Below are 55,103 nucleotides of genomic sequence, written 5' to 3'. Positions count from 1 at the left end.
CTCGGCATAGTCGAGACCGTAGCTCGGCCAATCCTTGGTGGCCTTGGCATTGGCGATGATCGCGGCACTGTCGACCGCGCCGGTGACCGCGCGAATATGCGCGGCGGAGCCCTTGGCATCTTGCGCGGCGGCAACCGCCGGCGACAGCAGCGCGGCCATCAGCGCCGCCGCGCCGAGCCGCCTCGCAACTAATCGTATCACGGGTTGTTGGACAGGTCGGATCGCAGTCCGCACCGCGTCAGCAGGCTTCCTCATGCATTCGCTCCCTACACGGCCTCTTGCCGGGCCGAGCGGAAGTGTTGCGCGCAGTCGGGAGAGCGTCAACCAGAATGCGGACGAGATGCAGATGCAGTTATTATCTTGCAATGCAATGCGCCACGCGCTGCATTGCGATGTCGCGACCGCGAACTACGCGCCTGAGAATTCGAACAGCTCGCCGTCGTAACCGGCTTCGGCCGGAATCCGCAGCAAACGCTTGTCGCCGTCCTTGCTCATGATCGGCAGCACGGTCACGATGCTCTGTGCACGTGCGTGATCGAGCGCTGCGGCGACGCTCGGCTGCTGGCCGAGCCGGATCAGATTGCGCGTGGTCGGAAACGGCAGCGTGAACCGGCCGCTGTCGCCACCGTCCAGCGCCTCGCGCGGCGACAGCCAGATCGAATCGGTGGTCTCCCAGCCGTCGTGCATGCCGAGCTGTTCGGGCGGCGCCTCGGCGAGGAAGAACCAGGTGTCGAACCGCTTCGGCAGTTTCTCCGGCGTGATCCAGTGCGCGTAAGGCACCAGCAGATCGAGCGCGAGCACCAGTTCGTTGTCGGCCAGGATTTGGGCGAAGGCGATCTTGCCGTCGCACAGCATCTTGCGATGCGCCGCCTCGATCTCGGCAGCACGGCTGGCGGCGACCAGCGCGTCGCTGCCGCGCGGCCGCGCCAGCAAAATGCCGCTTTCCTCGAAGGTTTCGCGGATCGCAGCGATCCGGAATTCCAGCGCCGGGCCGACCGACGCATCGACGCCGGCATACAGCTCCGGCAGGGCGACGATATCGCGATCGCCGGCATCAACACTGCCACCGGGGAACACCAAGGCCCCGGAGGCGAACTCGACCTGATAATTCCGGACCATCATAAACACGTCGAAGCCGGCCGCGGCCTGGCGCAGCAGCACGATGGTCGATGCGGGACGCGCGGCAGCTTCGGTGGTCATGGTGTTACTCCGCAGCCTTGGTGCGCGGCTCGAAGTCGGCGCGTTTGTCGACCCGCGCCAGCCGCGACAACAGATAATCGACCTCTTCGCGTGCCGTGTCTGTCAGGCTCGCGCCCGGCTTGCGCTGCGCGCTCGACGACAGCAGCCCACGCTTCTTCAGCACGTATTTTCGGACCGACAGGCCGACGCCCTGCTGATGCTCGTAGCGGATCAGCGGCAGATGCGCGTCGAACAGATTGTGCGCGAGATCGCGCTGGCCAGCCTTCGAAAGCTTGACGACGTCCACCAGCATGTCCGGGAAGCAGTAGCCGGTCATGGCGCCGTCGGCGCCGCGCTCCATCTCGAAGTCCAGGAACAGGCCGCCATTGCCGCACAGGATCGACAGCGGCCGCAGCGATCCGTCCTTCTGGAAGCCGCGCAGCGTGGTGATCTTCTCCAGCCCCGGCCAGTCTTCATGCTTCAGCATTACGCAGGACGCGCTGTCCATCACGATCTGCCGGATCACCTTCGGGGTCATCACCACCGACAGCGTCAGCGGATAATCTTGCAGCACCCACGGCACATCGTCGCCGATCGCCTCGGTTGCCTGGCGGAAATAGGTGGTGATCTGCTCGTCGGTGCGCAGCGACGGCGGCGGCGCGATCATCACGCCGGCGGCGCCAGCGTCCATCGACAGCCGTGCCAGCCGGCGCATCGCGACGAAGCCCGGCGCCGAGACGCCGACGATCGTCTGCATCGACTTGGCGCGCTTGATGAAACGGATCGCCACCGCCTCGGCCTCGGCCGCATCGAGCTTCGGCGCCTCGCCCAGGATGCCGAGCACGGTGATCCCCTCGCAGCCGACCTCCCCGTAGAAATCTGTCAGGCGGTCGATCGACGCGTCGTCGATCTTGCCGTCGTCGTGGAACGGGGTCGGCGCAATGGCAAAGGTGCCTGCGGCTTCCGGGGTGAGCTTCATCGCGTGGGCCTTTCGATCGGTTGCGCCGGCGCCGGCAGGTCGACCTGCTGGTTCAGCGCCGGCCGTCGCCACCGCACCGGTTCGGCGGCGGCGACGCCTTTCGACACCCGCTCAGCGCGGGCGTCCGGCCGCCTTGATAGCCTCTTCCGAGAAGAAAATCTCGCCGGCGTGGGCCGCAATTTCCTCAGCGGACCAGCCATTGTGGGGCGGCTTCCAGCCGTCCATTTCCATGAGCTTCATCTCGCGCACCCCGCGCGGGCCTGACACGCCGAGCACCTTGCCGGTCTGGTCGCCGGACAGGTTGGAGACCATGTACAGCACCGCCGGCGCGATCCCCTCTGGCGTCAGCGCCGCGCCGGGATTTTCGCGATAACGCGGCAGGTCCTCGGTCATCCGGGTCAGCGCGCCCGGCGCCAGGGTCCAGATCCGGATGTTGTATTTGCGGCCCTCGATCGCCAGCACGTTGGACAGCCCCCAGATGCCGCCCTTCGCAGCGCCATAGTTGCTTTGGCCGAAATTGCCGAGCAGGCCCGAGGTCGACGAGGTATTGACGATGACGCCGCCGCCATTGTCCTTCATCCATTTGAACACCGGCTGGGTGACGCAGAACGTGCCCTTGAGGTGCACCTTCATCACCCTGTCCCAGTTCGCCTCCGAGACCTTGGCGAAGGTCTGGTCGAGCAGGATGCCGGCGTTGTTGACCAGGATGTCGGCGCGGCCGAAATGCTTGATGGCGTCGTCGAACACCGACTGGCCGCCCGCCATGGTCGAGATATCGGCGGTGTTGGCGACAGCGCGGCCGCCCGCAGCCTTGATCGCGTCGACCACCTGTTGCGCCATCCCGGCATCCGTGCCAGAGCCGTCGCGCGGTCCGCCGAGATCGTTGACCACCACCGCAGCGCCTTCGCGCGCGAACAGCTTCGCATAGGCCTCACCCAGTCCGCCGCCCGCTCCGGTGATCAACGCCACCTTGCCGTCGAGCAATCCCATCGCATCCTCCCGTTGTTCTTGTTGGTCACCTCTCCCCGCATGCGGGGAGAGGTCGATCGGCGAAGCCGATCGGGTGAGGGGGTTGGCGACTCTCAGCAACGCTCGGCGTCGCGGATAAGCCCTTCACCCCGACCCTCTCCCCGCGCGCGGGGAGAGGGAGCGCGCCTTGCGTTGTATCAGCCCAGCACCGTCCGGCCGCTCTTGATCACCGTGACGTTGCGTGACTTCACCCGCGCTTCGAACGAGATCACGTCGCCGTCCTTCCACATGTCCATGGTGACGGTCTCGCCCGGATAGACCGGCGAGGAGAACCGCACCGCATGCTGCTTGAACGCCGCGGCGTCGTAGTCGGCATAGGTCTGCAGCACGCCGCGGCAGGTCAGGCCGTAGGTGCACATGCCGTGCAGGATCGGGCGCGGGAAGCCGGCCTTCTGCGCGAACTCCGGATCGGAATGCAGCGGATTGCGGTCGCCGCAGAGGCGATAGATCAACGCCTGATCCGGCCGGGTCGAGATGTCGACGCTGCGATCCGGGGCACGATCCGGCATCTTGTGCGGCTCGGGTTGCTCCAGCGCCGGGCCTCCGAAGCCGCCGTCGCCGCGCGCGAAGCGCGACGCCAGCAGCGTCGCCAGCGCTTCGCCGCCCTCGTCGCGCAGGATGGTCTGGTGACGGATCACCACGCCCTTGTCCTTGCCCTTGTCGTACACCTCGACGACGCTGGAATCCGCGGTGATGTTCGCCGCCACCGGCATTGGCCGATGGAAGGTGATGTCGCGCTCACCGTCGACCACCAGCAGCCGGTTGAGATTCATCTCGCCCGGCCCAGCGCCCCACGCTGCGACCGAAGCGAAGGTCGGCACCACCTTCAACGGGCGCTCGGTGTACGTCGCCTCGTTGACGAAGGCGAGCTCCTTCTCGTCCATCGGATCGGCGCCCATGCCGATGCCGTAGGCGTAGAGCATCACATCGCGGTCGGTGTAGCTGTATTGCTGCCCGGTCGTCTTCAGGGCCTTCAGTTCGTCGTAGCGGGCCGACATTGGCTTCTTCCCTTGTTGTTTTCTTGGTGTTGCGCCTGCGATTGCGCCCTCTCCCCTTGTGGGAGAGGGCTGCGCTGACGTCGCAACGATTGCAGTCCGGTGAGGGGAAAGCGGTATTGCGCGGTTCGCCCCCTCACCCGCTTGTGCTGCGCACAGGCCCCCTCTCCCACAAGGGGAGAGGGACGTAATCAGGCCACCGTAAAGAACGGCAGCGGCGCGCCGCCGTCGCTCGGCTTGAACACCACCTTGACCTTGGTGCCGATCTTCAATGCGCCGAAATCGCAGTCGACGAAGTTGGTCAGCACCGACGGGCCTTCCTTCAGCGTGACGTAGCCGATCGCATACGGACCGGTCGGCGACTTGCGCATCAGGCTGTAGCTGTAGATCTCGCCCTCGCCCTTGCTCTCTTCCCACACCGTCTGGTCGGAGAAGCAGAACGGGCAAAGCGCGCGCGGGAAGTAATGCGCTTCGCCGCAAGCGGTACACCGCTTGATCAGCAGCTTGCCTTCGGTCGCCGCATCCCAGAACGGCTTGGTTTCGGCGTTGCCCTGAGGCGCGGGATATTTCACGGGGCTGTTCATCACACGCGCTCCAGAATGCAGGTCGAGGCGGCGTGGCGGATGCCGAGCATGCCGCCGGTGCCATGGGCGATCGCGAGGTCGCAGTTCGGCACCTGCACCTTGGGATGCGCTTCGCCGCGGAGCTGCCGCACTGCTTCGAGCAGCTTGGTCATGCCGCCGCGATTGACCGGGTGGTTGCTGCACAGACCGCCGCCGTCGGTGTTGAACGGCAGCTTGCCGACGCCCGAGATCAGGTTGCCGTCAGCGACGAACTTGCCGCCCTGCCCCTTTTCGCAGAAGCCGAGATCTTCGAGCTGCATCAGCACCGTGATGGTGAAGCTGTCGTAGATCGAGGCGTATTTGATGTCCTTGGGCGTGACGCCGGCCATTTCGAAAGCCGGCGGCGCGGACCACACGCCGGCCGAATAGGTCAGATCGAGGTTGTGGCCGCCGCGCGGTCCCTTGATCGCCTCGCCTGCGCCAATCATCCGCACCAGCGGCTTCTTCAGGCTGCGCGCGATCTCCTCGGTGGTGACGATCAGCGCGCCGCCACCGTCGGTGACGACGCAGCAATCCATCCGGTGCAGCGGATCGGCGATCAGCGGCGAATTCAGCACGTCCTCGACGGTGACGACGTCGCGCAGCATCGCGTGCTCGTTGTATTGCGCATGATGCGAGGCCGCGACCTTGATCCAGGCGAGCTGTTCGGACGTGGTGCCGTACTGATGCATGTGACGCGCGGCGCACATCGCGTAAACGTTGTGCGTGGTGGCACCATAGGCCAGCTCGAAGTCGCCTTCAGCGCCCACCGGGCGCGGCGGCAGAGCACCGGTGCGAGGCTTGCCCGCCAGCGTGATCAGCGCGACTGAGCAGCGGCCAGCGGCGATCGCCTCTGCGGCATGGCCGAGATGCACCAGATAGGAGCAGCCGCCGGTGTCGGTCGAATCGAAATGGCGAACCTTGAGGCCGAGATAATCGACCATCGCCATCACGCCGCCGGGCGCGTCGCCGGCGCAGAAGTAGCCGTCGATGTCGGCCTTGGTCAGACCGGCGTCGTCGAGCGCGCCTTTGGCGACTTCGGCGTGGAGCTGGGCGATGGATTTATCGGGCGCGTGGCGCGTGGGATGTTCGTAGATGCCGGCAATGTAAGCCTTGCCTCTTATTGTCAACGCAGTTCTCCGCTGGCGTTTGGTCGGACGGTTTTTGTGACCGCTCCAAGCGACCTTGGCAAGCGTGTTCGCGCGCGGGGGCAATTACCACGCCGCGGAATGTTTTGACGCCGCGTCGTCACAGTCAGCCAGAGGGAAAGACCTCTCCGTCATTGCGAGCGAAGCGAAGCAATCCAAGGCCCAATGCACCGGGCTCCTGGACTGCTTCGTCGCTGCGCTCCTCGCAATGACGTGGATAGGATGTTGGCCGACCTACTCCGCCGCCATCTGCCGCGGCGGCGCGGGTTGCGGATCGCGCAGATTGGCGCGGAGTTCGGCGAACCGCGGCGCCGTGTCGTCCACCGACTTCTGCTTGATCGGGCCGTAGCCGCGAATGCGGTCCGGCATCGACAGCAGTTCGACCGCGGTGTCGATCGTGGCCGGCGACAGATGCTGCAGCACGCTGGCGACATCCGCCTCGTAGTCGGCGATCAATTTCCGCTCCAGCTTGCGCTCGGGGTGATAGCCGAACGGGTCGAGCGGCGTGCCGCGCAGGAAGCTGAGCTTCGCCATCACCCGGAACACCGGGCGCATCCCCTCACCAAACTGCCGCTTCTTCGGCCGGCCGGTGAGATCGACGCCGGGCAGAATCGGCGGCGCGAGGTTGAAGCTGATCTTGTAGTCGCCGTCGAACTGGTCGCGGATCTGCTGTTCGAAGCCCGGCTCGGTCAGCAGCCGCGCCACTTCGTACTCGTCCTTATAGGCGAGCAGCTTGGCGTAGTTCAGCGCCACGGCGCGCGGCAGCGCCTCGCCGTAGCCGCCGGCATCCGCGGCGCTGCGCACCTTGGCAACCAGATCGGCGTAGCGCTTGGCCAGCCGCTTGCTCTGGTACGCCGTGAGCAGCGCGCTGCGATGCGCGATGATCTCGTCGAGCGACATTTCGCCCTGGGTCTTGCCTGCCGTCGTATGGTCTGCACCATCCAGCAGCGCAGCCAGACGCGCCGGATCGGCGGCAGCGAGCCGGCCGAGCCGAAACGCCTGGGTGTTCATCTTGATCGAGACGCCGTTGAGTTCGATCGCCTGCTCGATCGCGGTCGCCGACAGCGGCAGCAGACCCTGCTGATAGGCGAAGCCCATCATCATCATGTTGGTGGCGATCGAGTCGCCGAGCAGCGTTTCGGCCGCCTTGGTGAAATCCAGGAACGCCGAGTCCTTGCGGAGCGCGGCTTCGAGAACGTTGTTGACGCGCCGGGTCTGGAAATCGAAGTCGCGGTTGCGGATGAAATCGGCGATCGGGATCAGATGAGTGTTGACGACGCCATGGGTGCGGCCCGCTTCGCAAAGCGACAGCGTCTCCTTGGAGATCGCCATCACTTCGTCGGCGACGATCAGTACGTCGGCAGTGCCGGTGACGATCCGCGAACAGGTGACGTCCTCCGGCTTGTCCGACAGCCGGACGTGGCTGAGCACCGCGCCGCCCTTCTGCGCCAGGCCCGACATGTCGAGGATCATCGAGGCCTTGCCTTCGATATGCGCCGCCATGCCGAGCAGCGCACCGATCGTCAGCACGCCGGTGCCACCGACGCCGCCGACCGCCACGTTGTAGGGCTTATCCAGCCCCGGCCGCGTCGCCGGCTCCGGCAAAGAGCCGAGGTCGCCGAGATCGACCGCCGCACGCTTGCGCAAGGCCCCGCCGTCGATGGTGATGAAGGACGGACAGAAGCCCTTGAGGCAGGAATAGTCCTTGTTGCAGGTCGACTGGTTGATGGCGCGCTTGCGGCCGAGCGCGGTTTCCAGCGGCTCGACCGAGATGCAGTTCGACTGCACCGAACAGTCGCCGCAGCCCTCGCACACTGCGGCGTTGATCATCACCCGGCGCGGCGGGTCCTCCATCAGGCCGCGCTTGCGGCGTCGGCGCTTCTCGGCGGCGCAGGTCTGCACGAATACGATTGCGGACGCGCCCTTGATCTCGCGGCACTCCTTCATCACCGCGTCGAGCTCGTCCCGGTGGCGCAGATGCACGCCCGGCGCGATGGTGTCGGCCGGATAGGCGCCGGGAGTCTCCGACACCAGATAGATGTCGCGGATGCCTTCGGAGTGAAGCTGATAGGTGATCTGCTGCGGCGACAGATCGCCGTCGTGACGCTGACCGCCGGTCATCGCCACGGCGTCGTTGTAGAGGATCTTGTAGGTGATGTTGGCCTTGGAGGCGATCGACTGCCGGATCGCGAGGCTACCCGAATGGAAATAGGTGCCGTCGCCGATATTGGCGAAGATGTGCTTCTCGTCGGTGAACGGCGCGATGCCGACCCACGGCACGCCCTCGCCGCCCATGTGGGTGAAGGTCTCGGTCGAGCGGTCCATCCACAGCGACATGAAGTGGCAGCCGATGCCGGCGAGCGCGCGACTGCCTTCCGGCACCTTGGTCGAGGTGTTGTGCGGACAGCCCGAGCAGAAATACGGCGTGCGCGCGATCGGCACCACCGACTGCACCTGCGACGCGTCGCGGCCGTGGAACCAGTCCGCCTTGGCGCGCAGCATCTCGGCGATCGTCGGATCGATCTCCATCGCCAGCAGCCGGTCGACCATCGAGGTGGCGACCTTGGCGACGCTCAGCTCCTCGGCGAACGGCAAGAAGCGATGATTATGGTCATCCATCTTGCCGATCACGCGCGGCCGCTCGCGCATGCCGAACAACAGTTGCTTGACCTGGTTCTCGACGATCTCGCGGCGTTCTTCGACAACGAAGATCTCTTCCAGCCCGCGCGCGAACTGCTGCACGCCTTCCGGCTCCAGCGGCCACGGCATGCCGATCTTGTAAAGCCGCAAGCCGATCCTGGCGGCGACCTGCTCGTCGATGCCGAGCTCGCGTAGCGCCTGGCGCACGTCCTCGTAGCTCTTGCCCGAGGCCATGATGCCGAACCGCGCGTTCGGCGAATCCATGGTGATGCGATTGACCTTGTTGGCGCGGGCGAAGGCGATCGCGGCGAAGCCCTTGTAGTCCTGCAGCCGGCGATCCTGATCGTAGCGATCGTCCGGCCAGCGCAGATTGAGGCCGCCCGGCGGCATTTCGAAATCGGTCGGAATCACGAACGGCGTCATCTCGTCGGCGAGATTGATCTCCGCCGTGGTCTCCACCGTTTCGGTGATCACCTTCATGCCGACCCAGCAGCCGGAGTAGCGCGACATCGCGATGCCGAGCAGCCCCATCTCGATCATCTCGTGGATCGACGACGGATACAGATACGGCATCAACGCGGCGATGAAGGCGTGGTCGGACTGATGCGGCACGGTCGACGACTTGGCGCCGTGATCGTCGCCGGCAAGGCACAGCACACCGCCGTTCTTGGCGGAGCCCGCCGCATTGGCATGGCGAAACACGTCGCCGCAGCGATCGACGCCCGGGCCCTTGCCGTACCAGATGCCGGTGATGCCGTCGTATTGCGCGCCGGGCGACAGATTGAGCTGCTGCGTGCCCCAGATCGCGGTGGCGGCGAGATCTTCGTTCACGCCGGGCTGGAATTTGACGTTGTACTGTTCGAGATGATGGCGCGCGGCATGGAGCTGCTGATCATAACCGCCGAGCGGCGAGCCGCGATAGCCGGTGACGAAGCCGGCGGTATTGAGGCCGGCCGCGCGGTCGCGCCGGACCTGCGCCATCGGCAGCCGCACCAGCGCCTGGATGCCGGTGAGGAAGACGTGGCCCGAGTGCTGCGTGTATTTCTGATCGAGACTGATCGGTCCCTGGTCGATTCCCATCCGGCCCTCGCATAAGGCATTGGACCGCGAGGCCATTCGGCCGCTGAAGCGGTCTGTTTCGAAACAGTCTAAGCTGGTTTTTCCGCCCCGCGCATCACAAAAAGCCGCGCGCTCAAGGCATTCCGCCTGTTCGCATTTTGATGTCTCGAAACCGTGGCCGTGGCCAACAAAGTGCCGTCGAATGGCCGCTCGGCGAACGATCGTGTCCACCGCACCGCAGCACGGCGCAAGGAGGCGAAGTCGATTCGGCGCGGAACCGGTCTGTACCGGGAACGGATGGACCGGAGATAGATTGGTGGAGGAGCCGAAAGGAGGACTCCATGGCGCGACACAATCCTGACGATCCGTCCCGGCGCGATATCGACCCCAACGATCCGCGCTCCCCCTCTCAGCTCGATGCACAGTTGCAGGCCGACCCGGAAATGCGCGAAGGCCCGGTGACAGCGGGACGTCTGGCACTGTTCGCCATCGCGATCGTGATGGTGTTCGCAGCGGTGTTGTACGGGATGGGCGGGCCGGTCGGCGGCCCGACCAATCCCTCTGTCGCGACGAAGACGTCGTCGCAGCCCAACCAAACCGACGCTAACAACAATGCCCCGCCAGTGCCACCCGGCGTTCGCGATGTCACGCCGCGCAGCAGCGATCCGAATGCGCAGACCGGCGTGACCACCGGCGCCGCGCCTGCGCCGCGCGCTGCGCCGAGCAACGGCAACACCAACTAACTGTCGGTCGGCCTAACTATCGGTCTGCGTTTCGCATCACTGGAATCGACGACGCGGCGAACGGCACCAGTCGTTCGCCGCATCGTCGTGTCCGGTAGCGCACAACAACGGCGGCAAGCTGCATTCATGCCGTGTTCAGATCGAATCGGGTAGATCAACACTTGCGACAAATAGCGCGGGACGCCGACTTCGCATGGAAGGAGGCCTGCGCGCTGATGACAGCACGTTTATCTGGCAGTGAAGGGAAGAACCAACATATGAAGAAGATCTTTGCCGCAGCATTGTTCGCAGCCACGCTGGTCGGAGCCGGTGCCGCCAGTGCAATGCCGTTGGCTCCTCTCGGCGCCGCCAATTCCGGCGATGTGATCCAGGTCGCGCAGGGCTGCGGTCCGGGCTGGGCGCGCGGCCCGATGGGCCGTTGCCGTCCGATGGCTCGCCGTCCCGTCTACGGTCGCCCGCCGGTCGTCGTTCCGCCGCGCGTGATCGCGCCGCGCGCCTGCCCTCCCGGCTATGCCTGGCGTCACGGCCGCTGCTTCCGCCGGTTCTGATCGGCCCGCGACTGCTCTCGAAAAGCCCCGCTTCGCCGGGGCTTTTTTTTGCGTTCGACCTGCTTCAGCGGAAGCGGACGAGCAGCTTGCGCAAGGTGTAGAGAGGCACCCACGGAAACAAGATCGGCACGCTGCGGACGTAATCCTGATAGTCGGCCCGATCGCCGTAGCGTTCATCCTGCTTGCGCTCGAGACCGGCGGCAGCGGCCGTCATCAGCGCCTCGATATACAGCAGCCCGAGCAGCGAGAGCGCCCACGCCCAGGCGGATCCGTAGGCCGAGAGGCCGGAGAACCAGACACCGAACCAGAACAGCATCTCGCCGAAGTAATTCGGGCAGCGCACCATGCGATACAGGCCGGTGTCGCAATAATGCGATGGATGCGCGGCCTTGTAGCGATACTTCTGCCAGTCGGCGAGGCTCTCGACCCACAGCCCAGCGACCATGATCATCACCCCGAGCGGCACAGACACCGGCCACACGCCCTCGGCCTGCAGTGACAGCGTCAGCACCGCCGGCAGGAACAGCAGCGTGAACAGCAGGCTGACGCCGAGCCAGATCGCGATCGTGTGCCACAGCTTCAGTTCGGCGGTCCGCCGCTCGGCACGCGCCAGCTCCGCCGCATAGGCCGGGTTGCGTTCACGGATAGCCAGGAACAGGCCGAGCCGAACGCCGTAAGCCAGCAGCAGCACGAGCTGCAACGTCACCCAGCCCGAGATCGAGCCGTAGAACAGCAGCGCGAACACGACGCTCTGCGCCGCAATCGCGCCCGCATAACACAGGCTGACGAAGTAATAGACACGCCTGAAGCCAGGCGCAGCGACCACAAGGCAAACGGCGAAAGCCAACGCAACCAAATGCCACGGTATCGTCATGTCGGTGCACGCGTCCTTGTCCCGGTGAGCGTCCTTATAGGCCGCCCGGACATCCGGAACCATGTCCAGCATCAAAGCCGGCTGCGACCGAGCGGATGTCGCCCGGTTATTTCGCCGTACAACGCTGCCCGGGAACGCGGCTGTCGCAGACGCGCGAGACCTCGAAGAACCGCGTCCACAGCTTGCGCTGCTTGGCATTCGGCTCGGCATCGGCCGTCAATCGCAGCGCGTAGAAATTCTCGCGGCCTTGCACCGCCTTCCACCAGGTCAGCGACGGCTTGCCGCCCTCCTTGGCCTGCGGACAGCTCTCGCTCCACATCACCATCGGATACAGGTTTTCATTGCCGTGACGGAGCTGCTCGAAGCTTGCGCCGGGACAATCCGCCTTCGCTGCCTTCTCTTTCGCCGCGCGGTACGCCTCCGGCGACTGATCGGCCTGCTTGAACAACGTCTGCGCCGTGATCCGTGTGGTCGCGCTCGCGATGCTCTCGCTGCCCGGCACCATCACCGTGGTGCTTTCCTTGTCGTTGCTTGCCTCGGCCACGACCTTGAAGCCCTTGGGCGACTGCAGCAACAGCTTTTCAGTTTCCGCCGCGCGGGATGTGCCCGCGGCGATGACGGTCGCGACCAGGGACAGAATGGCAACGCGGCGCATGAACGATGAGCCCGAATGGATTGACGGCACCGGAGCTTGCCCGAGAACCGCGGCCTGTTCAATATCGCCCGGCGCCGTCGGTCGCCGATCAAAGTCCGCCATGCAGACGCGCCAGCAGCACCACGACGATCAAGCCCAGCAGCGCCGACAACAACTGCCAGAACAATAGCGGATTGCGCGCAGCGAGCGGCTGCGGGCGGACATCGAGATATTCGCCGCGCGGATGCCGCAGATCGTAGACGAACTCCGATAGCGCCGGATAGCGCTTGGCCGGGTCGAGGCTGACAGCGCGCTGCAGCGCGCGGTCGACCCAGACCGGCACTTTGGCATTGTGGTCCGCCGCCGGGCTGTAGCGCAGCTTGCGCGGCTTCAGTGCCTGATTGGCGCGGGCCAGATCGGCGCCATAGGGCAGCCGGCCGGTCAGCATCTGATAGGCGATCACGCCGAGCGAAAATTGATCCGCCAGGGGCGTGCCGCCCTGCCCGGCGAAATACTCCGGCGCCATGTATTGCACCGTGCCCAGCAATTCGTCGCCGCCCGACGGCCCCAGCTCGGCGACGCCGGCGACCCGCACCGAGCCGAAGTCGATGATCTTCACGGTGCCGCTGCGGTCGATCAGCACGTTCGCTGGACGAAGGTCCTGATGCACCATCTCCTTGCGGTGGAACGCATAGAGCCCCTTGGCGATCTGCTCGATCAGCCCGCGGACGGTTTCGAGCTCGGCGCGCGGATGGTCGATCATCCACTGCGCCAGGGTTTGCCCTTCGATGTATTCGAAGGCGACGTAGAGAAAGCTGCGCGGCCGATGCGCGGCGCGGGGTTTCAGCACATGCGGACTGTCGATCCGCCGCGCGATCCACTCCTCCAGCATGAAGCGCTTGCGGGCGTCTGGATTGTCCCGCAGATCCGAGGACGGCGTCTTCAGCGCCACCAGTTCGTCGGTTTCGAGGTCGGCAGCAAGATAGATGTGGCTGCGGCTCGACGCGTGCAGCTCGCGAATGATCCGATAGCCGTCGAACTCGGCGCGCGGCGCAAGCAGCGGCGGCAGCGGCAAGTCCGCGGCGCGGTCGAACAGATCGGCGGCGCCCGCATCCGGGACCGCATCGATCCGCACCACCTGAACGGTGAGATTGTCGTCGCTGCCGTTGGCGAAGGCCTCGCGGACGATCGCCCGCGCCGCAGCGTCGAGGTCTCGGGCGAGCTCATCCAGCGCCTTGACGATGAAGCGGTGCGCGACGTGGTCGTAGACGCCGTCTGTCGCCAGCACGAACATATCGCCGGACGCGACCGGCACCGACTGGTAGTCGATCTCGACCTGCGGATTGACGCCGAGCGCGCGGCCGAGATAGCTCTGCTCGGTCGAGATCCGGACACGGTGATCCTCGGTGAGCTGCTCCAGCGAGGCACCGGCCAGCCGGTAGATCCGGCTGTCGCCGATGTGAAACAGATGCGCCGCCGCACCTTTGATCACCAGCGCGCTCAGCGTGCAAACATAGCCCTTGTCGCGATCGTATCGATAATCGCTGCGCCGGGTTTCGGCGTGCAGCCATGAATTGGTCGCGGCGATCACCCCCTGCGCCGACGACTTCACCGACCACGCTTCCGACGTGCAATAGTAATCGGTGAGGAAGCTCTTCACCGCGGACTCGCTGGCGACCTGACTGACGTCGCTCGACGAAATGCCGTCGGCGAGCGCGATCGCGACGCCCTTTGTGGTGAGCAGCGGCTCGGCGGGCGTCAGCGCGCCGTAGAAGTCCTGGTTGACGGGCTTGCGCCCCGGCGACGACGCCTGCCCGATCGAGACTGTGAGCTGCTGCGCCATACGCCCTGCTGCGAGGAAAGACGGGAGCTTCACCCTGAGCGGCGAAGCTCCCGGATGCGATCAGATTACGCCGCGACCCGCGGCATCGGAGCAGCTTCGATCCGACGCTTTGCCCCGGTGCGGACGTGCGTGGTGTAGAGCGTCAGGCCGGTGAAGGCGAGCCCGCCGACCAGATTGCCGAGCACGGTCGGGATCTCGTTCCAGATCAGGTAGTCGAGGATCGAGAACTTAGCGTGCAGCATCAGGCCCGACGGAAACAGGAACATATTCACCACCGAGTGCTCGAACACCATGTAGAAGAACACCAGGATCGGCATCCACATCGCGATCACCTTGCCCGGCACGGTGGTCGAGATCATCGCCATCACCACGCCGGTCGAGACCATCCAGTTGCACAGCATGCCGCGGAAGAACAGCGTCGCCATGCCGGCGGCGCCATGCGCCGCGTAGCCCAAGGTGCGCCCCTCACCGATATTGCTGATCACCGTGCCGACCTTGTCGGGCCCCTGGGTGAAGCCGAACGTGGTGACGAACGCCATCAGGAACGCCACCGTCAGGGCGCCGCCGAAATTGCCGATGAAGACCAGGACCCAATTGCGCAGCACGCCGCCGAGCGTGCAGCCCGGCCGCTTGTCGAGCCAGGCCAGCGGCGCCAGCACGAACACGCCGGTGAGCAAATCGAAGCCGAGCAGATACAGCATCGAAAAGCCGACCGGGAACAGCAGCGCGCCGATCAGCGGTTGGCCGGTATTGACGTTGATCGTGACCGCGAACCACGCCGCCAGCGCAAGGATGGCGCCGGCCATATAGGCGCGGATCACCGTGTCGCGGGTGGACATCAAGATCTTGGACTCGCCGGCGTCGACCATCTTGGTGACGAATTCTGAAGGCGCGAGGTAGGACATCTGCTTCGTGCTCCGTTTGCTGCTGAAAAGGCCGCGTCGGAACGCACAAGCGACGGGAGCAACATGGGTGCGGAGCCTGGGCGACGCCGCGGCCCTCCTGAAGGAGAGCTGTCCCATTGCTGTCTGCCGGCAGGCGGCTTGGGCAATTCTCGGACGGCGGTCGTCGTTGACCGGAGCTTACTAAGCAATCGTCGTGCCAGCGCCTGACGGCTCCAGCCACGCGTATTTCCCCGAGAAATTCCTCAGATAAGCTCCTCCGGCTCAACCGCCGGCGGCACCGATGCCCAGAGTCTGCGCAACAGACCTGCGCATAGCTCGCATTTGAGGCAACCTCCCGATCCGCCAAGGGGCTCCTCAACCGCCTCTTGAATGGTCGACGCGGATTTGGCCCTTCCCTGGGTACTTGGTCCTCATCCTGAGCAGGTCGCCCTTATACAAGGAGCCCCGCGAAGCCGAGCGTCTCGAAGGATGCGGCCACGCATAAGCCCGCGGCCCATGGTTCGAGACGGCGCTTCGCGCCTCCTCACTATGAGGTCATGGCTGTCCTAAGCATCCGGAAGTGCGTAGTTTGAATCGGTAGCCCGCATCAGCGCAGCGACATGCGGGAGCACCAAACCTGGATGTCGCGTCGCTCATCCAGGCTACGCTAACGGTGATCTTATGACCACCACCCTTTCCAAGCTCGAACGAGCAGATGGGGTTCAACAGCACAGCTGGGGCGCCGCGCTCCGCTCTCAAAGCTCTCCGCCCACTAGGCTGGCCCCTCGCCGAGCGCTCGCAGCGCCGAGAGCCCTTCCCGATAGGATGGATAGGCCAATGTAACCCCCAACTCCGTGCGGATCAGATCGTTGCGGACCCGGCAATTCTCCAGATAGAAGCTGCGCGCCATCGGAGACAGCTCGGCGTGCTCGAAAGCAATTTCAGGAGGCGGTGTTCGTCCGCATAGGTCCGCGGCGAATTCGACGACCTGCTGCGGCGGTGCCGGCTCGTTGTCGGTCACATTGTAAACGGCGCCAGATCGCGGTCGCGAAAGTGACGCGGCGACCACCGCGGCGATATCGGCAACGTGAATTCGATTGAAGACTTGGCCGGGCTTGATGATACGTGTCGCCGTTCCGGCTGCGAGCTTCTCAAGTTGGTTTCGGCCCGGGCCGTAGATCCCTGATAGACGAAAAACTTGCGCGCCTAACGCCAGCCAGGCCTGCTCGGCGGCGATCCGGAGCTGCGAGCGGGGCTTTTCCGACTTCGCAGGCGTTGTTTCGTCGACCCAATTGCCGAGGTGGTCACCATACACACCGATCGTCGAAAGATAGCCGATCCACCGCGGCCTGGAGTCACTGGTGATAGAGCCAATGAAGGACGCGAGAACCGGGTCGCCGGATTCACTCGGAGGTACCGACGACAGAATGGCGTCGCTCGACTTGATATCATCAACAATCAGAGGATCGACAAAAGAGGATGAAAACACCCGTGCAGTGATCCCCCGCCGCCCCAACTCTTCGGCCTTGGCGCTTGTTCTGACGGTCGCAGTCACCTCGATCCCAGCGCCCTGCAAATGTTGCGCGATGTAGCTGGCCGAATAGCCCAAGCCAAAAATCAGAATTCTCATCCGGACATCAATTCAATTAGGCATGACGATACGCACAGATACCAGACATCTGAGCCGATGGCTGCGCCCTTATGAGTCCGCATCCTGGTTGGGCCATCAAATAAGCCTGGCCGGGAGCTACCCGCCGGCTCAAAAACACGAAGGGCGGTGATCGTGTCGCGATCACCGCCCTGTTCAACCAAACGAACCGATGCCGTTACAGCGGCATGTTGTCGTGCTTCTTCGCCGGGATTTCCATCTTCTTGTCGCGCAGCATCGCCAGCGCGCGCGCGATGCGGCGGCGGGTGGCATGTGGCATGATGACGTCGTCGATGTAGCCGCGCTCGGCCGCGATGAACGGCGACAGGAAGCGGTCCTCGTATTCCTTGGTCCGCGCCGCGATCTTGTCCGGATCGTCCATGTCCTGGCGGAAGATGATCTCGACCGCGCCCTTGGCGCCCATCACCGCGATCTGCGCCGACGGCCAGGCGTAGTTGATATCGGCGCCGATTTCCTTCGACGCCATGACGTCGAATGCACCGCCATAGGCCTTGCGGGTGATCACGGTGACCAGCGGCACGGTGCACTGCGAAAATGCGAACAGCAGCTTGGCGCCGTGCTTGATCAGGCCGCCGTATTCCTGCGCGGTGCCCGGCAGGAAGCCCGGCACGTCGACGAAGGTCACGATCGGAATGTTGAAGCTGTCGCAGAACCGCACGAACCGCGCCGCCTTCCGCGACGCGTCGCTGTCGAGCACGCCGGCGAGCACCATCGGCTGGTTGGCGACGAAGCCCACCGTGCGGCCGGCGATGCGGCCGAAACCGGTGATGATGTTCTTGGCGAACGTGTCCTGCAGCTCGAAGAAATCGCCCTCGTCCACGACTTTGAGGATCAGCTCCTTCATGTCGTAGGGCTTGTTCGGATTGTCCGGGATCAGCGTGTCGAGCGAGAAGTCCTCGCGCTCGATATCGTCGAAGCTCGGCCATTCCGGCACGCCTTCGGAGGAGTTCGCCGGCAGGAAGTCGAGCAGCCGGCGCATCTGCAGCAGGGTCTCGACGTCGTTCTCGAACGCGCCGTCGGCGATCGAGGACTTGGTGGCGTGCACCGAGGCGCCGCCGAGCTCTTCCGGAGTGACGACTTCGTTGGTCACCGTCTTCACCACGTCGGGGCCGGTGACGAACATGTAGCTGGTGTTCTTCACCATGAAGATGAAGTCGGTCATCGCTGGCGCATAGACGTCGCCGCCGGCGCACGGGCCCATGATGACGCTGATCTGCGGGATCACGCCGGAGGCCTGCACCACGCGGCGGAACACGTAGGAGTAACCGGCGAGCGCCGCGACGCCCTCCTGGATGCGGGCGCCGCCGGCGTCGTACAGGCCGATGATCGGGGCCCGCGCCTTCAGCGCCATGTCCTGGATCTTGGTGATCTTCGCCGCGTGGGTCTCGGACAGCGAGCCGCCGAACACGGTGAAGTCCTTGGCGAACACGAACACCTTGCGGCCGTTGACCGTGCCCCAGCCGGTGACGACGCCGTCGCCGGGGATCTTGGTCTTTTCCATCCCGAATTCGGTCGAGCGGTGCTGGACGAACATGTCCATTTCCTCGAACGAATGCTTGTCGAGCAGCAGGTCGATCCGTTCGCGTGCGGTGAGCCGGCCGCGGGAGTGCTGAGCGTTGATGCGCTTTTCACCGCCGCCGAGCTTGGCTGCCGTCCGCCGTTCGTCCAATGCTTCCAGGATGTGCTTCATGATCAATAAGCCGGTTTTCTTTTCTTGGTTGGGCGTGCGGAGGTTTTGCCCGTTTCACCGCAACAATCAAGGCCTTCTAGCACGGGCATTTCGCGGGAGGAAACCGCCTTGGGACGGACCGGCCTAGCCCTTTTGGCGTGTCCGAAGCCGGTTCTGCAGGCTTCGGCGGGCGGCAGCCGCGCACCGCCGCTGAATCTGCATCCGCCCGATGCGAAACCGCGATGGCGCCCTGCCCCGAACCCTCCTATATCGCGAGGCCGCCCACACGGAGCCGACCCATGACCGCCGCCCCGCCGACCGCTGATCCCGTCATGGAGAGCGGAGGCGTTCTCACCGTGCTGCGCGCCGAGGGCCTGGCGTTGTTCGTCGGCTGCTCTCTGTTCTACGTGATCTCGGATGCGCCGTGGGAGCTATACGCGCTGCTGTTCTTCGCGCCCGACCTCGGCTTTCTCGGCTATCTGGCCGGGCCGAAAGTCGGCGCGGTGGTCTACAACGTGCTGCATTCGACGGTCGGGCCGCTGCTGCTGGCGATCGCCGGGATCGTGCTGCTGATTCCGTATGCCGGCACGGTGGCGATGATCTGGCTGGCCCATATCGGCTTCGACCGCGCGCTGGGCTACGGCCTGAAGTACAAGACCGGCTTCCGCTTCACCCATCTCGGCCTGATCGGCAAGGCGCCGGCCGGCCAGCACTGAGTCAACGCACCGGGCCACGCCCCGACAGCCGCAGCACGAAGGCCAGGACTTCGGCCACCGCCTTGTACAGTTCTTCGGGGATTTCGTCGCCGAGCTCGACATGCGACAGCGCGCCGGCGAGCATCTCGTTCTCTTCGATCGGGATGTCGTGCTGTTTGGCGACTTCGATGATCTTGGCGCCGAGCACGCCCTTGCCCTTGGCGACCACCCGCGGCGCGCCGGTGTAATCGTAGTGGAGGGCGATCGCGAGCGGATTCTTGGTGTCTGTTGTGGTCACAGCGCGCGGTCCAGAAAATGGCCGGCTGCGGCCGGGCGTGGCGCGGGCGGCGTGCCGTCGCGCACCACGATATCGCCGGGCACTAGATCGGCGCGGGCGAGCGCTTGGCCGAGGTCGGCGGCGTCGGCGCGCAATTGGGCGGTCGTGGCGGGGCGCTCCGCCCATAGCCGCACCGAGGTCTTCTCCCCGCGCAGCGAGATCAGGGCGTGCACCGGACCGGCGGGCTCGACATCGAGCGAAAACCGCGCCTGCCACACTGTGCCCGCAGCGGCACCGGCCTGAGCGGCCTCGTCGCGGTCGCGCGAAATCTCGAACTGCGCCACGGCGGTTCCCTGCGGAGTGGCGAGCGGGATCTCGAAGCTCCAGCGCGGCTGGGCGGCATCGAGCCGCGCCGCCGCGGCGTCGGCGCGATCCGGCAGCGAAGCGACCTGCAGCAGCGTCTGCCGCGCCAGCGCGCCTTCGGTCTCGGTCAGAATCCGGCGCAAATTGGCATCGAGCGGGGCGTGCGGGTTGAGATTGGCGGGCATCACCGGCTGGGCGGCCGGGAGCGCGCCGGGAAACGGCGGCGGCGGCGTGTTGGTCCGGGCGATGCCGCTGTCGTCCTTGACGACGCGGGTGCCGGTCAGTGCCGGCAGCAGCGACAGCAGCACCGGATTGTTCAGCCCGGCCTTGAGCAGAATGGCGGCGGTGCGCGGATCGGCCTGCAGCGCCTGCTGCAGCGCGCTGAGCGTCGCGACATTGCGGGATGCGGCGGTCTCGGCCTGCGCGGATGTCGCGGTGCCGGTGAGCTGGGCGATCACGTTCTGCACCAGCGACTGCTCGGAGGTGCTCGCGCTCGCAGCCGCGGTCGCGGCGGCCGCGCTCGCCAGCGTCGGCGAGGCGGTGAACGGCAGCGCCGTCGTCGCGCCGTTCGCAGCGGTCGGCTCCGAAGCTTGTCCGGTGGTGGCTTGGCCGGGGGTGGTTTGGCCGGTCTTGCCGAGCAGATTGGCCTCGGCCTCGAGCTGCGCGGTGAGCGCCAGCAGCGCAGTGCCCTGCCCGTTCTGCAGCACCGGCGTCGTCGTGGCGCCGCCGGCCTGTACGGTGGCGGCGCCGAGCGCGGTGGAGAGCACCTGACGCAGCACCAGGAGCGCCGCCTTCAGGTCGGCGCCACCGGCCGCGGCCGGCCTGCCCGCCGCGAGCGCCGCTTCGAGGAAGATCCCGGAACTCTGAACCGCCTTCTGGATGTCGGCGCCGGACAGGCCGCCTGCGGTCGGCAATTGTTGCGCCAGCACTTGCGCGGCGGCCTCGCGTACCGCCGCCGGCAGCGCGCTCGAACCGGCCACCGCTCCGAGATTGGCGAACAGCGCCGACAGCCCGGTCTGATGCGTCACCGCCGTTTGGGCGGCGGTCGCGACCGCGGCGGCCTGCTGCGGGGTCAGCGCCGGAGTTGCGGCCGGCACGATGCTCGGCGCCGCCTGCGCCGAGGTCACCACGATCGCCTGGGGACCGAGCGTGACGCTGTCGACCGCCGGGCCGGACGCCGCCAGCGCCGCCTGCGCGGTCGTGGTGGTAACCGGCTGATTGACGATCGCCAGACGAATGCCGGCATCGGTCTGCGACACCGACACCTGCAAGGTCTGACCGGCCTGCAGTGGAACCTGGGTGGTGGCTTCGACGGTCTGGCCGCCGATCGCGATCCGAACCTGGTTGTTATCGAGGACCGACAGCACCTTGGCCTGCAGCACCGCGCCGGGCTGCAACAGCACGTCGGCCGTCGCACCCTGCAGCGCGACCAAAGGAAGGTTCGGATTGACCGAAATCGCCATCGCTGTCCTTTGCGGGCGGCTGCTGAAATCGCAATCCGATCAGACTAAGCGAGGGTCGTAAACCCGTCGTTAACTTCTCCGGGAACCCAGCGCCGCAATCACCCGGGCGGCGGCGGCGAACTCCGCCTGCTTGGCGGCGCGGCGCGCGGCGGCCTCCTCGTCGAGGCCCCACTGCTCGATGTTCCAATCCTCGTCGACATGCGCAGCGGCCCACACCTGATCGGCATCGAGCCGGCCGTGCGCCAGCGCCAGCGCCAGCAGCGCCGAGCCGGTGATGGTGGTGACGACATGCAGCGCGCCGATCGACCATGGATCGGCCGGCAGCGCCGCGCGCGCCGCCGCGATCGCGGTCTCCGGCTGCGCCGCGTGGATGATGCCCTGTGCCAGGATGAAATGCGCGCCGAACGCCTCCGCGGCCCAATACAGTACCGGATCCCAATGCGCAGCTTCGCGCGCGATCAGCTCCTCTGGATGCTCGGCGCGATAGAACAGCAGGTCCGAGCCGAAGTACTTGGCGATGTCGTCGGTCACCGCATCGATCCGGCCGGTGACGCCGTCGATCACGCTGTTGGCGAGCCGGGTCAGCGGCATCGTCGACGGATCGATGGTTTCGCCCTGCGCCTGCCATTCGGCGGCGATCGCTTCGGCGAGCGCGGGGTCCGGCGCGGCCAGCGCGTTGCGCGAAGGCGTCTTCACCGCGCGGCCATCGAGCCGCACCGAGAAGCCGCCGTCCTCCTCGGTGACGCTCGCCTGCGTGTAGAACCGCTTCGGCAGCTGCGCGCGGCTGGTGCGCCGCACCGCTTCGTTGGGATCGAGCGGCGACTTGCCGGCCACCTCGTCGAACAGATCACGCATCCTGGTTTCTCGACCTACTGATTGGCACAGGCGCGCGAATACGCGGCGCGCTCGCTGGCGTTGAGCCCCATCGCGGCGCCCTCGTCGAGGCAGCGCGCGATGCGGTCGCCGAAATGACCGCGCTGCCGCAGCTGCGCTTTCGGCAGGTCCGGCGCCGGCTGGATCCGCTCGTGGGTGAGCGGCGGCGGCGCAGCGAGTTGCGGCACCTTCGGCACGGTGATCACCGGCGGCGGCGGCGATGGCGGCGGCGCCATCGGCGGAATCGCCGAGGGCATGGCGCCCGGCAGCACCACCTGCGCGGCGGCAGGGCCGGCGCATGCGCCGACGACCAGAACCGCGGCCAATAGGATGTGAGGTCGCTTCATCTTGGCCATGTCGGCATCGCCGCGCGCAGCCGCAAGCCGGCGCAGGCCCTCATTCTTCCGGCGCATGTTCGATCGGATCGAACCGGTCGTGCTCGAGCCCGAGCAGGTTCCAGCTCTGCAGCATATGCGGCGGCAGCGGCGCCGAGACGTCGATGACGCCGCCGCGCGGATGCGGGATGACGATGCGGCGCGCCAAGAGATGCAGCCGGTTCTGCAGACCGCCGGGCAGCTGCCAGTTCTCGATGTTGAAGTACTTCGGATCGCCGACGATGGCGTGACCGATATGCGCCATGTGGGCGCGCAGCTGATGGGTGCGCCCGGTCACCGGCTTCAGCGACACCCAGGCCAGCTTCTGGCCGGAGGTCTCGACCACCGCGTAGTACGTCACCGCATGGCTGGCGCCGTCGTCGCCGTGCTTGGCGACGCGCATGATCGAATCCTCCTCGCTCTCGTCCTTGGCGAGGTACGTCGAGATCCGCCCCTGCTTCGGCTTCGGCACGCCGGCGACCAGCGCCCAATAGATCTTGCGCGCCGAGCGGTGGCGGAACGAGCCGGTCAGCGCGGTGGCGGCGAAGCGGGTCTTGGCGACCAAGAGACAGCCGGCGGTTTCCTTGTCGATGCGGTGCACCAGGCGCGGCTTCTGGCCCTTGGCGTCGCGCAGCACTTCCAGCATCTGGTCGATGTGCCGCGTCGTGCCCGAGCCGCCCTGCACCGCGAGGCCGGCCGGCTTGTTCAGCACCAGCACGTCGGCGTCCTCGAACAGCGTCATCTCCTTGAGCGCCGCAAGCGTCTTCTGCTCGGCTTCGGACAGATGGCCGGGCAGTTTTGGCGCGTCGAGCTTGAGCGGCGGGATGCGGACACTCTGGCCTTCTTCGAGCCGATCCTTGCTGTCGGCGCGCTTGCCGTTCACCCGCAGCTCGCCTTTGCGGACGATGCGCTGGATGTGGCTGAACGACAGCCCGGGAAACCGCGCTTCGAGGAAGCGATCGACCCGCATGCCGTTCTCGTCCGCCGTCACGGTGACGGTCTCGACCTTGGTCGGCAGAACCGCGGTTTCGGCGGCGGGCTTGGCCGGCTCGGGCCGCGACGCGTCAGGCTTCGGCGCGCGCGGCGGCGCCGGCTTGCGCACCGGCCGCGCCGACACTGGCCGCCCGTCCTCGCCGCGATTGCCGCGCACCGGCCCGTCGAGGCCCCCGCGCGGCGCCGACCGGCCGGACGCCGGCCGCGCGCCCTTGGCGCGCTCGCCGCCAGGGCCGCGCTTGGAAAGGGGTTTCTTGGTTCGACGGCTCATCAATCTTCGCTCCGGGAATAAACGCCGTGCCTAGCGCAAAAGCCGCACCCGGTCACGGGAATTGCTCGGCCTCACGCCGCCGCGACCTCGCGGCGCGGGGCGCCCGAGTTGTGCGGCAGTCCGCCCCGATCGTGAGGGGCGGCGGAGCGCCGGACAGCGCGCCTTGTCGTCGGTGGCCGCGAGCCTCGCACGCCGGAACGCCGGCGCCTTGTCTCGCGGAAACGCCCTCCGGCGCTCCACATCGCAGGCAAGTTTACGCAGCCTGCGGCTGCTATGGGCGACTTTTGGCTTCGGGACCGTTCTTCCGGGAACGCAGCGAGCTTGCGGGCTCTCCCCGCCTCCTCTGCGCCCGTCCAGCCATGCACAGGGCGGCCGCTCGTAGTAGCGGCGGACGGCGACCTTCAGCCTCCCGGAGGAAAAGAGCACGTCTGCCCCCGCCCGCAGGCGCCACACCCCGCCCCACTCCAAGACGCCTCTCAAAGCGCCCCTCGTGGACGGAATGGAATTAGGTATATGATCCTATTTGGATTCTGTCAATGCCTGGATCAACAGAGATATTCTAACTGTTCGCTCGAAAAAGCGCGGATCGTCTTACCAATTTTCTACGCTCCGTCCCGCAAGCGAATGTCTTGCTCGAACACAAGGATTCGCCGATCGGTTAGCCTCACATGGAAAACGCAAATGAAGCTTGAAACTTTCGAGGAATGGCTTGCTATTCGCAGGAACGACAGCGACGACACCGGTCACTTACCGGGGCGCCTCACCTTTGATCTCGATGAAGGGATATTTCTGGACACAATTAGATTCTTCGAGCGCGGTGCAAGACAAAACGATCCTATCATCAGCGGTGACACTCTCACGGGATGGCTTGGCTATCAGCAGCCAGCAACCCTGATCGAGCCTCGGCTCCAACAGATCAATATGGGCACCGCCAGCGTAAATCACCCAGCATTGCGCGAGTCTCGGCGCTTTGTCGCCAGCGCTATCCTGAAAAATGTCTTCTTGGAGGACATCAAGGCATCTATCTTCACTGGATTGATAGTGGAGCATCCAGCGTTTCACGCCTGGGTCAATCCTCGCCTAGTCAGTCGAGATTGGTCGGAGGACGTTAAACTTCCAACTCTCTCGGTAGACGTCCAACCGCCTCGTCAGCGACATTTGACTCTTCCAGACGGAACCTCGGCAGAAGTCGTAAGCGTAGCGCTTGCTGCCGGCAGCGACATCACGAAAGTGGAAGAGCACACCACGCTGAAATTTGAATTCCGCGAACCAGTCAATTTCGGCGTCATCACTCGTATGGCTTGGCGGATATCTTCTCTGTTCGAATTTCTGATCGGCGCACGTGTGAGCGCACCACTGTATTGGCTCCCCACAACGCAGAAGCGACAGTGGAACGATGAGGATCAGGAGATCATTGCGGAGTATTGGTACCGACCCGCACACAGAAAACGGCGTAGAGATGATCTGCCGGACATGCACGATCGCCTCATCACCGAGGAGCGATCGCCGATCTCGCTGGAGACGTTACTGAGCAATATTTCCAGAGGCAGTGACGAACTCATCTTCCTAGCCGACCAAATTCAAACGGTGGAAGATTTCGACCTCTCCATCACCCAAGGATTCGGTGAAATCCTCGGCTGCCTGGAAGCATTTGACGATCGCACATTCGGATCGGGAGCGGATGAGAATTTCAATCAAGAAAAAGAGAGCCTTAAGGAGTTGGTCAACAAACATGGATCTGATGCGAACCGAATGTTCTTTGAGCGAATAAGTGGAGCAGCGTCGAATAGGTTCTCACTTTTGAAACGTCTCGAACGTCTTCATCAAAAATGGAACGCCGATGGGTTTAGGACAAATCCAGACTTGAAACGCATAAGAGATCTACGAAACGTAGTCCCGCATGGACGAGGCCTCGAAGTGTCCAGCGAGGTTGCCCAAGAAATGGCCATCTATCTTCGCTACCTAGCGGCCTTAGGTCGCTATCATGTCCTAAAAATACTCGGTTTCACAGGAGAGGAAATAGCCGATGTTTTCATGCGGCAACCGCATCGGTACGGGCTATTCGTTCCCGAACGGATTCTGTGATCTCATGCAGCAAGCGTAGCCCGGGTGAGCGTAGCGATACCCGGGGTTTCGTCGCAAGGCCCACCCCGCATATCTCGCTGCGCTCATGCGGGCTATAAAGCGTGCCTGGGGCTGTACCAGGAAGTAAGCTGTGATCATTGATTGCTCGGCGAGTAGCGAGTAGCCCGGGTGACCGAAGCGATACCCGCGACGGGCCCGCCACCCCTCATGTCTCTGCGCTCATACGGGCTACGGTGCTTGCTGGCTCCGCTTCTACTTCTTGACAGTCTTGCGGCCTCTACATAGCGGGCATCGAATCCCACCATCTCCTTTGCATTGCGGACACTTGTAATAGCCACCTTGACCAACTGCCCACGCTTTTCCAGAGCCATCACATTTTGGACAGATGAGCGTTCCCTGACCTTCGCATCGTGGGCATCTAATGATTTCCATCGCCCCCTCCAACCGCAGGAAAGAACTACAAATAGCAGACCGAATGATACACACTTTCCGCTTGAGGCGGCGGTAAATAGGGCGCGACGGTGAAATTGAACTTAGCAAGCGTAGCCCGGGTAAGCGTAGCGATACCCGGAATTTAATCGCAAGGCCCACCCCCGCATGTCGCTGCGCTGATGTGGGCACCGATTGCTCGCCTGCGCTCCGGAAATCACGGCCTCAGCCAGGCAAACGCACGGCGGATGAAGGCCCTGCCGTCGCGGGCGACGGGGGTGCCGTGCGCCATCAGCACATGCTCGGCGGGCCAGGCGAGAACCGGTTGAAGCGAGGCACGGGCCGCGCGGCGATTGGTGAAGGCGAGACGGAATTTGCGCGGCACGGACGGCTCCGGCTCGACCATCAGGTCGCGCTTTGCCACCCAGGCGCGCCAGCCCGAGAACCAATCGACCGGAAACTGCTGGATCAGATCGGTGAACAGCACCGTGCCGCTCCGGATGTGAAAGAACACGACCTCCGTCGTGATCAGGTTTCCACGGATCAGCGCCTGATCAATCTCCGCCGCCCACTCCGGGTTCGCCACATCGCCAAGGTCGCCGTCGAACCCGATATCGCCGCGCTTCGCGCGCAGCCTTGGCGGCGCGTACAGTCTTGCGTTCGGGTAGGCCTGCTTCCATTCGGGCAGGAACAAATGGTGCAGCGAATTCGGAGCGACGATGTGACAGACCTCGCCGAGCGCATCGGCCTCGGCGCGAAGCCCGTCCGTGAGCGCGATCGGCGACCAGATGAACAGGCCGCCGCCGGACAGGCGAATGATCGCCATCCGGGTGGGGTAATGAAATCCGCTCAGCGCCACATCGGGACCGTCCGCCGTCCAGATGTCGCGACCAAATTGTTTCAGCATGGCGGGTCCAATGCAGTGAGCTTCGGAAGCGCCGCGATGTGTCTGCGTGGGCTTCGCTGCGCTCAGCGCCACCCTGCAGAAACCCGCCCCTCCGCCTCCGCCATCGCGACCTACCCCCCCAGCCGGGTCGGTGTCATCATTGAAAAACGCGATCATCCTGCCTATTCTGATAGCATCGCTGTTATCCCGCGGGGGGACGCCATCATGGTCGCCGTCACCATTCGCAACCTCTCCGACGAGGCGCATCGCGCCCTGAAGCTCCGCGCGGCGCAGCACAATCGCAGCGCCGAAGCCGAGATGCGCGCCATTCTGGAGGCTGCCGCCCGCCCCGAGAGCCGCGTGCTGCTCGGGACGGCTTTGTCGGACATAAGCCGGAAAATGGGTCTCACCAACGCCGATATCGAGGCACTCGAACAGGTCCGCGACACACGTCCCGCCGAGCCGATGAAGTTCGAATGACTTGACGCTTCGGAATTGGTGCTTCGAATGATCCTGCTCGACACCAATGTCGTCTCCGAGGCGATCAAGCCCGAACCTCACCCCTTGGTCCGCGCCTGGCTCGACACTCAGGCGGCCGAGACCTTGTTCCTGTCCAGCATCACCGTGGCCGAACTTCTCTTCGGCGTCGGCGCGATGCCGGACGGCAAGCGAAAGGACCTGCTGGCAGTTCGGATCGACGGCTTGCTGGAGCAGTTCGACCACCGCGTCCTGCACTTCGATACGCCTGCGGCGCGGCGCTATGCAGATCTCGCCGTCCAGGCGCGCGCGGCCGGTAAGGGCTTCCCCACGCCCGACGGCTATATCGCCGCGATCGCTGCCGCACACGGCTGTAGTGTCGCGTCGCGCGACGCAAGCGCGTTCGACGCCGCAGGCCTGACGGTCATTAATCCTTGGACGGCCGGCGACTGAGCAAGCGTAGCCCAGGTGAGCGAAGCGATACCCGGGCTCACAGGATTGATACGCCGCCCCGCATCTCGCTGCGCTCATGCGGGCCACAGTCCTCGATCGGGCGAACAGCTCACCTCGAGATTCCGGCTTCGCGCGCGGTTCGCGCACCCCGGAATGACGGGGTGCGTCGCCATCTTGCACTCGGCGTTCGAAACCGCGACACTCCGCGGCAATCAGAAGCTTTGGGGGAAACCAGACGCATGCAATACGACGACGTGGTCCGCGGCCGCCGCTCGATCCGCGGCTACAAGCCTGATCCCGTACCGCGGGAATTGATCGAGGAGATCCTCGAACTGGCGATGCGGGCGCCCTCCTCGATGAACAGCCAACCGTGGAATTTCACCGTGCTCACCGGCGAGCCGCTGGACCGCATCCGCGCCGGCAACACCGAGCGCAACCTCGCCGGCGTGCCGCACAGCCGCGAATTCCGGACCGGGCAGCCGTTCGCCGGCCCTCATCGCGAGCGGCAGATCACCGTCGCCAAGCAACTGTTCTCGGCGATGGGGATCGCGCGCGACGATCAGGCCAAGCGGCAGGACTGGGTGCTGCGCGGCTTCCGCCAGTTCGACGCGCCGGTGTGTATCATCATCACCTACGACCGCACGCTGAGCGACAGCGACGACACCCCGTTCGATTGCGGCGCGGTGACCAACGCGCTGGTCAACGCCGCGTGGTCGCGGGGCTTAGGGGCAGTGATCAACAGCCAGGGCATCATGCAATCTCCGGTGGTACGCGAGCATGCCGGCATCGCCGACGATCAGGTGATCATGAAGGCGATCGCGCTCGGCTGGCCGGACGACGAATTCCCCGCCAACGCCGTGGTGTCGGAACGCAAGCCGGTGCGCGAAGCCGCGCGGTTCGTCGGGTTCGACGGCTGACACGAGCCGAGCCGACATCGCTCCGCGGCCCAGCGCCGCGGGGCGAGACAATGTCAAGCTGCTTTGACAAACGCTCGCAATTCGGAGAGTAATGCGCATGGCCGCCGAGCGGCCACGGTCCGGGCCGGCCTTCAGCGGCGCGCCCGCTTTTCCAGTTCCGTTTCCGCCCCTCCGCGTCACGCCCGCCGGTTGTTCGAGCCCGATGCAGCCCCCTCCCAGTCCCGCCGTCAGTCAGAGCGAGGCGCGCTATCGTGCGCTGTTCGAGGCGATCGACGACGGCTTCTGCATCATCGAATTCTTCGACGGCCCGCACGGCCCGCTCAGCGACTATCGCCATATCGAAGCCAACGCCGGCTACGAGAAGCAGACCGGGATTCCCAACATCGTCGGCCGGACCTTGCGCGATCTGGTGCCGGATGAAGCCGACGGCTGGGCGGAACTGTATCGCAGCGTACTCGTCACCGGCCGGCCGATTCATTTCGAGCGTGCCTTCGTCGCGGTGAACCGCATTATCGAAGTGTCGGCAACGCGGATCGAGCCGCCGGAGCTGCGTCAGGTCTCGGTGCTGTTCCGCGATATCACCGCGCGCAAGCGTGCCGAGGCCGCGCTACGCGACAGCGAGAAGCTGGCGCGCGAGAACGTGCAGCGGGTGCAGCTCGCGCTCGCCGCCGGGGCGATCATCGGGACCTGGCTGTGGGATCTGCCGAGCGACCGCTTCACCGTCGACGAAGCGTTCGCGCGCGCGTTCGGACTCGACCCGAAGCTCGGCCGTGAAGGGCTGAGTCTCGCGCAAGTGGTGGCGACGGTGCATCCCGACGATCAGGCCGGTCTTTCGGCGGCGATCGACGAGGCGATCAAGCGCGGCGGGCCCTACGCGCACCAGTATCGGGTGCGCCGCGCCGACGGCAAATACTACTGGCTGGAGGCCAACGGCCGGGTCGAGCACGGGCCCGACGGCACGCCGCTCAGCTTTCCCGGCGTGCTGATCGACATCGACGACCGCCGCGCGCTGGTGGCCGAACGCGACCGCGCCATCGACGAGCTGCGCGCGCTGAACGAGACGCTGGAGCAGCGCGTCGCCGAAGCCCGCGCCGAGCTGATGCGCTCCGCCGAGCAGCTCCGCCAGTCACAGAAGATGGAAGCGGTCGGCCAGCTCACCGGCGGCCTGGCGCACGACTTCAACAATCTGCTCGCCGGCATCTCCGGCAGCCTGGAACTGATGAGCGCGCGGATCCGCCAGGGCCGCGTCGGCGAGATCGAGAAGTACGTCGGCGCCGCGCAGGGCGCGGTAAAGCGCGCCGCCTCGCTGACCCACCGCCTGCTCGCCTTCGCGCGCCGCCAGACGCTGACGCCGACCGCCGCCAACGTCAACCGCCTGGTCGCCTCGATGCTCGACCTGATCCAGCGCAGCGTCGGCCCGGGCATCGAGGTTCAACACGTCGGCGCCACCGGGCTGTGGAGCGTGCTGGTCGACGTGCCGCAGCTCGAAAGCGCACTGCTCAATCTGTGTATCAACGCCCGCGACGCGATGCCGAACGGCGGCAAGATCACGATCGAAACCGGCAATCGCTGGATCGACCGCACCCAGGCGAGCATCTACGATATCCCGAGCGGGCAATACGTCTCGCTGTGCGTCTCCGACACCGGCACCGGGATGACGCCCGACGTGATCGCCAAGGCGTTCGATCCGTTCTTCACCACCAAGCCGATCGGCCAGGGCACCGGACTCGGCCTGTCGATGATCTACGGCTTCGCGCAGCAGTCCGGCGGCCAGGTGCGGATCTATTCCGAGGTCGGCCAGGGCACGATGGTGTGTATCTATCTGCCGCGGCACCGCGGCGAGGCCGCCGAGGACGACCGCTTCCCCGACTCCACCGAGATTCCGTTCGCCCACACCGGCGAGACCGTGATGGTGGTCGACGACGAGCCGACGGTGCGGATGCTGGTCGCCGACGTGCTGGAAGACCTCGGCTACACTGCGATCGAGGCCTCCGACAGCGTCGGCGGGCTGAAGCTGCTGCAGTCCGATGCGCGGATCGATCTTTTGATCACCGATGTCGGCCTGCCCGGCGGCATGAACGGCCGCCAGCTAGCCGACGCCGCCCGCGACATCCGCCCCGGCCTCAACGTGCTGTTCATCACCGGCTTCGCCGAAAACGCGCTGCTCAACAACGGCCAGCTCGAACCCGGCATGGCGGTGCTGACCAAGCCGTTCGCGGTCGATACCCTCGCCGCGCGGATCCGCGAGCTGATCGGCAAGTAATTGCCGCAAGGCGCGGTGTCTCACTCGCCGATGATCTTGATCAGCACGCGCTTCCTGCGGCCGCCGTCGAACTCGCCGTAGAAGATCTGCTCCCAGGGGCCGAAATCGAGCCGGCCTTCGGTAATCGCCACCACCACCTCGCGGCCCATCACCTGGCGCTTCATGTGCGCGTCGGCGTTGTCCTCGCCGGTGCGGTTGTGGCGATAGGACGACACCGGCTCGTGCGGCGCGAGCTGCTCCAGCCATTTCTCGATCGGCGTGCAGCCCGCTCTCGTCGTCGTTGATGAACACCGACGCGGTGATGTGCATGGCATTGACCAGCACCAGGCCCTCGCGCACGCCGCTGGCACGCAGCGCCTGCTCGACCTCGCCGGTGATGTTGATGAACGCCCGCCGTCCCGGCGTCTGAAACCACAGCTCCTTGCGATACGACTTCATCGCGCCGCCCTCCTTGGTCCGTGTGATCGGTTGGGCCGAACCATGCGGCGGCCGCGGCGCGGCGTAAAGCACTCAGGCGAGCTGCCGTTCGCTGCGACGCTCGTCGTCGAGGCCGGCCAGCCACGCCACCGCGTCGGCCGCGCGCATCGGGCGGCCGTACAGCCAGCCCTGGCCGTAGGAGCAGCCGAGCATCCGCAGCGTCTCGGCCTCGCCCTGGCTCTCGACGCCCTCGGCGATGATGCGATGGCCGAGCGGCTGCGCCACCGCGGTGATCGCGGCAATCAGTTGCTGGTTCTGCCGGTTGGCGCTGACGCCGTGCACGAACGCGCGATCGATCTTGATGGTGTCGAGCGCCACGGTCATCAGATTGGAGATTGACGAATGGCCGACGCCGAAATCGTCGATCGCGAGGCCAAAGCCGCAATGCTCAATCCGCTGCAATTCGCGCGCGCATTGCTTGGGATCAAACAGCGCCTCCTCGGTGATCTCGATCTCGATCCGGTGCGGATCGAGGCCGTGGCGCTGGGCCAGATCCATCAGGATCCTGGCCGGCGAATGCAGCGTCAGCTCGCGCGGCGAGACGTTGATCGCGACGTTGATCGTCGGCGCGCCGCTGGCGTCCAGCGCACGCAGGAAGTCGCAGGCACGATCGCCGATGAACGACAGCAGCCGCGCCGAGAGCTGCAGCCGGATCGCGGCGCGGACGATGTCAGGCGGCGGGATCAGGCCGGCGATCGGATGATGCCAGCGCAGCAACGCCTCGAAGCCCACCACCTGCCCGGTGGCCAGCACCACCTGCGGCTGGAATTCGAGATGCAGTTCGCCGCGCCCGAGCGCGCCGGGCAGATCGCTGTCGATGCAGCGCTGCAGCAGGAATTCCTCCTGCATCCGCGCGTCGAACAGCCGGATGCAGGCGCGGCCGTCGTCCTTGGCGCGGTACAGCGCCGCATCGGCGCGCGCGAACACGTCCTCGACATCGATCGGCCCGCCGGGATGCGCCGCGATGCCGATCGAGCAACTGATCGCCAGCGGCTGGCCGGCAACCTGAACCGGCCGGGTCAGCGCGCCGCTCAGCCGCCGTGCCAAAGCCAGCGCCCGCCCCGCGACGTCGTCGCCCTGCAGCACCACGATGAATTCGTCGCCGCCGAGCCGCACCGGCAGATCCTGCGGTCCGCAGGACGAGCGCAGCAGTTCGGCCACCGCGGCGATCACCCGGTCACCGGCGTCGTGGCCGCGGGTGTCGTTGATCGTCTTGAAGTTGTCGAGGTCGAACAGCACGAAGGCGACGCCCTGTCCGGATCGGCACGCGGCCGCTGCGGCTTCGCGGAAGTGACTGCGGTTGGCAAGGCCGGTGAGCGGATCGGCGCGGGCGATCTGCTCCAGCGCGCGGTTCGAACTCAGCACTTCGCTGTTGGCGCTCGCCAGCGAGGCGGCCAGATCGGTCGCCTCCAGTGCGATGGTCTGGCTGGCGATGAATTCGCGCTCGCCACCGATCGCGGCGCGGAACAGCATGAAGGTGAGGAACAGCCCGTCGAGCGCGATGATGTAGTCCGAGCTGTTGCCGGTCAGCATGATCCGGACCAGCGTCGCGGCCATCACCGGCAATGCGAAAGCGAGCGAGATGCGGGCGTAAGACGCGCTCTGAATGATCGCGCCGGTGGAGGTCCCGATCATGATGAAGGTGATGTAGTCGATGCCCTGCTGGGCGGCGAACACGCCGACCGCCGCAGGGACGACGCACCATAACAGGCCACTGGCGAAAGCCAGTGCGGTGAGATGGTGCAGCACCTGATACGGCGCGGTCTCCGCCGCCCCGGTCCTCGCCAGCCGGGCCACCCACCAGGCGCGGACGAGCGCCAGCGCCGTCGCGGCGCCGAACCACCACAGGATCGGCGTCTCGCCGTTCTCGCGATACAACAGCGCCGCCAGCGACAGCGCGATCACGATATTGGAGATCAACGTGAGCCGAACGTTGCGTAGCGCCGTGCGGGCCTGGGCCTTGGCGAGAGCGATCGCCCTGAAGCTGCTGTCGGCTCGGATCATGAAGTCAATCGATCGGTAATGGAAAACGCCGCTGCTGTTCGGAGCAGCCAATCAACCAGAGGCCGTTTAACATCGGCTTTGCACGCAGCGGTAAAATGACCACGCGCTGATAATCCGAGCCGATTGGTTTCCGGTTTGGAAAGACGCGCAGTACCATCGCAAATGCGACGGAGTGGCGAACTAACCGCCCTTGGCGGCGCGCAGCTTGGCCCAGTAATCGAGCCGCTTGCGGATCTCGCGTTCGAAGCCACGGTCTGGCGGATCGTAAAAAGTCTGGCGGCCGAGCGCGTCTGGGAAGTAGTTCTGGCCGGAGAATCCCTCCGGCGTGTCGTGGTCGTACTGATAGCCGGAGCCGTAGCCTTCCGACTTCATCAAGCCGGTCGGCGCGTTGAGGATGTGCTTGGGCGGCAGCAGCGAGCCGGCGCGCTTGGCGGTCGCGGTCGCGGCCTTGTAGGCGGTGTAGGCGGCGTTGGATTTCGGCGCGGTGGCGAGATAGATCACCGCCTGCGCGATTGCCAGCTCGCCCTCGGGGCTGCCGAGGAAGTCGTAGGCGTCCTTGGCGGCGTTGCAGATCACCAGCGCCTGCGGATCGGCGAGACCGATGTCCTCGACCGCCATCCGTACCACGCGGCGCGCCAGGAACAGCGGATCTTCGCCGGCGTCGAACATCCGGCACAGATAGTACAGCGCCGCGTCCGGATCCGAGCCGCGCACCGATTTGTGCAGCGCGGAGATCAGGTTGTAGTGGCCGTCGGCGCCCTTGTCGTAGATCGGCGCGCGGCGCTGCAGAATGTCCTGAAGCTGCGCGGCATTGAACACTTCGCCGGCGCGCGCCGAGCGCCAGACCTCTTCGGCCAGCGTCAGCGAGGCGCGGCCGTCGCCGTCGGACATCCGCACCAGCACCGCCCGCGCCTCGTCGTCGAGCGGCAGCTTCTTGCCTTCGACGTCTTCCGCATGAGCAAACAGTTTCTCGATCGCCTCCGCGTCGAGCGAGCGAAACACCAGCACGCGGGCGCGCGACAACAGCGCCGCGTTGAGTTCGAACGACGGGTTCTCAGTGGTGGCGCCGACCATCACCACGGTGCCGTCTTCCATCACCGGCAGAAACGAGTCCTGCTGCGCTTTGTTGAAGCGATGCACCTCGTCGACGAACAACAGCGTGCCGGTGCCCATCTCGCGGCGCGCGCGGGCGGCGTCGAACACTTTCTTCAGGTCGGCGACGCCGGAAAACACCGCGGAGATCTGCTCGAAATGCAGCTCGGTGGCGTCGGCGAGCAGCCGCGCCACGGTGGTCTTGCCGGTGCCGGGCGGGCCCCAGAACACCAGCGAGCCGAGCGTCCGCGTCTCCAGCATCCGCGTCAGCGCGCCGTCCGGGCCGACGATGTGATCCTGGCCGACGACCTCGGCGAGCGCGCGCGGCCGCAGCCGATCCGGCAACGGCCGCGGCGCCTCGCGCTCGAGGCCAGCGGCGGCAAACAGGTTCTCGGATTGCTGCGGGCGCTTGGGGCTCATGCCGTTGTGCCCACATCCGCTGCGCGAAGATTCTGCGTTCCGACCGGACAGCGGCCCCGTCCACTCACCTTCGTCATGGCCGGGCTTGTCCCGGCCATCCACGTCTTTCTTGCAACAGCCGCTGCAAGGCGTGGATGCCCGGCACAAGGCCGGGCATGACGTCGGGCTAAGTCAGTGCCGGAACGCATCGGCAGAGCTCTCTGGAGGGCGTCGTGTCCCGAAGAGCTATCCACCCAGCGTGACTTGGATCTGCTGGCCGCCGCGGACCAGCATGATGCGCCACAGACGCGGGGACTGGCCGGCGATGCGCTCGAGGTCACTGGTCTTGGCGATCCGGCTGTTGTTCACCGCGACAATGATATCGCCCTTCTGGAAGCCGACATTCGCCGCGGTGCTGTCGTCGGCGAGGTCGGTGACGACGACGCCCTCGACGCTCGGGTCGAGCCGCATTTCGTCGGCGATCGCCGGCGAGATGTTGGCGATCTTGGCGCCCTTGAACGGCGAGCGCGAAGTAATCACCAGTTCGTCGCGGCCGGTGTCCGGCGCGGTCTCGAGCGGGATCGACAGCTTCACCGGCTTGCCGTTGCGCTGGACCTCGATCTGCGCGGCGCCGCCGAGCGGCCGGGTGGCGAAGCGATAGTCGAACGCGTTGGGATCGTCGATCGTGAAGCCGTCGATCGACACGATCAGGTCCGACAGCTTCAGCCCGGACCGTTCCGCCGGGCTGCCCTTGGTGACGCTGGCGACCAGCGCACCGCCCGGCCGCTTCAGGCCGAGGGTTTCGGCGATCTCCGGCGTCACCGCCTGCAGCCGCGCGCCGAGCCATGGCCGCTTCACGGCCTTGCCGCCGCTCTTGGCCGAGGCGACCACCACCCGCACCATGTTGGCGGGAATCGCGAAGCCAATGCCCTGCGAGCCGCCGGAGCGCGAGAAGATCGCGGTGTTGATACCGACCAGCTTGCCGGTCATGTCGACCAGCGCTCCGCCCGAATTGCCTGGATTGATCGCCGCGTCGGTCTGGATGAAGAACTGATAGTCAGTGATGCCGACCTGGGTACGCGCCAGCGCCGACACGATACCGTGGGTCACGGTCTGGCCGACGCCGAACGGATTGCCGACCGCCAGCACCAGATCGCCGACCATCAGGTCGTCGGAATTGGCGAAGTCGAGCGTCGGGAATTTCTCCTTGGTGTCCTTGAGCCGCAGCACCGCCAGATCGGTACGGCTGTCCTTGAGCACGATCTCGGCCTCGAACTCGCGCTTATCGGCGAGCGCGACCTTGACCTGATCGGCGCCCTCGATGACGTGGTTGTTGGTGACGACCAGACCGGAGGCATCGATCATCACGCCCGAGCCGAGCGAGCGCTGGATCTGCTCAGGCTGGCCGGGCACGCCGAAGAACCGGCGGAAGATCGGATCGTCGAGCAGCGGATTGCGGTTCTGCACCAACTTGGCGGCGTAGACGTTCACGACCGCCGGCTGCACATGCTGCACGATCGGCGCGTAGCTCAGACGGATCTCCGCCTGCGACGACGGCAGCCGCCGCTCCTGCGCCGCGAGCGGCGTGGTGAGGGCGAGCGACAGACACAGGATGGTCAACGTGCGGATCGGGTTCATGCGGGAATCCGTTACAGGGGCATCTAGGGCGCAGCAGATATAGTCCGCCGGCCAAGCCAGGAGAAGGAAAAGCGGCCGGCGCTCACGCCGGCTGAGCCTCGGCGGTTTCGGTTGTCGATTCGGCTGCAGAAGAAGCGAGTTGCTGCTGGCGAGCGCGATGTTCCTCGCCCCAGCGCTTGAGCGCATCGATCACCGGGCGCAGCCGCTCGCCGGTCTCCGACAGCGCGTATTCCACCCGCGGCGGCACTTCGGCGAACACCTGGCGGGTAATCAGGTCGTCGTCCTCCAGGGCGCGGAGCTGCTTGGTGAGCATCCGCTGGGTGATGCCCGGCATTCGCCGGCGCAGCTCGCCGAACCGCAGCCGGCCGTCCTGCAGATGGTAGAGGATCACGCCCTTCCATTTGCCGTCGATCAGGTCGAGCGTCACCTCGACAGAACAGCCGGGCGCACAAGCAAAATTGCGACGCTTCATGCGAAGGGGTCCAATAGTATCCGATCGGTGACTATATCCCCCAAATGACAGTACTTGCAATATGGGTTCCCGGAGGCGACCTTGCGCGCCCAATCTTGCGCGCCAAGACGCCCTTGCACGGAGACCATCATGAAAGCTGTCGGCTACACCAAGAGCCTCCCGATCGACGCCCCGGAAGCACTGCTCGATATCGAGCTCGCCAAGCCCGAGCCGGGTCCGCGCGACCTCCGGGTTGCGGTGAAGGCGATCTCGGTCAATCCGGTCGACACCAAGGTCCGCAAGCGCGCCGCCCCGCCCGCCGGCGAATACAAGATCCTCGGCTACGACGCTGCCGGCGTGGTCGCGGCGGTCGGCACCGAGGTGACGCTATTCCGGCCGGGCGACGAGGTGTTCTACGCCGGCTCGATCCAGCGGCCGGGCACCAACGCCGAATTCCATCTGGTCGACGAGCGCATCGTCGGCCGCAAGCCGAAGACGCTGGGCTTTGCCGAGGCCGCAGCATTGCCGCTGACCTCGATCACCGCCTGGGAACTGCTGTTCGACCGGCTCGGCGCACGCCCGAGCAAGGCGTTCGATCCGCGCACGCTGCTGATCATCGGCGGCGCCGGCGGGGTCGGGTCGATCCTCATTCAGCTCGCGCGCCGCCTCACCGGCCTCAGCATCATCGCCACGGCGTCGCGGCCGGAGACGACGAAGTGGTGCCTCGAACTCGGCGCGCACGCGGTGATCGATCACAGTCAGCCGATGAAGCCGCAGGTCGACGCGCTGAAGCTGCCGCCGGTTTCGCTGATCGCGAGCCTCACCAACACCGATACGCACTTCACCCAGCTGATCGACATCCTCGCCCCGCAGGGCAAGATCGGCCTGATCGACGATCCGGTGCAGCCGATCAATCCGATGCTGCTGAAGCCCAAATCGGCCTCGCTGCATTGGGAAGCGATGTTCGCGCGCTCGACTTTCGAGACCGCCGACATGATCGCCCAACACGATCTGCTCGACGAAGTCGCCGGCCTGATCGATTCCGGCGTGCTGCGCACCACGCTGGACAAAACTCTTGGCACCATCAACGCCGCCAACCTGAAACGCGCCCACGCGCTGATCGAAAGCGGCAAGTCGGTCGGCAAGGTCGTGCTGGAGGGGTGGGAGTAATTCCGTTGCTTGGTACCAGGACGGATTGATCACCGCCCTCTCCCCGGGTCATTCCGGGGCGCGCGCAGCGCGAACCCGGAAATCTCTGCATCAGCTCTCGCACTCGGATTTCTTCGTAACAACATCGGGATTCCGGGGTCGCTCGCTTTCGCGAGCGCCCCCGAATGACGGGGATGGGTCGAGGACATCGTGCTTGGGGCGCCCTCACCCCACCCCTCTCCCGCAAGCGGGAGAGGGAGCGCGCTGCCGTTGCGGCGGCGCTGCGGATGAACGCGGCGTAGGATTGCTGTTAGTTCGGAAATTGTGACGGGATCATTTCATCCGCTCGAATGCGGCGAACTCCCTCTCCCGCTTGCGGGAGAGGGTTGGGGTGAGGGCTGCCTCGGGTAGTGAATCGAAGACCTCTAGGGGCGAACTACGCGATCGTCTGCAGCAGGCCGCCTTCGGCGCGGAGCGCGGCGCCGTTGGTGGCGGAGGCTTGCTTGGAGCTGACATAGACCACCATGTTGGCAATCTCTTCGACGGTGGCGAAGCGCTGGATCAGCGAGCCGGGGCGATGCTGCTTGATGAAGTTGGCCGCAGCTTCGCTTTCGGACTCACCGTTCTGCACAACGTCGTGGCTCGATCGGACGGCAGTTCGTCCGGCGCGACGTGACCGTCCGGATAGACAGGCCACAACTACACACCGTCATCGCCCGCGAAGGCGGGCGCCCCAGTATCGCAGAGCCTTCGTGCCCATCATCGACGCCCTGGAATACTGAATCCCCGCATGCGCGGGGATGACGTCGGAACAAAACCTCGCCCAGCAAGGAAAAAGGCGGCGCCGTGGGGCACCGCCTTTTGAAATCTCAGACTGGAAGGAAGCCGCTTACGCCGCTTCGGCTTCGCTGCTGTCCTGGGTCGGACCCGAATCCTTGCCCTTGGCGTCTTCGTCGCGGTCGACGAACTCGATCACCGCCATCGCGGCATTGTCGCCATAGCGGAAGCCGGCCTTGATGATGCGGGTGTAGCCGCCGTTACGGTCGGCGTAGCGCGGCGCCAGCACGTCGAACAGCTTCTTGACCTGGTCCTTATCGCGCATTTCGGCGATCGCCTGGCGGCGCTTGTCGAGGCCGCCCTTTTTGCCGAGGGTGACCAGCTTCTCGACGATCGGCCGCAATTCCTTGGCCTTCGGCAGCGTGGTGACGATCTGCTCGTGCTTGATCAGCGCGGCGCACATGTTGGCGAACATCGCCTTGCGGTGTTCGGCGGTGCGGTTGAGCTTCCGATGAACCTTGCCGTGTTTCATGTTGTCAGTCCTTCACTCGATGATACCCGACGGTTCGTCGGAGTTGCAGGCGGGCTACCTGCGTTCGCCCTGGTGGAGCCCCACCCTTCGAGAAGCGGCGACGCCGCTTCGCAGGATGAGGAAGAGGCCTCATGGCGAACCATGAGGCCGATTGGCTCAGTAATGATCCTCGAAGCGCTTGGCGAGCTCGTCGATGTTCTCCGGCGGCCAGCCCGGCACTTCCATGCCGAGATGCAGGCCCATCTGAGCCAGCACTTCCTTGATCTCGTTCAGCGACTTGCGGCCGAAGTTCGGGGTGCGGAGCATTTCGGCTTCCGACTTCTGCACCAGGTCGCCGATGTAGACGATGTTGTCGTTCTTCAGGCAGTTTGCCGAACGCACCGACAGCTCGAGCTCGTCCACCTTCTTGAGGAAGGCCGGGTTGAAGGCGAGATCCGGAATGATCTCCTGAGTGACTTCCTTGCGCGGCTCTTCGAAGTTGACGAAGACGTTGAGCTGATCCTGCAGGATGCGGGCGGCGAACGCCACTGCGTCCTCCGGCGAGATCGCGCCGTTGGTCTCGACCGTCATGGTCAGCTTGTCGTAGTCGAGGATCTGGCCCTCGCGGGTGTTCTCGACCTTGTACGACACCTTGCGGACCGGCGAGTACAGGCTGTCGACCGGGATCAGACCGATCGGCGCGTCCTCGGGACGGTTGCGCTCGGCGGCGATATAGCCCTTGCCGGTGTTGACGGTGAACTCCATGCGGATCTCGGCGCCGTCATCCAGCGTGCAGAGCTGCAGATCGGGGTTCAGCACGACGATGTCGCCGACGGTCTGGATGTCACCGGCGGTGACGACGCCCGGACCGGACTTCTTGATGACCATCCGCTTCGGGCCTTCGCCCTGCATCTTCAGCGAGATGTCCTTGATGTTCAGCACGATGTCGGTGACGTCCTCGCGAACGCCAGCGATCGAGGAGAACTCGTGCAGCACGCCATCGATGTGCACCGACTGAACCGCCGCGCCCTGCAGCGACGACAGCAGCACGCGGCGCAGCGCGTTGCCGAGGGTCTGGCCGAAGCCGCGCTCGAGCGGCTCGGCGACCAGCGTCGCGAACCGGGTGGCATCGCTCCCGGGGGTGACCTGGAGCTTGTTCGGCCGAATCAATTCCTGCCAATTTTTCTGGATCGTCACTGTGTCACCTTCCTGGCCAGGCGATCGACGCCGGGGCCCCGGCGCATCGTCGCTAGCATTGGAAACTGCGGATCAATCCGCGGGAAACAACGAATAGAGCCGCCGGCGGCATAGGGCCGTCGGCGACCAAAACTCAGACGCGACGACGCTTACGCGGACGGCAGCCGTTGTGCGGGATGGTGGTGACGTCGCGGATCGAGGTCACCGTGAAGCCCGCCGCCTGCAGCGCGCGCAGCGCCGACTCACGGCCCGAACCGGGGCCCGCCACCTCGACTTCGAGGGTGCGCATGCCGTGCTCCTGCGCCTTCTTGGCGACGTCCTCGGCCGCGACCTGCGCAGCGTAAGGGGTCGACTTGCGCGAGCCCTTGAAACCCATCGTGCCGGCCGACGACCAGGCAATCGCATTGCCCTGCGCATCGGTGATGGTGATGGTGGTGTTGTTGAACGACGAATTCACATGCGCGATGCCGGAGGCGATGTTCTTGCGCTCGCGACGGCGAATGCGGGTGGCGTCCTTGGCCATAGTCTACCTTTCTACGTGATCTCAACGCCGCCGTAACGCCAGCGGCTCCACCGAAACGGCGAATGGCGAACAACCAGTGGCGACTAGGGGAAGTCCCCTACTCGCCACTGGCCGTTCGCAACTCGCAAACTTACTTCTTCTTGCCCGCGATCGCCTTCGCCGGACCCTTGCGGGTACGGGCGTTGGTGTGGGTGCGCTGACCACGCACCGGCAGGCCGCGACGATGACGCAGGCCGCGATAGCAGCCGAGGTCCATCAGACGCTTGATGTTCATGCCGGTCTCACGGCGAAGGTCACCCTCGACCAGATAGTCGCGGTCGATCACTTCGCGGATCTGCAACACCTCGGCGTCGCTGAGCTGATTGACGCGACGATCGAGCGGGATCTTCACCTTCTCGATGATATCGGCGGCATGCTTCTGGCCGATGCCATGGATGTACTGAAGCGCGATCAGCACGCGCTTGTTGGTCGGGATATTCACGCCGGCTATACGGGCCACAGACTTCTCTCCTGTCACCGGCGGTCAGCCGGTCAATTCCTTGCTCTCTCGGGCGGCGTTCACAAACGCGAACACGACGCCGACCCCTCGCTCAGTTTTGGGGCCCGGCATCGTCTGAAACCTATCCGACGGGATATCGGGCCTTATTAAAGGATTCCGTTTTGCTTCGTCAACCGAATCCCAATTCAAGCTCGCTTCTTCGTGACCTTTTTGGCCTTTTTGCCACGCGCCGGGACCTTGGCAACCGCCTTGGTCTTCGACGCCGCGGCGGCCTTCTTGGTCGCCTTCTTGCCAACCGCCTTCTTGCCGGCTGACGGCTTAGCCGCGCCCTTGGCGGCCTTCACCACTGCCTTGGCGGCCTTTTTGCCAGCCTTTACAACGGCTTTGGCCGCCTTCTTCAGACCAGCCTTCGCGGCTTTACCGGCCGCAGATTTGCCCGCCTTGGCAGCGGCCGGCTTCGCGGCCGCCTTCTTGGCGACTGCCTTCTTGCCTGAAGCCTTCTTGCCAACCGCCTGTTTGGCCGAAGATTTCTTGGCAGAGGCGGCCTTCGCCCCCGACTTGCCGGCCGGCTTTTTGGCAGCCTTGGCCGCCGTCTTGCTCGCAGCCTTGGCCTTCTTGGCGGTGGTCTTCACCACGCGCTTGGCGCGGGAAGCCTTGGCTCCCTTCTTGGCGTCGGCGGCGCGAACCGCTTCGAGCACCCGGCCGATCTCGCGCGTAACTTCGTCGATCGACATCATGCCGTCGACCGTCAGCAGCTTGCGCTTCTCGGAATAATAGTCGACCAGCGGCTCGGTCTGCGCGCGATACGCAGACAAACGCTTGGCCAGCGCTTCGGCGTTATCGTCGGCGCGCGGCTCCTCGCCGCGGGCGCGCATCTCGGCGACACGGGTCTCGACCCGGTCGAGCAGCGCGCCTTCATTGACCTTCAGCTCGACCACGGCGTCGAGATCGAAGCCCTTGTCCTTGAGCAGGCGGTCGAGCGCCTCGGCCTGCGGCACGGTGCGCGGGAAGCCATCGAGGATGAACCCCTGGGCGGCGTCGTCCTGATCGATCCGATCGGAGATGATCCCAATCACCACCTCGTCCGGCACCAGACCGCCGGCCGCCATGATGTCCTTGGCCTTGAGGCCGACCGGCGTGCCGGCCGCGACCGCGGCGCGCAGCATGTCGCCAGTGGAGAGCTGCACGATGCCGTGCCGCTCGACCAGACGGGCCGCCTGGGTGCCCTTGCCCGCGCCAGGCGGTCCGAGGAGGATCAGTCTCATTTCTTGCGCCCCCGCAACTTCGACTTCTTGATCAGGCCCTCATACTGGTGAGCCAGCAGATAGCCCTGCACCTGCGCAACCGTATCCATCGTCACGCTGACAACGATCAGAAGCGAAGTTCCGCCGAAATAGAACGGCACCGCCGCGTAGGAGATCATGATCTCCGGGATCAAGCAGACGATCGCCAGATAGATCGCGCCGACCACGGTGATGCGCGACAGCACGTAATCGATGTACTCGGCGGTGCGTTCGCCCGGACGGATGCCCGGAATGAAGCCGCCGTGCTTCTTCAGATTGTCCGCGGTCTCGGTCGGGTTGAACACGATCGCGGTGTAGAAGAACGCGAAGAACACGATCATGCCGATGTAGAACACCAGGAACAGCGGGCGGCCGTGCCCGAACTGGGTCACGATCCACTGCAGCCATTCCGGACCGTTGCCGGCATTGAAGTTCGCGATCGTGGTCGGCAGCAGCAGCAGCGACGACGCGAAGATCGGCGGAATCACGCCTGCGGTGTTCAGCTTCAGCGGCAGATGCGAAGACTGCCCCTCGAACATCTTATTGCCGACCTGGCGCTTCGGGTACTGGATCAGCAGCCGGCGCTGGGCGCGCTCCATGAACACGATGAAGGCGATCACGACCACAGCCATCACCAGCACGACCAGGATCAGGCCGGTCGACAGCGCGCCCTGACGGCCGAGCTCGAGCATGTTGGCGAGCGCCGAGGGCAACTCGGCGACGATGCCGGCGAGGATGATCAGCGAGATGCCGTTGCCGATGCCGCGCGAGGTGATCTGCTCACCGAGCCACATCAGGAACATGGTGCCGCCGGTCAGCGTGATCGTGGTCGACAGCCGGAAGAACATGCCCGGGTCGGACACCACATTGCCCGCACCTTCCAGACCGACGGCGATGCCGTAGGACTGAACCAGCGCCAGCAGCACGGTGAGATAGCGAGTGTATTGGTTGAGCGTCTTACGGCCGCTCTCGCCTTCCTTCTTCAGCGCCTCGAGCTGCGGCGACACCGTCGTCAGCAACTGCACGATGATCGATGCCGAGATGTACGGCATGATGTTGAGCGCGAAGATCGCCATGCGGTGGATGCCGCCGCCGGCGAACATGTTGAACATGCCGAGGATGCCGCCGGCCTGCTGACGGAACACCTGATCCCAGATGTTCGGGTCGATGCCCGGCAGCGGGATGTAGGTTCCGAAGCGGTACACCAGCAGCGCGCCGAGCGTGAACCAGATCCGCTTCTTCAACTCTTCGGCTTTACCGAGCGCCGAGAAATTGAGATTTGCCGCTAGTTGTTCCGCTGCTGAGACCATGTCCGGCTTTCTCCCGCGCTGCTGTCCCGATCCGCTGCCGGATGCGGCGGTCGGGTCGGCGCCGGGCATCTATTTGGTGCGCGCGCGTCGAAAAATCCACCGTACCGGCGAAGCCGGGCGCCCGCTTTAACAGCGGGCGCTGACGGGGATATTACGCCGCTTCGCCTTCGTCCGCCTTGGGGGCGAGGATCTTGACCGAACCGCCGGCCTTTTCGACCGCAGCGATCGCCGACTTCGTCGCGCCGTGCACTTCGATGTTCAGCTTCGCGGTGAGCTCACCGCGGCCGAGCAGACGAACGCCGTCCTTGGCGCGGCGCAGGACGCCCGCCTCGACCAGCGCCGCGGCATCGACCACCTTGCCGGCATCGATCGCCTTGGCATCGACGGCCTCCTGGAGACGGTCGAGGTTCACCTCGGCGAAGTCGAGCGCGAAGATGTTGTTGAAGCCGCGCTTCGGCAGGCGACGATGCAGCGGCATCTGACCGCCCTCGAAGCCCTTGATGCGCACGCCCGAACGCGCGGTCTGGCCCTTGCCGCCACGACCACCGGTCTTGCCCTTGCCCGAACCGATGCCGCGGCCGATCCGCATGCGCTTTTTGCGCGAACCGACGTTGTCGGCGATCTCGCTGAGCTTCATCGCCCTGTCTCCTTACTTCTCGTCGACGACGCGGACGAGGTGTTGCACCTTGCCGATCATGCCGCGAACCTCAGGGGTGTCCTGCAGTTCGGCGACGCGGCCGATCTTGTTCAGCTTCAGGCCGATCAGCGTCTCGCGCTGCGAGTGATGGCGCCGAATCGGGCTGCCGATCTGCTCGACCTTGATCATGTTTGCGGCCTTGGCCATCTCGTTCACTCCGATCGCGTCTTGTCAGAAGACCGCGTGATCGCCCTCGATCACGCTGTTATTCGGCAACCACTTCGGCGTCGCCGCCGACGCGGCGGGCCTGCAGAGTGGAAACCTTGATATTACGGCGCGCGGCGACCGAACGCGGCGAGTCGAGATGCTTCAGCGCGTCGAAGGTGGCGCGAACCATGTTGTACGGGTTCGACGAACCGACCGACTTCGCGACCACGTCGGCGATGCCGAGGGTCTCGAACACCGCACGCATCGGACCGCCGGCGATGATGCCGGTACCAGCCGGGGCTGCGCGGAGATAGACGCGACCGGCGCCGTGACGGCCGGCGATGTCGTGATGCAGAGTGCGGCCCTCGCGCAGCGCGACGCGGGTCAGGTTGCGCTTCGCCGACTCGGTGGCCTTGCGGATCGCTTCCGGCACTTCGCGCGCCTTGCCGTGACCGAAGCCGACCCGGCCCTTCTGATCGCCGACCACGACCAGCGCAGCGAAGCCGAAGCGCTTGCCGCCCTTCACCACCTTCGCCACACGGTTGATGTGGACGAGCTTGTCGACGAACTCGCTGTCGCGCTCCTCGCGCTCCCTGCTCCGTTCGCGTCCGCCGCGTTCGCGTTCAGCTGCCATGGTGTGTTCCAATCCTTGCGAGGCTCGCGCCCCGATCCTGGTATCCGTTCAATCCGAAACTTAGAAGCTCAGGCCGCTCTCGCGGGCCGCATCCGCCAGCGCCTTGACGCGACCGTGATACAGATAGCCGCCGCGGTCGAACACGACCTCCTTGACGCCCTTCTGCACCGCCCGCTCGGCGAGCAGCTTGCCGACCGCCTTCGCCGCATCGATGTCGGCGCCGGTGTTGCCGGCTTCGCGCAGGGTCTTCTCCAGCGACGAGGCCGAAGCGAGCGTCTCGCCCTTGGCGTCGTCGATCACCTGCGCATAGATGTGCTTCGACGAGCGGAACACCGACAGCCGCGGACGACCGTTGGCGGTGCGCCTCAGCGCATTCCGGACCCGGTTGGTGCGCCGGGCATTCGTAACCTTCATCTTCGACATGACCGGCTCCGTTACTTCTTCTTGCCTTCCTTGCGGAAGATGAATTCGTCCGAGTAGCGGACGCCCTTGCCCTTGTACGGCTCCGGCGGGCGATATTCGCGGATTTCGGCGGCTACCTGGCCGACCTTCTGCGAATCGATGCCTGCGACGGTGATCTCGGTCGGCTTCGGCACCGTAATGGTGATGCCTTCCGGGATGTCGTACAGCACGTCGTGGCTGTACCCGAGCGCGAGCTGCAGCTTCTTGCCCTGCATCGCCGCGCGATAGCCGACGCCGGTGATTTCGAGTTTCTTCTCGAAGCCCTTGGTGACGCCTTCCACCAGATTCGCGATCTGCGCGCGAGCCGTGCCGTAAAGCGCCCGCGCCCGATTGGTCTCGAACCGCGGCGATACCGAAACCGAACCGTCCTCGAACTTCACGTCGACGTCGTCGTGCACGACGAACTGAAGCTGGCCCTTCGGCCCCTTCATCTTGACGGTCTGTCCCTCGACGGTCGCCGTCACCCCAGACGGGACCGTGACGGGCTTCTTGCCAACGCGTGACATGGTCGATCCTTCTTAAACCCTGCATCCTCCGGCGAAAGCCGCCCGGGACGATGCGCCAATTTCCGTTCTCCGGCGCCTCCCGGCCGCACCCTGCGGCCGCCGGCGCCGGCGATTAGAACACCGTGAACAGAACCTCGCCGCCAACATTGGCGTCGCGGGCGTCGTGATCGGCCATGATCCCCTTCGGGGTCGACAGCACCGAAATGCCGAGGCCGTTGTTGACGCGCGGCAGGTTCTTCACGGACGCGTAAACGCGCCGGCCCGGCCGGGAGACGCGCTCGATCTCGCGGATCACCGGTTCGCCGTCGAAATACTTCAGCTCGATCTCAAGCTCGCTGCGCCCCGACGGATGCTCGACGGAGGCGTAGCCGCGGATGTAGCCTTCCGCCTTCAGCACGTCGAGAACGTTGGCGCGCATCTTGGAGCCCGGGGTCGAAACCTTGGACTTGGAGCGCATCTGCGCGTTGCGGATGCGGGTGATGAGATCGCTGATCGGATCGTGCGTGGACATCTGACGACCCTCCCCTTACCAGCTCGACTTCACGAGGCCCGGAACCAGGCCCTTCGAGCCGAGGTCACGGATCGCGATACGGCTCAGCTTGTTGAGACGATAGACCGAACGCGGACGGCCGGTGAGGTCGCAGCGGTTGCGGATCCGGGTCGCCGACGAGTTTCGCGGCATCTCGGCGAGCTTCAGCGTCGCCGCGAAGCGCTCCTCCATCGGCTTGGTCTTGTCGGCGATGACGGCCTTCAGACGCGCGCGCTTGGGCGCCGCGTTCTTGGCCATCTTCTTCCGGCGGTTGTTCTTCTCGATCGCACTCTTCTTTGCCATATCAGGCTCCTGGGTTTCCGCGTTTGAGATGCTTTTCAGCGTCTCACTGCCGGAACGGGAAATTGAAAGCGGTGAGTAGCGCACGCGCCTCGTCGTCGGTCTGCGCGGTGGTGCACACCGTGATGTCCATGCCCCACGACTCGCCGGTCTTGTCGAAGTCGATTTCGGGGAAAATGATGTGCTCCTTGATGCCGAGCGAGTAGTTGCCGCGACCGTCGAAGCTCTTCGGGTTCAGGCCGCGGAAGTCGCGGACGCGCGGCAGCGCGACCGTGATCAGGCGGTCGATGAACTCGTACATCCGAGCCTGGCGCAGCGTCACCTTACAGCCGATCGGCTGGTTCTCGCGCAGCTTGAAGGTCGAAATCGCGACGCGCGAATAGGTGATCACCGCCTTCTGGCCGGCGATCAGCGACAGATCCGCCGCCGCCTGCTCGGCCTTCTTGCGATCGTTCACCGCCTCGCCGACGCCCATGTTGAGCACGACCTTGTCGAGCTTCGGCACCTGCATCACGTTGGCGTAGCCGAACTTCTCGGTGAGCTGCGCGCGAATGCTGCGGTCGTATTCCGTGCGCAGCCGCGGAACGTATGCGGTCTCAGCCATCGATCTCTGCTCCCGAGCGCTTGGCGATGCGGACCTTCTTGCCGTCCGCGAGAATCTTGAATCCGACGCGGGTCGGCTTGCCGTCCTTGCCGACGATCGCGATGTTCGACAGGTCGATCGGCGCCTCTTTCGAGATGATGCCGCCTTCCTGAGTCTGGGTTTGCTTCTGGTGGCGCTTGACCACGTTGATGCCGCGCACCAGAGCCTTGCCGGCGTCCGGACGGACCTCGAACACCTCACCGGTGCGGCCCTTGTCGCGACCGCTCAACACGATCACCTTGTCACCCTTACGGATCTTGGCGGCCATCACAGCACCTCCGGCGCCAGCGAAATGATTTTCATGTGGTTCTTCGCGCGAAGTTCGCGCGGCACCGGCCCGAAGATACGGGTGCCGATCGGCTCCGACTGATTGTTGATCAGAACGGCGGCGTTACGGTCGAAACGGATGACGGAGCCGTCGGCGCGGCGGATGTCCTTGCGGACACGGACCACCACGGCCTTCATCACGTCGCCCTTCTTCACCTTGCCCCGCGGAATCGCTTCCTTGATCGAGACCACAATGACGTCACCCACGGTCGCATACCGGCGCTTGGATCCCCCAATCACCTTGATGCACATGACACGGCGTGCGCCTGAATTGTCGGCCACGTCGAGGTTGGTCTGCATCTGAATCATTGATGCACCTCGTCCTCTCTCTGCTGCGCTGTTCGCGCGCTAAACTGATGCGCAAAAGCGCGCTTAGGCGGTCTTCTTCGGTTCGCCCCGGACGACGGTCCAGCGCTTCAACTTGGAGATCGGCTTGCTCTCTTCGATCCACACCATGTCGCCCGGCTTGAACTGGCTGTTCTCGTCGTGCGCGTGGTAGTTCTTCGAGCGCCGGATGGTCTTCTTGTAGATCGGGTGAGTGAAGCGGCGGTCGACGCGCACCACGATCGTCTTTTCTTGCTTGTCGCTGACGACCACGCCCTGAAGGGTCCTCTTCGGCATGTCTAAAGGTCCTTACTTCGTCTTGCCGGCGCGCTTCTGCGCGGCGATGGTCTTGATGCGGGCGATGTCACGGCGAGCCTCGCGCAGCCGGGAGGTGTTCTCGAGCTGGCCGGTGGCGCGCTGGAACCGAAGGTTGAAGCGCTCCTTCTTGAGGTTCAGGATCGCGTCGTCCATCTGATCTTCGCTCATCGCCCGGATATCGGCGGTCTTCATCTCAGCCATCACGATTACTCCGCGATACGCGCGACGAAGCGCGTCTTGATCGGCAGCTTGGCGGCGGCGAGCGTCAGCGCTTCGCGGGCGATCTGCTGGTTGACGCCGTCGATCTCGAACATCACCCGGCCCGGCTTGACCCGCGCCACCCACAGTTCCGGCGAACCCTTGCCGGAGCCCATGCGGACTTCGGCCGGCTTCTTCGACACCGGAAGATCGGGGAAAATCCGGATCCAGACGCGGCCGGCACGCTTCATGTGACGGGTCAGCGCGCGACGAGCGGCTTCGATCTGACGTGCAGTGATCCGCTCCGGCTCCATCGCCTTCAGGCCGAACTGACCAAAAGCCAGGGTCGCGCCCGAGGACGCAACGCCGTGGATGCGGCCCTTGTGCGCCTTGCGGAACTTGGTTCTCTTTGGTTGCATCATGGCTTTACGCCCTCAATTCGAATTCTGCGCGATCAGGCGGCGTCGCGGCGCGGACGGGACGAACCGCCAGCATCGCCTTCGGCCATGCGCTTGTCCTGGGCCATCGGATCGTGCTCGAGGATCTCGCCCTTGAAGATCCAGACCTTGACGCCGCAGGTGCCGAAGGTCGTGAACGCGGTCGCGACGCCGTAGTCGATGTCGGCGCGCAGGGTGTGCAGCGGCACGCGGCCTTCGCGGTACCACTCCATACGGGCGATTTCGGCGCCGCCGAGACGGCCCGAGCAGTTGATACGGATGCCTTCGGCGCCGAGACGCATCGCCGACTGCACCGCCCGCTTCATCGCACGCCGGAACGCCACGCGGCGCTCGAGCTGCTGAGCGATCGACTCCGCGACCAGGGTCGCGTCGAGCTCGGGCTTGCGGATTTCGACGATGTTGATCACCACGTCGGACGAGGTGATGTCGGCAACCTTCTTACGAAGCTTGTCGATGTCGGCGCCCTTCTTGCCGATCACCACGCCGGGACGCGCCGAATGGATCGTCACCCGGCACTTCTTGTGCGGACGTTCGATCACGATGCGCGCAACCGCCGCCTGCTTCAGTTCCTTGTGCAGGATCTCGCGGATCTTGACGTCCTCGTGCAGCAGCCTGCCGTACTCGTTCTTGCCGGCGTACCAACGGGAATCCCACGTCCGGTTGATGCCCAGCCGCAGCCCGATCGGATTGATCTTTTGACCCATCGAAAGTCTCCCGCGCCTTCGCTTAAGCGCTTGCTTCTTCGACCTGACGAACGACGATCGTCAGCTGCGCGAAGGGTTTGAAAATACGGCCCGAACGACCACGGCCGCGCGGGGTGAAACGCTTCATCACGATGCCCTTACCGACGTGGGCCTCGGAGACGACCAGCGCGTCGACGTCGAGATCGTGATTGTTCTCGGCGTTGGCGATAGCCGATTCCAGGCACTTCTTCACGTCGACAGCGATCCGCTTGCGCGAAAACGCGAGGTCGGCGAGAGCCGCCGACGCCTTGCGGCCGCGGATCAGTTGGGCGACCAGGTTGAGCTTCTGCGGAGAGACGCGAAGCATCCTGGCGACAGCCTTAGCCTCGTTATCAGGCAGGCTTCGTTCGCGCTTGGGTTTGCTCATCGTCTCGTCCTCAACCCTTCTTCGACTTCTTGTCGCCGGCGTGGCCGTGGAAAGTGCGGGTCGGCGAGAATTCGCCGAACTTGTGACCCACCATTTCCTCGTTCACCGACACCGGGACGTGCTTCTGGCCGTTGTAGACGCCGAAGGTCAGGCCGACGAACTGCGGCAGGATAGTCGAGCGACGGCTCCAGATCTTGATCACGTCGTGACGGCCCGACGCGCGCGCGGCATCGGCCTTCTTCAGCAGCGAGGCCTCGACGAACGGGCCCTTCCAGACTGAGCGAACCATGTCCGGCTTCCTTACTTCTTCTTCCGCTTGTGGCGGCTGATGAGGATGAACTTGTCGGTCGACTTGTTCGAACGGGTCTTCTTACCCTTGGTCGGCTTGCCCCACGGGGTGACCGGGTGACGGCCGCCCGAGGTGCGGCCTTCACCGCCGCCGTGCGGGTGGTCGATCGGGTTCATGACGACGCCGCGGTTGTGCGGGCGACGGCCGAGCCAGCGCTTACGACCGGCCTTGCCGATCGAGATGTTCATGTGGTCCGGATTCGACACCGCACCGATCGCCGCGATGCAGCGGCCGTGAACCAGGCGCTGTTCGCCCGAGTTCATGCGCAGGATCACGTAGTCGTGGTCGCGACCGACGATCTGAGCGTAGGTGCCGGCCGAACGCGCCAGCTGACCACCCTTGCCGATCTTCAGCTCGACGTTGTGCACGATGGTGCCGATCGGCATGTTGCCCAGCGGCATCACGTTGCCCGGCTTCACGTCGACATAGGCGCCCGCGATAACGGTGTCGCCGACCGCCAGACGCTGCGGCGCCAGGATGTAGGCCTGCTCGCCGTCCTCGTACTTGATCAGCGCGATGAACGCAGTGCGGTTCGGATCGTATTCCAGGCGCTCGACCTTGGCCGGAACGTCGACCTTGGTGCGCTTGAAGTCGACCAGACGGTACGACTGCTTGTGGCCACCACCCCGGAACCGCACCGTGATGCGACCGGTGTTGTTACGACCGCCGTTCGAGATCTTGCCCTCGGTCAGCCGCTTGACCGGCTTGCCCTTGTACAGCGCCGAACGATCGACCATCACCAGCTGGCGCTGGCCCGGCGTCGTGGGATTAAAGGTTTTCAATGCCATGGTCGGTCCCGCCTCACAGTCCGGTGGTGACGTCGATGCGGTGGCCTTCTTCCAAGGTCACGACCGCGCGCTTGACGTCCGACTGCGTGCCGAAGGTGCCGCGGAAGGCCTTGGTCTTGCCCTTGCGCACCAGCGTGTTCACGCTCTTCACCTTGACGTCGAACAGCTTTTCGACGGCTTCTCTGATTTGCGGCTTGGTCGCGCCGCCTTGCACCTTGAACACGACCTTGTTGTGTTCGGACGCCATCGTGGACTTTTCAGTCACGACCGGCGCAACGATCACGTCGTAATGGCGCGGATCGATGGATTTCATTTGAAGCGCGCCTCCAACGCATCGACCGCCGCCTTGGTCAGCACCAGCTTCTTGCGGCGCAGAATGTCATAGACGTTGATGCCCTGAACCGGCAGCACGTCGATGTTCGGGATGTTGCGGGCCGCCGCGGCGAAACCGTTGTTCACCTCGGCGCCGTCGATGATCAGCGCGCTCTCGAGGCCGAGGCCCGAGAAGTGACCGACCAGCGTCTTGGTCTTGGCGGCTTCGAGCTCAGCCTTGTCGAGCACGATCAGACCGCCGCCCTTGGCCTTGGCCGAGAGCGCATGACGCAGCGCCAGGACACGCACCTTCTTCGGCAGGTCGATGGCGTGCGAACGCACCACCGGGCCGAAAGCGCGACCGCCGCCACGGAACTGCGGCACCCGCTGCGAACCGTGACGAGCACCGCCGGTGCCCTTCTGCTTGTACATCTTCTTGCCGGTGCGCCAGACCTCGGCGCGCCCCTTGGCCTTGTGCGTGCCGGCCTGCCGCTTGGCGAGCTGCCAGATCACACAACGCTGGATGATGTCGGTGCGCGGCTCCAGACCGAAGATCTCGTCGGAGAGCTGGACCGAACCGGCTTCCTTACCCTCGAGGGTGGTGACTTTCAGTTCCATCTCACGCACCTTCCTGCTCGGCGGCCGGCGCTTCCGCAGCCGCATCGCCATTGGCGAGCCGGAACTTGCCCGGCTTCGGCGCATCCGCCGGCAGCGCCTTCTTCACCGCGTCACGCACGCGGATCCAGCCACCCTTGGTGCCGGGCACAGCGCCCTCGACCAGGATCAGCCCGCGCTCGACATCGGTCTGCACCACCCGCAGGTTCAGCGTGGTGACGCGATCGACGCCCATGTGGCCCGGCATCTTCTTGTTCTTGAAGGTCTTGCCGGGGTCCTGACGACCACCGGTCGAACCGATCGAACGGTGCGACACCGACACGCCGTGGGTGGCGCGCAGACCGCCGAAGTTCCAGCGCTTCATACCGCCGGCGAAGCCCTTACCGGTCGAAGTGCCGGTGACGTCGACGAACTGGCCGACGACGAAGTGGTCGGCCTGGATCTCGGCGCCGACCGGGAGCAGCGCGTCCTCGGACACGCGGAACTCTTCGACCTTACGCTTCGGCTCGACCTTGGCGGCGGCGAACTGGCCGCGCTCAGCCTTCGGCATGTACACGGTCTTGCGCGAGCCGGAGCCGACCTGCAGCGCCACGTAGCCGTTCTTCTCGTTGGTGCGGTGGCCCAACACCTGGCAATTGCCAAGCTTCAGCACGGTCACAGGGATGTGCTCGCCGGCCTCTGTAAAGACCCGCGTCATCCCGACCTTCTGTGCGATCACTCCGGAGCGCATCGGCGTGCTTCCTGTTCTTTCTGTCCGTTCGATAACCGGACGTTACAATCTCAGAGCTTGATTTCGACGTCGACGCCGGCGGCCAAGTCGAGCTTCATCAAAGCATCGACGGTCTGCGGGGTCGGGTCGACGATGTCGAGCAGGCGCTTGTGAGTGCGCATCTCGAACTGCTCGCGGCTCTTCTTGTCGACGTGCGGCGAACGGTTGACGGTGAACTTCTCGATCCGGGTCGGCAGCGGGATCGGCCCGCGCACCTGCGCACCGGTTCGCTTCGCGGTGTTGACGATCTCACGGGTCGACGTATCGAGAATCCGATGGTCGAACGCCTTGAGGCGAATGCGAATATTCTGGCCGTTCATTGCCGTATTCTTTCTTTCGTGTCGCGAATGGTGAGTAGTGAGCAGCGGACGGACATCCCGTCCGCCGCTCTCTATTCGCTATTCCCCGCTTATTCGATGATCGCGGCGACGACGCCGGCGCCCACCGTGCGGCCGCCTTCGCGGATGGCGAAGCGCAGCTTCTCTTCCATTGCGATCGGCACGATCAGGTGCACTTCCATCGCGATGTTGTCGCCCGGCATCACCATCTCGGTGCCTTCCGGCAGATGCACCACACCGGTCACGTCGGTGGTGCGGAAGTAGAACTGCGGACGGTAGTTGGTGAAGAACGGGGTGTGGCGGCCGCCCTCTTCCTTGGTCAGGATGTAGGCCTCGGCCTTGAACTTGGTGTGCGGCTTCACCGAACCCGGCTTGCACAGCACCTGGCCACGCTCGACGTCTTCACGCTTGGTGCCGCGCAGCAGTGCGCCGATGTTGTCGCCCGCCTGGCCCTGATCGAGCAGCTTGCGGAACATTTCGACGCCGGTGCAGGTCGTCTTCTGCGTCGGGCGGATGCCGACGATTTCGATTTCCTCACCGACCTTGATCACGCCGCGCTCGACACGACCGGTCACCACGGTGCCGCGGCCCGAGATCGAGAACACGTCTTCGACCGGCATCAGGAACGGCTGGTCGATCGGACGCTCCGGCTGCG

General features: G+C 65.2%; 61 protein-coding genes and 2 pseudogenes (1 of these 63 running past the window's edge). 9 read left to right on the top strand and 54 right to left on the bottom strand.

What is annotated here, in order from left to right; translation table 11 throughout:
* The 8 genes from M9H71_RS22070 to M9H71_RS22035 form a co-directional block, all read right to left on the bottom strand.
* A protein-coding gene (locus tag M9H71_RS22070; protein ID WP_455407026.1) for a PQQ-dependent dehydrogenase, methanol/ethanol family crosses the window boundary here: on the bottom strand, positions 1–255 show its 5' end (the start). 1,920 nt of this gene lie to the left of the window's left edge; 255 of the gene's 2,175 nt are visible here — the first part of the coding sequence; its start codon is at positions 253–255; its stop codon lies off the left edge, out of view.
* Between the two features lie 153 nt (positions 256–408).
* The gene (locus tag M9H71_RS22065) at positions 409–1,200 is read right to left on the bottom strand and encodes an NUDIX hydrolase (protein WP_455407025.1); all 792 of its coding nucleotides are present in this window, start codon (positions 1,198–1,200) and stop codon (positions 409–411) included.
* 4 nt (positions 1,201–1,204) lie between these two features.
* Positions 1,205–2,158, bottom strand: a complete 954-nt coding sequence (locus M9H71_RS22060; protein ID WP_455407024.1) for a dihydrodipicolinate synthase family protein — start codon at positions 2,156–2,158, stop codon at positions 1,205–1,207.
* Positions 2,159–2,269: 111 nt separating this feature from the next.
* The gene (locus M9H71_RS22055) at positions 2,270–3,148 is read right to left on the bottom strand and encodes an SDR family oxidoreductase (protein WP_455407023.1); all 879 of its coding nucleotides are present in this window, start codon (positions 3,146–3,148) and stop codon (positions 2,270–2,272) included.
* Between the two features lie 176 nt (positions 3,149–3,324).
* Positions 3,325–4,185 carry a MaoC/PaaZ C-terminal domain-containing protein gene (locus M9H71_RS22050; RefSeq protein ID WP_455407022.1) on the bottom strand — a complete coding sequence of 287 codons (861 nt, stop codon included), beginning with the start codon at positions 4,183–4,185 and terminating at the stop codon, positions 3,325–3,327.
* 188 nt (positions 4,186–4,373) lie between these two features.
* A complete protein-coding gene (locus M9H71_RS22045) occupies positions 4,374–4,766 on the bottom strand; it encodes a Zn-ribbon domain-containing OB-fold protein (RefSeq protein ID WP_455407021.1) in 393 nt (130 codons plus the stop codon).
* Entirely contained in the window at positions 4,766–5,914 is a 1,149-nt protein-coding gene (locus tag M9H71_RS22040; protein ID WP_011158739.1) for a thiolase domain-containing protein, read from the bottom strand. The genes M9H71_RS22045 and M9H71_RS22040 overlap by 1 nt, the downstream gene beginning before the upstream one ends.
* Before the next feature lie 252 nt (positions 5,915–6,166).
* A complete protein-coding gene (locus M9H71_RS22035) occupies positions 6,167–9,652 on the bottom strand; it encodes an indolepyruvate ferredoxin oxidoreductase family protein (RefSeq protein WP_455407020.1) in 3,486 nt (1,161 codons plus the stop codon).
* 320 nt (positions 9,653–9,972) lie between these two features.
* On the opposite strand from M9H71_RS22035, the gene M9H71_RS22030 reads away from it, so the two are divergent.
* The gene (locus M9H71_RS22030; protein ID WP_455407019.1) at positions 9,973–10,374 is read left to right on the top strand and encodes a hypothetical protein; all 402 of its coding nucleotides are present in this window, start codon (positions 9,973–9,975) and stop codon (positions 10,372–10,374) included.
* 257 nt (positions 10,375–10,631) lie between these two features.
* Positions 10,632–10,922 (top strand): GCG_CRPN prefix-to-repeats domain-containing protein, encoded by a 291-nt coding sequence (locus M9H71_RS22025; RefSeq protein WP_455407018.1) that lies wholly within the window; start codon positions 10,632–10,634, stop codon positions 10,920–10,922.
* A gap of 64 nt (positions 10,923–10,986) precedes the next feature.
* Here the strand turns inward: M9H71_RS22025 and M9H71_RS22020 are convergent, their stop codons facing one another.
* From M9H71_RS22020 to M9H71_RS21995, 6 genes are all read right to left on the bottom strand, one after another.
* Positions 10,987–11,796 carry a DUF1295 domain-containing protein gene (locus M9H71_RS22020; RefSeq protein WP_455407028.1) on the bottom strand — a complete coding sequence of 270 codons (810 nt, stop codon included), beginning with the start codon at positions 11,794–11,796 and terminating at the stop codon, positions 10,987–10,989.
* A 106-nt stretch (positions 11,797–11,902) separates the two neighbouring features.
* The gene (locus M9H71_RS22015; protein ID WP_455407017.1) at positions 11,903–12,451 is read right to left on the bottom strand and encodes a hypothetical protein; all 549 of its coding nucleotides are present in this window, start codon (positions 12,449–12,451) and stop codon (positions 11,903–11,905) included.
* 88 nt (positions 12,452–12,539) lie between these two features.
* The gene (locus M9H71_RS22010; protein ID WP_455407016.1) at positions 12,540–14,273 is read right to left on the bottom strand and encodes a protein kinase domain-containing protein; all 1,734 of its coding nucleotides are present in this window, start codon (positions 14,271–14,273) and stop codon (positions 12,540–12,542) included.
* A 65-nt stretch (positions 14,274–14,338) separates the two neighbouring features.
* Positions 14,339–15,178 carry a formate/nitrite transporter family protein gene (locus tag M9H71_RS22005; RefSeq protein ID WP_455407015.1) on the bottom strand — a complete coding sequence of 280 codons (840 nt, stop codon included), beginning with the start codon at positions 15,176–15,178 and terminating at the stop codon, positions 14,339–14,341.
* Positions 15,179–15,929: 751 nt separating this feature from the next.
* Entirely contained in the window at positions 15,930–16,787 is an 858-nt protein-coding gene (locus M9H71_RS22000) for an SDR family oxidoreductase (RefSeq protein WP_455407014.1), read from the bottom strand.
* Between the two features lie 196 nt (positions 16,788–16,983).
* Positions 16,984–18,516 carry an acyl-CoA carboxylase subunit beta gene (locus M9H71_RS21995; RefSeq protein ID WP_455407013.1) on the bottom strand — a complete coding sequence of 511 codons (1,533 nt, stop codon included), beginning with the start codon at positions 18,514–18,516 and terminating at the stop codon, positions 16,984–16,986.
* A 278-nt stretch (positions 18,517–18,794) separates the two neighbouring features.
* On the opposite strand from M9H71_RS21995, the gene M9H71_RS21990 reads away from it, so the two are divergent.
* Positions 18,795–19,211 carry a DUF4260 domain-containing protein gene (locus M9H71_RS21990; protein ID WP_455407012.1) on the top strand — a complete coding sequence of 139 codons (417 nt, stop codon included), beginning with the start codon at positions 18,795–18,797 and terminating at the stop codon, positions 19,209–19,211.
* 1 nt (position 19,212) lies between these two features.
* Here the strand turns inward: M9H71_RS21990 and M9H71_RS21985 are convergent, their stop codons facing one another.
* The 5 genes from M9H71_RS21985 to M9H71_RS21965 all read right to left on the bottom strand — a co-directional run bounded on the left by M9H71_RS21985 (position 19,213) and on the right by M9H71_RS21965 (position 23,804).
* Complete coding sequence (locus tag M9H71_RS21985; protein WP_164604882.1) at positions 19,213–19,488, bottom strand: EscU/YscU/HrcU family type III secretion system export apparatus switch protein; 276 nt, start codon at positions 19,486–19,488, stop codon at positions 19,213–19,215.
* Positions 19,485–21,293, bottom strand: coding sequence for a flagellar hook-length control protein FliK (gene fliK, locus M9H71_RS21980; protein WP_455407011.1), 1,809 nt, complete (start codon positions 21,291–21,293; stop codon positions 19,485–19,487). The genes M9H71_RS21985 and fliK overlap by 4 nt, the downstream gene beginning before the upstream one ends.
* A gap of 69 nt (positions 21,294–21,362) precedes the next feature.
* Positions 21,363–22,148 (bottom strand): ATP12 family chaperone protein, encoded by a 786-nt coding sequence (locus M9H71_RS21975; protein WP_455407010.1) that lies wholly within the window; start codon positions 22,146–22,148, stop codon positions 21,363–21,365.
* A 14-nt stretch (positions 22,149–22,162) separates the two neighbouring features.
* Positions 22,163–22,579: a hypothetical protein gene (locus M9H71_RS21970; RefSeq protein ID WP_455407009.1), complete on the bottom strand. Its 417-nt coding sequence runs from the start codon at positions 22,577–22,579 to the stop codon at positions 22,163–22,165.
* Positions 22,563–23,804: an RluA family pseudouridine synthase gene (locus tag M9H71_RS21965; RefSeq protein ID WP_455407008.1), complete on the bottom strand. Its 1,242-nt coding sequence runs from the start codon at positions 23,802–23,804 to the stop codon at positions 22,563–22,565. Before M9H71_RS21965 ends, M9H71_RS21970 begins: the two co-directional genes overlap by 17 nt.
* Before the next feature lie 681 nt (positions 23,805–24,485).
* On the opposite strand from M9H71_RS21965, the gene M9H71_RS21960 reads away from it, so the two are divergent.
* Entirely contained in the window at positions 24,486–25,889 is a 1,404-nt protein-coding gene (locus tag M9H71_RS21960) for an ApeA N-terminal domain 1-containing protein (RefSeq protein ID WP_455407007.1), read from the top strand.
* Between the two features lie 646 nt (positions 25,890–26,535).
* Here M9H71_RS21960 and M9H71_RS21955 read toward each other — a convergent pair.
* A complete protein-coding gene (locus M9H71_RS21955; protein WP_455407027.1) occupies positions 26,536–27,225 on the bottom strand; it encodes a DUF4336 domain-containing protein in 690 nt (229 codons plus the stop codon).
* Between the two features lie 204 nt (positions 27,226–27,429).
* Between M9H71_RS21955 and M9H71_RS21950 the strand changes: the two genes are divergently transcribed.
* From M9H71_RS21950 to M9H71_RS21935, 4 genes are all read left to right on the top strand, one after another.
* Positions 27,430–27,684, top strand: coding sequence for a FitA-like ribbon-helix-helix domain-containing protein (locus M9H71_RS21950; RefSeq protein ID WP_455407006.1), 255 nt, complete (start codon positions 27,430–27,432; stop codon positions 27,682–27,684).
* A 27-nt stretch (positions 27,685–27,711) separates the two neighbouring features.
* On the top strand, positions 27,712–28,134 hold the full coding sequence (locus tag M9H71_RS21945; RefSeq protein WP_455407005.1) for a PIN domain-containing protein: 423 nt from the start codon (positions 27,712–27,714) through the stop codon (positions 28,132–28,134).
* 239 nt (positions 28,135–28,373) lie between these two features.
* Positions 28,374–29,051, top strand: a complete 678-nt coding sequence (locus M9H71_RS21940; protein ID WP_455407004.1) for a nitroreductase — start codon at positions 28,374–28,376, stop codon at positions 29,049–29,051.
* A gap of 202 nt (positions 29,052–29,253) precedes the next feature.
* Positions 29,254–31,314, top strand: a complete 2,061-nt coding sequence (locus M9H71_RS21935; RefSeq protein ID WP_455407003.1) for an ATP-binding protein — start codon at positions 29,254–29,256, stop codon at positions 31,312–31,314.
* A gap of 20 nt (positions 31,315–31,334) precedes the next feature.
* Here M9H71_RS21935 and M9H71_RS21930 read toward each other — a convergent pair.
* The 5 genes and pseudogenes from M9H71_RS21930 to M9H71_RS21910 form a co-directional block, all read right to left on the bottom strand.
* Positions 31,335–31,752, bottom strand: a pseudogene (locus M9H71_RS21930) (secondary thiamine-phosphate synthase enzyme YjbQ).
* A 72-nt stretch (positions 31,753–31,824) separates the two neighbouring features.
* A complete protein-coding gene (locus M9H71_RS21925; RefSeq protein WP_455407002.1) occupies positions 31,825–33,795 on the bottom strand; it encodes a putative bifunctional diguanylate cyclase/phosphodiesterase in 1,971 nt (656 codons plus the stop codon).
* Between the two features lie 180 nt (positions 33,796–33,975).
* Positions 33,976–35,307 (bottom strand): replication-associated recombination protein A, encoded by a 1,332-nt coding sequence (locus M9H71_RS21920; protein ID WP_455407001.1) that lies wholly within the window; start codon positions 35,305–35,307, stop codon positions 33,976–33,978.
* Between the two features lie 225 nt (positions 35,308–35,532).
* Positions 35,533–36,924 (bottom strand): DegQ family serine endoprotease, encoded by a 1,392-nt coding sequence (locus tag M9H71_RS21915; protein ID WP_455407000.1) that lies wholly within the window; start codon positions 36,922–36,924, stop codon positions 35,533–35,535.
* A gap of 82 nt (positions 36,925–37,006) precedes the next feature.
* A complete protein-coding gene (locus M9H71_RS21910) occupies positions 37,007–37,396 on the bottom strand; it encodes a winged helix-turn-helix transcriptional regulator (protein WP_455406999.1) in 390 nt (129 codons plus the stop codon).
* A gap of 129 nt (positions 37,397–37,525) precedes the next feature.
* On the opposite strand from M9H71_RS21910, the gene M9H71_RS21905 reads away from it, so the two are divergent.
* Entirely contained in the window at positions 37,526–38,545 is a 1,020-nt protein-coding gene (locus M9H71_RS21905; protein ID WP_455406998.1) for a zinc-binding alcohol dehydrogenase family protein, read from the top strand.
* Positions 38,546–38,960: 415 nt separating this feature from the next.
* Here the strand turns inward: M9H71_RS21905 and M9H71_RS21900 are convergent.
* The 29 genes and pseudogenes from M9H71_RS21900 to M9H71_RS21760 form a co-directional block, all read right to left on the bottom strand.
* Positions 38,961–39,152 (bottom strand): annotated as a pseudogene (locus M9H71_RS21900) (oxidoreductase); the annotation flags it as partial.
* A 261-nt stretch (positions 39,153–39,413) separates the two neighbouring features.
* Positions 39,414–39,833 carry a 50S ribosomal protein L17 gene (gene rplQ, locus M9H71_RS21895; protein ID WP_164604374.1) on the bottom strand — a complete coding sequence of 140 codons (420 nt, stop codon included), beginning with the start codon at positions 39,831–39,833 and terminating at the stop codon, positions 39,414–39,416.
* 156 nt (positions 39,834–39,989) lie between these two features.
* Positions 39,990–41,009, bottom strand: a complete 1,020-nt coding sequence (locus M9H71_RS21890; RefSeq protein WP_455406997.1) for a DNA-directed RNA polymerase subunit alpha — start codon at positions 41,007–41,009, stop codon at positions 39,990–39,992.
* A 133-nt stretch (positions 41,010–41,142) separates the two neighbouring features.
* Complete coding sequence (rpsK, locus tag M9H71_RS21885) at positions 41,143–41,532, bottom strand: 30S ribosomal protein S11 (RefSeq protein ID WP_011158772.1); 390 nt, start codon at positions 41,530–41,532, stop codon at positions 41,143–41,145.
* Between the two features lie 130 nt (positions 41,533–41,662).
* Entirely contained in the window at positions 41,663–42,031 is a 369-nt protein-coding gene (rpsM, locus tag M9H71_RS21880; RefSeq protein WP_110785871.1) for a 30S ribosomal protein S13, read from the bottom strand.
* 185 nt (positions 42,032–42,216) lie between these two features.
* A complete protein-coding gene (locus M9H71_RS21875) occupies positions 42,217–43,296 on the bottom strand; it encodes an adenylate kinase (protein WP_455406996.1) in 1,080 nt (359 codons plus the stop codon).
* Positions 43,293–44,624: a preprotein translocase subunit SecY gene (gene secY, locus M9H71_RS21870; RefSeq protein WP_455406995.1), complete on the bottom strand. Its 1,332-nt coding sequence runs from the start codon at positions 44,622–44,624 to the stop codon at positions 43,293–43,295. Before secY ends, M9H71_RS21875 begins: the two co-directional genes overlap by 4 nt.
* Before the next feature lie 151 nt (positions 44,625–44,775).
* Positions 44,776–45,261, bottom strand: coding sequence for a 50S ribosomal protein L15 (rplO, locus tag M9H71_RS21865; RefSeq protein ID WP_415217046.1), 486 nt, complete (start codon positions 45,259–45,261; stop codon positions 44,776–44,778).
* 12 nt (positions 45,262–45,273) lie between these two features.
* Positions 45,274–45,468: a 50S ribosomal protein L30 gene (rpmD, locus tag M9H71_RS21860; protein WP_011158777.1), complete on the bottom strand. Its 195-nt coding sequence runs from the start codon at positions 45,466–45,468 to the stop codon at positions 45,274–45,276.
* A gap of 58 nt (positions 45,469–45,526) precedes the next feature.
* The gene (gene rpsE / locus M9H71_RS21855; protein ID WP_011158778.1) at positions 45,527–46,102 is read right to left on the bottom strand and encodes a 30S ribosomal protein S5; all 576 of its coding nucleotides are present in this window, start codon (positions 46,100–46,102) and stop codon (positions 45,527–45,529) included.
* 60 nt (positions 46,103–46,162) lie between these two features.
* Entirely contained in the window at positions 46,163–46,525 is a 363-nt protein-coding gene (gene rplR, locus M9H71_RS21850; RefSeq protein ID WP_455406994.1) for a 50S ribosomal protein L18, read from the bottom strand.
* Between the two features lie 11 nt (positions 46,526–46,536).
* Positions 46,537–47,070 carry a 50S ribosomal protein L6 gene (gene rplF, locus M9H71_RS21845; RefSeq protein ID WP_455406993.1) on the bottom strand — a complete coding sequence of 178 codons (534 nt, stop codon included), beginning with the start codon at positions 47,068–47,070 and terminating at the stop codon, positions 46,537–46,539.
* A 112-nt stretch (positions 47,071–47,182) separates the two neighbouring features.
* Positions 47,183–47,581 carry a 30S ribosomal protein S8 gene (gene rpsH, locus M9H71_RS21840; RefSeq protein ID WP_013501927.1) on the bottom strand — a complete coding sequence of 133 codons (399 nt, stop codon included), beginning with the start codon at positions 47,579–47,581 and terminating at the stop codon, positions 47,183–47,185.
* 15 nt (positions 47,582–47,596) lie between these two features.
* Complete coding sequence (rpsN, locus tag M9H71_RS21835; protein ID WP_164604360.1) at positions 47,597–47,902, bottom strand: 30S ribosomal protein S14; 306 nt, start codon at positions 47,900–47,902, stop codon at positions 47,597–47,599.
* Between the two features lie 43 nt (positions 47,903–47,945).
* Complete coding sequence (gene rplE, locus M9H71_RS21830) at positions 47,946–48,503, bottom strand: 50S ribosomal protein L5 (RefSeq protein ID WP_455406992.1); 558 nt, start codon at positions 48,501–48,503, stop codon at positions 47,946–47,948.
* Complete coding sequence (gene rplX / locus M9H71_RS21825; RefSeq protein WP_164604353.1) at positions 48,496–48,810, bottom strand: 50S ribosomal protein L24; 315 nt, start codon at positions 48,808–48,810, stop codon at positions 48,496–48,498. Before rplX ends, rplE begins: the two co-directional genes overlap by 8 nt.
* A complete protein-coding gene (gene rplN, locus M9H71_RS21820) occupies positions 48,810–49,178 on the bottom strand; it encodes a 50S ribosomal protein L14 (protein WP_011158785.1) in 369 nt (122 codons plus the stop codon). The genes rplX and rplN overlap by 1 nt, the downstream gene beginning before the upstream one ends.
* A gap of 63 nt (positions 49,179–49,241) precedes the next feature.
* Positions 49,242–49,490, bottom strand: a complete 249-nt coding sequence (gene rpsQ / locus M9H71_RS21815; RefSeq protein WP_110785880.1) for a 30S ribosomal protein S17 — start codon at positions 49,488–49,490, stop codon at positions 49,242–49,244.
* 12 nt (positions 49,491–49,502) lie between these two features.
* Entirely contained in the window at positions 49,503–49,712 is a 210-nt protein-coding gene (rpmC, locus tag M9H71_RS21810; protein ID WP_114356383.1) for a 50S ribosomal protein L29, read from the bottom strand.
* A 5-nt stretch (positions 49,713–49,717) separates the two neighbouring features.
* The gene (gene rplP, locus M9H71_RS21805; RefSeq protein ID WP_013501921.1) at positions 49,718–50,131 is read right to left on the bottom strand and encodes a 50S ribosomal protein L16; all 414 of its coding nucleotides are present in this window, start codon (positions 50,129–50,131) and stop codon (positions 49,718–49,720) included.
* Between the two features lie 32 nt (positions 50,132–50,163).
* Complete coding sequence (gene rpsC, locus M9H71_RS21800; RefSeq protein ID WP_455406991.1) at positions 50,164–50,871, bottom strand: 30S ribosomal protein S3; 708 nt, start codon at positions 50,869–50,871, stop codon at positions 50,164–50,166.
* Between the two features lie 22 nt (positions 50,872–50,893).
* A complete protein-coding gene (gene rplV, locus M9H71_RS21795) occupies positions 50,894–51,277 on the bottom strand; it encodes a 50S ribosomal protein L22 (protein ID WP_011158790.1) in 384 nt (127 codons plus the stop codon).
* A 10-nt stretch (positions 51,278–51,287) separates the two neighbouring features.
* A complete protein-coding gene (rpsS, locus tag M9H71_RS21790; RefSeq protein WP_011158791.1) occupies positions 51,288–51,566 on the bottom strand; it encodes a 30S ribosomal protein S19 in 279 nt (92 codons plus the stop codon).
* An 11-nt stretch (positions 51,567–51,577) separates the two neighbouring features.
* Positions 51,578–52,414, bottom strand: coding sequence for a 50S ribosomal protein L2 (gene rplB, locus M9H71_RS21785; protein ID WP_455406990.1), 837 nt, complete (start codon positions 52,412–52,414; stop codon positions 51,578–51,580).
* Between the two features lie 13 nt (positions 52,415–52,427).
* Positions 52,428–52,727, bottom strand: a complete 300-nt coding sequence (locus M9H71_RS21780) for a 50S ribosomal protein L23 (RefSeq protein ID WP_455406989.1) — start codon at positions 52,725–52,727, stop codon at positions 52,428–52,430.
* Positions 52,724–53,344 carry a 50S ribosomal protein L4 gene (gene rplD / locus M9H71_RS21775; RefSeq protein ID WP_264052662.1) on the bottom strand — a complete coding sequence of 207 codons (621 nt, stop codon included), beginning with the start codon at positions 53,342–53,344 and terminating at the stop codon, positions 52,724–52,726. The genes M9H71_RS21780 and rplD overlap by 4 nt, the downstream gene beginning before the upstream one ends.
* Before the next feature lies 1 nt (position 53,345).
* Entirely contained in the window at positions 53,346–54,071 is a 726-nt protein-coding gene (gene rplC / locus M9H71_RS21770; RefSeq protein ID WP_164604343.1) for a 50S ribosomal protein L3, read from the bottom strand.
* 50 nt (positions 54,072–54,121) lie between these two features.
* The gene (gene rpsJ / locus M9H71_RS21765; RefSeq protein ID WP_002712302.1) at positions 54,122–54,430 is read right to left on the bottom strand and encodes a 30S ribosomal protein S10; all 309 of its coding nucleotides are present in this window, start codon (positions 54,428–54,430) and stop codon (positions 54,122–54,124) included.
* A gap of 89 nt (positions 54,431–54,519) precedes the next feature.
* Positions 54,520–55,103 (bottom strand): EF-Tu C-terminal domain-related protein (locus M9H71_RS21760; protein WP_455406988.1); only part of this gene is annotated, 584 nt, incomplete at its 5' end.

It is taken from the genome of Rhodopseudomonas parapalustris (assembly GCF_053772255.1).
This window is presented reverse-complemented; position numbering and strand designations above follow the sequence as displayed.

Coding starts and splice junctions, on each gene's coding strand:
- M9H71_RS21940 (WP_455407004.1), top strand. CDS start 28,374: ATGCAATACGACGACGTGGTCCGCGGCCGCCGCTCGATCCGCGGCTAC.
- M9H71_RS21915 (WP_455407000.1), bottom strand. CDS start 36,924: ATGAACCCGATCCGCACGTTGACCATCCTGTGTCTGTCGCTCGCCCTC.
- M9H71_RS22060 (WP_455407024.1), bottom strand. CDS start 2,158: ATGAAGCTCACCCCGGAAGCCGCAGGCACCTTTGCCATTGCGCCGACC.
- M9H71_RS21935 (WP_455407003.1), top strand. CDS start 29,254: ATGCAGCCCCCTCCCAGTCCCGCCGTCAGTCAGAGCGAGGCGCGCTAT.
- M9H71_RS22025 (WP_455407018.1), top strand. CDS start 10,632: ATGAAGAAGATCTTTGCCGCAGCATTGTTCGCAGCCACGCTGGTCGGA.
- rpsN (WP_164604360.1), bottom strand. CDS start 47,902: ATGGCAAAGAAGAGTGCGATCGAGAAGAACAACCGCCGGAAGAAGATG.
- M9H71_RS21990 (WP_455407012.1), top strand. CDS start 18,795: ATGACCGCCGCCCCGCCGACCGCTGATCCCGTCATGGAGAGCGGAGGC.
- rpsQ (WP_110785880.1), bottom strand. CDS start 49,490: ATGCCGAAGAGGACCCTTCAGGGCGTGGTCGTCAGCGACAAGCAAGAA.
- rpmD (WP_011158777.1), bottom strand. CDS start 45,468: ATGGCCAAGGCCGCAAACATGATCAAGGTCGAGCAGATCGGCAGCCCG.
- M9H71_RS21945 (WP_455407005.1), top strand. CDS start 27,712: ATGATCCTGCTCGACACCAATGTCGTCTCCGAGGCGATCAAGCCCGAA.
- M9H71_RS21905 (WP_455406998.1), top strand. CDS start 37,526: ATGAAAGCTGTCGGCTACACCAAGAGCCTCCCGATCGACGCCCCGGAA.
- rplQ (WP_164604374.1), bottom strand. CDS start 39,833: ATGAAACACGGCAAGGTTCATCGGAAGCTCAACCGCACCGCCGAACAC.
- rpsC (WP_455406991.1), bottom strand. CDS start 50,871: ATGGGTCAAAAGATCAATCCGATCGGGCTGCGGCTGGGCATCAACCGG.
- M9H71_RS22020 (WP_455407028.1), bottom strand. CDS start 11,796: ATGACGATACCGTGGCATTTGGTTGCGTTGGCTTTCGCCGTTTGCCTT.
- M9H71_RS22015 (WP_455407017.1), bottom strand. CDS start 12,451: ATGCGCCGCGTTGCCATTCTGTCCCTGGTCGCGACCGTCATCGCCGCG.
- rplP (WP_013501921.1), bottom strand. CDS start 50,131: ATGATGCAACCAAAGAGAACCAAGTTCCGCAAGGCGCACAAGGGCCGC.
- secY (WP_455406995.1), bottom strand. CDS start 44,624: ATGGTCTCAGCAGCGGAACAACTAGCGGCAAATCTCAATTTCTCGGCG.
- rpsS (WP_011158791.1), bottom strand. CDS start 51,566: ATGGTTCGCTCAGTCTGGAAGGGCCCGTTCGTCGAGGCCTCGCTGCTG.
- M9H71_RS22065 (WP_455407025.1), bottom strand. CDS start 1,200: ATGACCACCGAAGCTGCCGCGCGTCCCGCATCGACCATCGTGCTGCTG.
- rplV (WP_011158790.1), bottom strand. CDS start 51,277: ATGAGCAAACCCAAGCGCGAACGAAGCCTGCCTGATAACGAGGCTAAG.
- rplE (WP_455406992.1), bottom strand. CDS start 48,503: ATGGCTGAGACCGCATACGTTCCGCGGCTGCGCACGGAATACGACCGC.
- M9H71_RS21970 (WP_455407009.1), bottom strand. CDS start 22,579: ATGCGCCGGAAGAATGAGGGCCTGCGCCGGCTTGCGGCTGCGCGCGGC.
- M9H71_RS21780 (WP_455406989.1), bottom strand. CDS start 52,727: ATGAAATCCATCGATCCGCGCCATTACGACGTGATCGTTGCGCCGGTC.
- rplX (WP_164604353.1), bottom strand. CDS start 48,810: ATGGCCGCCAAGATCCGTAAGGGTGACAAGGTGATCGTGTTGAGCGGT.
- M9H71_RS22050 (WP_455407022.1), bottom strand. CDS start 4,185: ATGTCGGCCCGCTACGACGAACTGAAGGCCCTGAAGACGACCGGGCAG.
- M9H71_RS21875 (WP_455406996.1), bottom strand. CDS start 43,296: ATGAGACTGATCCTCCTCGGACCGCCTGGCGCGGGCAAGGGCACCCAG.
- M9H71_RS21950 (WP_455407006.1), top strand. CDS start 27,430: ATGGTCGCCGTCACCATTCGCAACCTCTCCGACGAGGCGCATCGCGCC.
- M9H71_RS21920 (WP_455407001.1), bottom strand. CDS start 35,307: ATGAGCCCCAAGCGCCCGCAGCAATCCGAGAACCTGTTTGCCGCCGCT.
- M9H71_RS22035 (WP_455407020.1), bottom strand. CDS start 9,652: ATGGGAATCGACCAGGGACCGATCAGTCTCGATCAGAAATACACGCAG.
- M9H71_RS22000 (WP_455407014.1), bottom strand. CDS start 16,787: ATGAGAATTCTGATTTTTGGCTTGGGCTATTCGGCCAGCTACATCGCG.
- M9H71_RS21975 (WP_455407010.1), bottom strand. CDS start 22,148: ATGCGTGATCTGTTCGACGAGGTGGCCGGCAAGTCGCCGCTCGATCCC.
- rplC (WP_164604343.1), bottom strand. CDS start 54,071: ATGCGCTCCGGAGTGATCGCACAGAAGGTCGGGATGACGCGGGTCTTT.
- rplB (WP_455406990.1), bottom strand. CDS start 52,414: ATGGCATTGAAAACCTTTAATCCCACGACGCCGGGCCAGCGCCAGCTG.
- M9H71_RS22005 (WP_455407015.1), bottom strand. CDS start 15,178: ATGTCCTACCTCGCGCCTTCAGAATTCGTCACCAAGATGGTCGACGCC.
- M9H71_RS22030 (WP_455407019.1), top strand. CDS start 9,973: ATGGCGCGACACAATCCTGACGATCCGTCCCGGCGCGATATCGACCCC.
- rplN (WP_011158785.1), bottom strand. CDS start 49,178: ATGATTCAGATGCAGACCAACCTCGACGTGGCCGACAATTCAGGCGCA.
- M9H71_RS21995 (WP_455407013.1), bottom strand. CDS start 18,516: ATGAAGCACATCCTGGAAGCATTGGACGAACGGCGGACGGCAGCCAAG.
- M9H71_RS21910 (WP_455406999.1), bottom strand. CDS start 37,396: ATGAAGCGTCGCAATTTTGCTTGTGCGCCCGGCTGTTCTGTCGAGGTG.
- rpsK (WP_011158772.1), bottom strand. CDS start 41,532: ATGGCCAAGGACGCCACCCGCATTCGCCGTCGCGAGCGCAAGAACATC.
- M9H71_RS21925 (WP_455407002.1), bottom strand. CDS start 33,795: ATGATCCGAGCCGACAGCAGCTTCAGGGCGATCGCTCTCGCCAAGGCC.
- rpmC (WP_114356383.1), bottom strand. CDS start 49,712: ATGGCTGAGATGAAGACCGCCGATATCCGGGCGATGAGCGAAGATCAG.
- fliK (WP_455407011.1), bottom strand. CDS start 21,293: ATGGCGATTTCGGTCAATCCGAACCTTCCTTTGGTCGCGCTGCAGGGT.
- M9H71_RS22055 (WP_455407023.1), bottom strand. CDS start 3,148: ATGGGATTGCTCGACGGCAAGGTGGCGTTGATCACCGGAGCGGGCGGC.
- rpsJ (WP_002712302.1), bottom strand. CDS start 54,430: ATGAACGGCCAGAATATTCGCATTCGCCTCAAGGCGTTCGACCATCGG.
- rplD (WP_264052662.1), bottom strand. CDS start 53,344: ATGGAACTGAAAGTCACCACCCTCGAGGGTAAGGAAGCCGGTTCGGTC.
- M9H71_RS21960 (WP_455407007.1), top strand. CDS start 24,486: ATGAAGCTTGAAACTTTCGAGGAATGGCTTGCTATTCGCAGGAACGAC.
- M9H71_RS22010 (WP_455407016.1), bottom strand. CDS start 14,273: ATGGCGCAGCAGCTCACAGTCTCGATCGGGCAGGCGTCGTCGCCGGGG.
- M9H71_RS21965 (WP_455407008.1), bottom strand. CDS start 23,804: ATGAGCCGTCGAACCAAGAAACCCCTTTCCAAGCGCGGCCCTGGCGGC.
- rpsE (WP_011158778.1), bottom strand. CDS start 46,102: ATGGCAGCTGAACGCGAACGCGGCGGACGCGAACGGAGCAGGGAGCGC.
- rplF (WP_455406993.1), bottom strand. CDS start 47,070: ATGTCACGCGTTGGCAAGAAGCCCGTCACGGTCCCGTCTGGGGTGACG.
- M9H71_RS22045 (WP_455407021.1), bottom strand. CDS start 4,766: ATGAACAGCCCCGTGAAATATCCCGCGCCTCAGGGCAACGCCGAAACC.
- rplO (WP_415217046.1), bottom strand. CDS start 45,261: ATGAAGCTCAGCGAGATCGCCGACAACGTCGGTTCGCGCAAAAAGCGC.
- rplR (WP_455406994.1), bottom strand. CDS start 46,525: ATGTCGAAGATGAAGGTTACGAATGCCCGGCGCACCAACCGGGTCCGG.
- rpsH (WP_013501927.1), bottom strand. CDS start 47,581: ATGTCCACGCACGATCCGATCAGCGATCTCATCACCCGCATCCGCAAC.
- M9H71_RS21955 (WP_455407027.1), bottom strand. CDS start 27,225: ATGCTGAAACAATTTGGTCGCGACATCTGGACGGCGGACGGTCCCGAT.